Annotated in this window: 50 protein-coding genes and 2 tRNA genes (1 of these 52 cut by a window edge); 36 read left to right on the top strand and 16 right to left on the bottom strand. The window is 70.9% G+C overall.

Annotation, left to right across the window (positions count from 1 at the left end; translation table 11 throughout):
• Together ADK36_RS33310 and ADK36_RS33315 are read left to right on the top strand one after the other, a co-directional pair.
• Positions 1-870: helix-turn-helix domain-containing protein (locus ADK36_RS33310; RefSeq protein WP_199830300.1), on the top strand; the 870-nt coding region annotated here is incomplete at its 5' end.
• A gap of 62 nt (positions 871-932) precedes the next feature.
• Positions 933-1,721 carry a phosphatase gene (locus ADK36_RS33315; RefSeq protein WP_048584012.1) on the top strand — a complete coding sequence of 263 codons (789 nt, stop codon included), beginning with the start codon at positions 933-935 and terminating at the stop codon, positions 1,719-1,721.
• A gap of 59 nt (positions 1,722-1,780) precedes the next feature.
• On the opposite strand, the gene ADK36_RS33320 is transcribed toward ADK36_RS33315, so the two are convergent.
• From ADK36_RS33320 to ADK36_RS33330, 3 genes are all read right to left on the bottom strand, one after another.
• Positions 1,781-2,647 (bottom strand): acyl-CoA thioesterase, encoded by an 867-nt coding sequence (locus ADK36_RS33320; protein WP_048584013.1) that lies wholly within the window; start codon positions 2,645-2,647, stop codon positions 1,781-1,783.
• 35 nt (positions 2,648-2,682) lie between these two features.
• Positions 2,683-3,840 (bottom strand): acyl-CoA dehydrogenase family protein, encoded by a 1,158-nt coding sequence (locus ADK36_RS33325; protein ID WP_048584058.1) that lies wholly within the window; start codon positions 3,838-3,840, stop codon positions 2,683-2,685.
• A gap of 155 nt (positions 3,841-3,995) precedes the next feature.
• Positions 3,996-4,679, bottom strand: a complete 684-nt coding sequence (locus ADK36_RS33330) for a DedA family protein (RefSeq protein WP_063784534.1) — start codon at positions 4,677-4,679, stop codon at positions 3,996-3,998.
• 133 nt (positions 4,680-4,812) lie between these two features.
• Here ADK36_RS33330 and ADK36_RS33335 point away from each other — a divergent pair, with 133 nt between their 5' ends.
• Together ADK36_RS33335 and ADK36_RS33340 are read left to right on the top strand one after the other, a co-directional pair.
• The gene (locus tag ADK36_RS33335; RefSeq protein WP_053200114.1) at positions 4,813-5,949 is read left to right on the top strand and encodes a sensor histidine kinase; all 1,137 of its coding nucleotides are present in this window, start codon (positions 4,813-4,815) and stop codon (positions 5,947-5,949) included.
• On the top strand, positions 5,946-6,593 hold the full coding sequence (locus ADK36_RS33340; RefSeq protein ID WP_107083830.1) for a response regulator transcription factor: 648 nt from the start codon (positions 5,946-5,948) through the stop codon (positions 6,591-6,593). Before ADK36_RS33335 ends, ADK36_RS33340 begins: the two co-directional genes overlap by 4 nt.
• A gap of 1 nt (position 6,594) precedes the next feature.
• Here the strand turns inward: ADK36_RS33340 and ADK36_RS33345 are convergent, their stop codons facing one another.
• Positions 6,595-7,191: a TetR/AcrR family transcriptional regulator gene (locus ADK36_RS33345; RefSeq protein WP_048584016.1), complete on the bottom strand. Its 597-nt coding sequence runs from the start codon at positions 7,189-7,191 to the stop codon at positions 6,595-6,597.
• A 96-nt stretch (positions 7,192-7,287) separates the two neighbouring features.
• Here ADK36_RS33345 and ADK36_RS33350 point away from each other — a divergent pair, with 96 nt between their 5' ends.
• From ADK36_RS33350 to ADK36_RS33395, 10 genes are all read left to right on the top strand, one after another.
• Complete coding sequence (locus ADK36_RS33350; RefSeq protein ID WP_048584017.1) at positions 7,288-8,904, top strand: carboxyl transferase domain-containing protein; 1,617 nt, start codon at positions 7,288-7,290, stop codon at positions 8,902-8,904.
• A 26-nt stretch (positions 8,905-8,930) separates the two neighbouring features.
• On the top strand, positions 8,931-10,874 hold the full coding sequence (locus ADK36_RS33355; protein ID WP_053200143.1) for an acetyl/propionyl/methylcrotonyl-CoA carboxylase subunit alpha: 1,944 nt from the start codon (positions 8,931-8,933) through the stop codon (positions 10,872-10,874).
• Positions 10,871-11,815, top strand: a complete 945-nt coding sequence (locus ADK36_RS33360) for a hydroxymethylglutaryl-CoA lyase (protein ID WP_048584018.1) — start codon at positions 10,871-10,873, stop codon at positions 11,813-11,815. Before ADK36_RS33355 ends, ADK36_RS33360 begins: the two co-directional genes overlap by 4 nt.
• Positions 11,816-11,821: 6 nt before the next feature.
• Positions 11,822-12,982, top strand: coding sequence for an acyl-CoA dehydrogenase family protein (locus ADK36_RS33365; protein ID WP_053200116.1), 1,161 nt, complete (start codon positions 11,822-11,824; stop codon positions 12,980-12,982).
• A 210-nt stretch (positions 12,983-13,192) separates the two neighbouring features.
• Positions 13,193-14,239 (top strand): ABC transporter substrate-binding protein, encoded by a 1,047-nt coding sequence (locus ADK36_RS33370; protein ID WP_048584020.1) that lies wholly within the window; start codon positions 13,193-13,195, stop codon positions 14,237-14,239.
• 124 nt (positions 14,240-14,363) lie between these two features.
• Positions 14,364-15,173, top strand: coding sequence for a siderophore-interacting protein (locus tag ADK36_RS33375; RefSeq protein WP_048584021.1), 810 nt, complete (start codon positions 14,364-14,366; stop codon positions 15,171-15,173).
• A 156-nt stretch (positions 15,174-15,329) separates the two neighbouring features.
• A complete protein-coding gene (gene desA / locus ADK36_RS33380; RefSeq protein WP_053200118.1) occupies positions 15,330-16,772 on the top strand; it encodes a lysine decarboxylase DesA in 1,443 nt (480 codons plus the stop codon).
• A complete protein-coding gene (locus ADK36_RS33385; RefSeq protein ID WP_053200120.1) occupies positions 16,756-18,033 on the top strand; it encodes a lysine N(6)-hydroxylase/L-ornithine N(5)-oxygenase family protein in 1,278 nt (425 codons plus the stop codon). The genes desA and ADK36_RS33385 overlap by 17 nt, the downstream gene beginning before the upstream one ends.
• Entirely contained in the window at positions 18,030-18,578 is a 549-nt protein-coding gene (locus tag ADK36_RS33390) for a GNAT family N-acetyltransferase (protein ID WP_048584024.1), read from the top strand. The genes ADK36_RS33385 and ADK36_RS33390 overlap by 4 nt, the downstream gene beginning before the upstream one ends.
• Positions 18,575-20,347 carry an IucA/IucC family protein gene (locus ADK36_RS33395; protein WP_053200122.1) on the top strand — a complete coding sequence of 591 codons (1,773 nt, stop codon included), beginning with the start codon at positions 18,575-18,577 and terminating at the stop codon, positions 20,345-20,347. Before ADK36_RS33390 ends, ADK36_RS33395 begins: the two co-directional genes overlap by 4 nt.
• 174 nt (positions 20,348-20,521) lie before the next feature.
• On the opposite strand, the gene ADK36_RS33400 is transcribed toward ADK36_RS33395, so the two are convergent.
• Positions 20,522-22,051 (bottom strand): beta-N-acetylhexosaminidase, encoded by a 1,530-nt coding sequence (locus ADK36_RS33400; RefSeq protein WP_078916448.1) that lies wholly within the window; start codon positions 22,049-22,051, stop codon positions 20,522-20,524.
• 167 nt (positions 22,052-22,218) lie between these two features.
• Here ADK36_RS33400 and ADK36_RS33405 point away from each other — a divergent pair, with 167 nt between their 5' ends.
• Positions 22,219-23,103 carry a DUF4429 domain-containing protein gene (locus tag ADK36_RS33405; RefSeq protein ID WP_048584027.1) on the top strand — a complete coding sequence of 295 codons (885 nt, stop codon included), beginning with the start codon at positions 22,219-22,221 and terminating at the stop codon, positions 23,101-23,103.
• A 44-nt stretch (positions 23,104-23,147) separates the two neighbouring features.
• Here ADK36_RS33405 and ADK36_RS33410 read toward each other — a convergent pair whose 3' ends face one another.
• Positions 23,148-24,731, bottom strand: a complete 1,584-nt coding sequence (locus tag ADK36_RS33410) for a purple acid phosphatase family protein (RefSeq protein WP_053200124.1) — start codon at positions 24,729-24,731, stop codon at positions 23,148-23,150.
• Between the two features lie 218 nt (positions 24,732-24,949).
• On the opposite strand from ADK36_RS33410, the gene ADK36_RS33415 reads away from it, so the two are divergent.
• Positions 24,950-25,207, top strand: coding sequence for a hypothetical protein (locus ADK36_RS33415; protein ID WP_030054194.1), 258 nt, complete (start codon positions 24,950-24,952; stop codon positions 25,205-25,207).
• A gap of 12 nt (positions 25,208-25,219) precedes the next feature.
• Complete coding sequence (gene glmS / locus ADK36_RS33420) at positions 25,220-27,037, top strand: glutamine--fructose-6-phosphate transaminase (isomerizing) (protein WP_048584029.1); 1,818 nt, start codon at positions 25,220-25,222, stop codon at positions 27,035-27,037.
• A gap of 184 nt (positions 27,038-27,221) precedes the next feature.
• Here glmS and ADK36_RS33425 read toward each other — a convergent pair whose 3' ends face one another.
• Together ADK36_RS33425 and ADK36_RS33430 are read right to left on the bottom strand one after the other, a co-directional pair.
• Positions 27,222-27,782 (bottom strand): GPR1/FUN34/YaaH family transporter, encoded by a 561-nt coding sequence (locus ADK36_RS33425; RefSeq protein WP_048584030.1) that lies wholly within the window; start codon positions 27,780-27,782, stop codon positions 27,222-27,224.
• 173 nt (positions 27,783-27,955) lie between these two features.
• Positions 27,956-28,483: a universal stress protein gene (locus ADK36_RS33430; RefSeq protein ID WP_048584031.1), complete on the bottom strand. Its 528-nt coding sequence runs from the start codon at positions 28,481-28,483 to the stop codon at positions 27,956-27,958.
• A gap of 357 nt (positions 28,484-28,840) precedes the next feature.
• Here ADK36_RS33430 and ADK36_RS33435 point away from each other — a divergent pair, with 357 nt between their 5' ends.
• The 5 genes from ADK36_RS33435 to ADK36_RS33455 all read left to right on the top strand — a co-directional run bounded on the left by ADK36_RS33435 (position 28,841) and on the right by ADK36_RS33455 (position 32,304).
• A complete protein-coding gene (locus tag ADK36_RS33435; protein WP_048584032.1) occupies positions 28,841-29,155 on the top strand; it encodes a hypothetical protein in 315 nt (104 codons plus the stop codon).
• A gap of 377 nt (positions 29,156-29,532) precedes the next feature.
• Complete coding sequence (locus tag ADK36_RS33440; protein ID WP_048584033.1) at positions 29,533-30,756, top strand: GlxA family transcriptional regulator; 1,224 nt, start codon at positions 29,533-29,535, stop codon at positions 30,754-30,756.
• Between the two features lie 151 nt (positions 30,757-30,907).
• On the top strand, positions 30,908-31,510 hold the full coding sequence (gene orn, locus ADK36_RS33445; RefSeq protein WP_048584034.1) for an oligoribonuclease: 603 nt from the start codon (positions 30,908-30,910) through the stop codon (positions 31,508-31,510).
• 107 nt (positions 31,511-31,617) lie between these two features.
• Positions 31,618-31,690 (top strand) — tRNA-His (locus tag ADK36_RS33450).
• A gap of 77 nt (positions 31,691-31,767) precedes the next feature.
• Positions 31,768-32,304 (top strand): GNAT family N-acetyltransferase, encoded by a 537-nt coding sequence (locus ADK36_RS33455; RefSeq protein WP_053200126.1) that lies wholly within the window; start codon positions 31,768-31,770, stop codon positions 32,302-32,304.
• 148 nt (positions 32,305-32,452) lie between these two features.
• On the opposite strand, the gene ADK36_RS33460 is transcribed toward ADK36_RS33455, so the two are convergent.
• Entirely contained in the window at positions 32,453-33,508 is a 1,056-nt protein-coding gene (locus ADK36_RS33460) for a LacI family DNA-binding transcriptional regulator (protein WP_048584036.1), read from the bottom strand.
• 370 nt (positions 33,509-33,878) lie between these two features.
• Here ADK36_RS33460 and ADK36_RS33465 point away from each other — a divergent pair, with 370 nt between their 5' ends.
• The 4 genes from ADK36_RS33465 (at position 33,879) to ADK36_RS33480 (ending at position 38,647) form a co-directional block, all read left to right on the top strand.
• Positions 33,879-35,204, top strand: a complete 1,326-nt coding sequence (locus ADK36_RS33465) for an ABC transporter substrate-binding protein (RefSeq protein ID WP_048584037.1) — start codon at positions 33,879-33,881, stop codon at positions 35,202-35,204.
• Positions 35,201-36,229 (top strand): carbohydrate ABC transporter permease, encoded by a 1,029-nt coding sequence (locus ADK36_RS33470; RefSeq protein ID WP_048584038.1) that lies wholly within the window; start codon positions 35,201-35,203, stop codon positions 36,227-36,229. The genes ADK36_RS33465 and ADK36_RS33470 overlap by 4 nt, the downstream gene beginning before the upstream one ends.
• Entirely contained in the window at positions 36,226-37,137 is a 912-nt protein-coding gene (locus ADK36_RS33475) for a carbohydrate ABC transporter permease (RefSeq protein ID WP_048584039.1), read from the top strand. The genes ADK36_RS33470 and ADK36_RS33475 overlap by 4 nt, the downstream gene beginning before the upstream one ends.
• 91 nt (positions 37,138-37,228) lie before the next feature.
• Positions 37,229-38,647, top strand: coding sequence for a GH1 family beta-glucosidase (locus ADK36_RS33480; protein WP_107086935.1), 1,419 nt, complete (start codon positions 37,229-37,231; stop codon positions 38,645-38,647).
• 102 nt (positions 38,648-38,749) lie between these two features.
• On the opposite strand, the gene ADK36_RS33485 is transcribed toward ADK36_RS33480, so the two are convergent.
• The 3 genes from ADK36_RS33485 to ADK36_RS33495 all read right to left on the bottom strand — a co-directional run bounded on the left by ADK36_RS33485 (position 38,750) and on the right by ADK36_RS33495 (position 42,462).
• Positions 38,750-40,222 (bottom strand): glycoside hydrolase family 18 protein, encoded by a 1,473-nt coding sequence (locus ADK36_RS33485; RefSeq protein WP_053200131.1) that lies wholly within the window; start codon positions 40,220-40,222, stop codon positions 38,750-38,752.
• A 135-nt stretch (positions 40,223-40,357) separates the two neighbouring features.
• The gene (locus ADK36_RS33490) at positions 40,358-41,761 is read right to left on the bottom strand and encodes a sensor histidine kinase (RefSeq protein WP_048584042.1); all 1,404 of its coding nucleotides are present in this window, start codon (positions 41,759-41,761) and stop codon (positions 40,358-40,360) included.
• Positions 41,758-42,462 (bottom strand): response regulator transcription factor, encoded by a 705-nt coding sequence (locus ADK36_RS33495; protein WP_048584043.1) that lies wholly within the window; start codon positions 42,460-42,462, stop codon positions 41,758-41,760. The genes ADK36_RS33490 and ADK36_RS33495 overlap by 4 nt, the downstream gene beginning before the upstream one ends.
• Before the next feature lie 158 nt (positions 42,463-42,620).
• On the opposite strand from ADK36_RS33495, the gene ADK36_RS33500 reads away from it, so the two are divergent.
• A complete protein-coding gene (locus ADK36_RS33500; RefSeq protein ID WP_048584044.1) occupies positions 42,621-43,151 on the top strand; it encodes a hypothetical protein in 531 nt (176 codons plus the stop codon).
• A 1-nt stretch (position 43,152) separates the two neighbouring features.
• On the opposite strand, the gene ADK36_RS33505 is transcribed toward ADK36_RS33500, so the two are convergent.
• Together ADK36_RS33505 and ADK36_RS33510 are read right to left on the bottom strand one after the other, a co-directional pair.
• Complete coding sequence (locus ADK36_RS33505) at positions 43,153-44,022, bottom strand: spermidine synthase (protein ID WP_053200133.1); 870 nt, start codon at positions 44,020-44,022, stop codon at positions 43,153-43,155.
• 46 nt (positions 44,023-44,068) lie between these two features.
• Positions 44,069-44,509 carry a hypothetical protein gene (locus ADK36_RS33510; protein ID WP_234329969.1) on the bottom strand — a complete coding sequence of 147 codons (441 nt, stop codon included), beginning with the start codon at positions 44,507-44,509 and terminating at the stop codon, positions 44,069-44,071.
• 279 nt (positions 44,510-44,788) lie between these two features.
• Between ADK36_RS33510 and ADK36_RS33515 the strand changes: the two genes are divergently transcribed.
• Positions 44,789-46,276, top strand: a complete 1,488-nt coding sequence (locus ADK36_RS33515) for a hypothetical protein (RefSeq protein ID WP_048584046.1) — start codon at positions 44,789-44,791, stop codon at positions 46,274-46,276.
• A 24-nt stretch (positions 46,277-46,300) separates the two neighbouring features.
• Here ADK36_RS33515 and ADK36_RS33520 read toward each other — a convergent pair whose 3' ends face one another.
• Positions 46,301-46,897 carry a histidine phosphatase family protein gene (locus ADK36_RS33520; RefSeq protein ID WP_048584047.1) on the bottom strand — a complete coding sequence of 199 codons (597 nt, stop codon included), beginning with the start codon at positions 46,895-46,897 and terminating at the stop codon, positions 46,301-46,303.
• Between the two features lie 186 nt (positions 46,898-47,083).
• Between ADK36_RS33520 and ADK36_RS33525 the strand changes: the two genes are divergently transcribed.
• From ADK36_RS33525 to ADK36_RS33550, 7 genes are all read left to right on the top strand, one after another.
• Entirely contained in the window at positions 47,084-48,106 is a 1,023-nt protein-coding gene (locus ADK36_RS33525) for a phosphatase PAP2 family protein (RefSeq protein ID WP_053200134.1), read from the top strand.
• The gene (locus ADK36_RS33530) at positions 48,057-49,286 is read left to right on the top strand and encodes a hypothetical protein (protein WP_078942723.1); all 1,230 of its coding nucleotides are present in this window, start codon (positions 48,057-48,059) and stop codon (positions 49,284-49,286) included. Before ADK36_RS33525 ends, ADK36_RS33530 begins: the two co-directional genes overlap by 50 nt.
• Complete coding sequence (locus ADK36_RS33535; protein ID WP_053200136.1) at positions 49,277-50,887, top strand: hypothetical protein; 1,611 nt, start codon at positions 49,277-49,279, stop codon at positions 50,885-50,887. The genes ADK36_RS33530 and ADK36_RS33535 overlap by 10 nt, the downstream gene beginning before the upstream one ends.
• Positions 50,884-52,221 (top strand): AAA domain-containing protein, encoded by a 1,338-nt coding sequence (locus ADK36_RS33540; protein ID WP_053200138.1) that lies wholly within the window; start codon positions 50,884-50,886, stop codon positions 52,219-52,221. The genes ADK36_RS33535 and ADK36_RS33540 overlap by 4 nt, the downstream gene beginning before the upstream one ends.
• Positions 52,222-52,418: 197 nt before the next feature.
• Positions 52,419-52,784 (top strand): hypothetical protein, encoded by a 366-nt coding sequence (locus tag ADK36_RS33545; protein ID WP_048584051.1) that lies wholly within the window; start codon positions 52,419-52,421, stop codon positions 52,782-52,784.
• Between the two features lie 145 nt (positions 52,785-52,929).
• On the top strand, positions 52,930-53,505 hold the full coding sequence (locus ADK36_RS45510) for a hypothetical protein (protein ID WP_063776903.1): 576 nt from the start codon (positions 52,930-52,932) through the stop codon (positions 53,503-53,505).
• Positions 53,496-53,569 (top strand) — tRNA-Lys (locus tag ADK36_RS33550). The genes ADK36_RS45510 and ADK36_RS33550 overlap by 10 nt, the downstream gene beginning before the upstream one ends.
• 183 nt (positions 53,570-53,752) lie before the next feature.
• On the opposite strand, the gene ADK36_RS33555 is transcribed toward ADK36_RS33550, so the two are convergent.
• Positions 53,753-55,129 carry a M6 family metalloprotease domain-containing protein gene (locus ADK36_RS33555; protein WP_053200139.1) on the bottom strand — a complete coding sequence of 459 codons (1,377 nt, stop codon included), beginning with the start codon at positions 55,127-55,129 and terminating at the stop codon, positions 53,753-53,755.
• A gap of 375 nt (positions 55,130-55,504) precedes the next feature.
• Between ADK36_RS33555 and ADK36_RS33560 the strand changes: the two genes are divergently transcribed.
• On the top strand, positions 55,505-56,665 hold the 5' portion of the coding sequence (locus ADK36_RS33560; RefSeq protein ID WP_425315330.1) for a putative bifunctional diguanylate cyclase/phosphodiesterase. 705 nt of this gene lie beyond the right edge of the window; only the first 1,161 of its 1,866 coding nucleotides appear in the window; it begins with the start codon at positions 55,505-55,507; its stop codon lies off the right edge, out of view.

Raw genomic sequence — 56,665 nt, forward strand, 5'->3', positions numbered from 1 at the left:
GCGGTGAGCGGGTCGTTGTCCCAGCTCGCGTCGGTCGTACGGCCCTCGGGTCCGGGGACGCCCACCTCCGCCACCGACACCATCGCCGGCACCCACCTCGCCGCCTACGCCCTCGGTGCCGGCCAGGGCTTCGCCCTCGGGGTCGCCGCCCCGCACCGGGACCCCGGCGACCACACCATCGCCTCCGTCGCCGCCGTACTCCTCTCCCTCCTCACCGGCGAGCACCAGAGCGGCTCGGGAGCGGCCCGGTCGTCGGCGCTCGTACGGCTGCTGCTGGGCGCCGAGCCGCAGACGGTGGCCCCGCTGCTGGGGGCCGACCGCTGGCTCGTGGTCCACGGCCGCCCCGACACCCAGCCCTGCGACCCCGTGGCGGCCTCGGCGCTGGGCGCGGCCCTCGGCTCCCCGCTGGTCGACCTCGCGCCGGACGTCGTCCGCGTTCTCGCCCCGGCGGACCGCGAACCGTCACCGCAGCCCGGCTGGACCCTGGGGGTGAGCGCCCCCGCGACCGCCCGGGACTGGCCGGCGGCCGACACCCAGGCGGCCCGGGCCCTGTCCCGCGCCCGGGCCACCCGCACGCCCCTGTTCCGGCACGGCAGCCACCGCCCGGCCCTCACCGACCTGCTCTCCCCCGACGAGGCGGAGTCCCACGCCCGCGCACTCCTCGCGCCCCTCACCGCCCCCCTCACGGAGACCCTGCGCACCTGGCTCTCCCTGCACGGCAGTTGGGACCGCACGGCCGTCGCCCTGTCCGTCCACCGCAACACGGTCCGGCAGCGGATCGCCCGTTGCGCGACGCTCCTCGACACGGACCTGGACGACCCGGACGTACGGATGGAGTTGTGGTTCGCCCTGCGCCACGGCGAACGGTGATCCGCGTCGCACGCGTCCCGGACTCGGGTGTTCCCACAGTTGTCTGCCTCACAATGGGAGGCATGCCGATACCCGGGACACCCAGCCGCGCCGAGCTCGTCGACCACCTCGTCAGAACCCGTATCGCGGGCGACGTCGCGACGCCCCGCGAGAACAACCTCTCCCACTACCGCCAGCTGGCGAACGGCAACCGCCACTACTGGCTCGGCCTGGAGCTCGGCGACCGCTGGACCGACGAGCAGGACGTGCTCGCGGTGATGGCGGAGCGCGTCGGCGTGAACGACGACGCGGAGCACCGCCACGGCCAGGACACCATCGACCCCGAGCTGACGGTGGCCGCCCTGGAGCGGATGGCGGCCCGCCTGCGCAAGGCGGCCGACGGGCAGCAGCGCGTGCTCTTCGCGACGGGCCACCCGGGCGGCCTGCTCGACGTCCACCGCGCCACCGCCGCCGCTCTGCGCACGGCGGGCTGCGAGATCGTCGTCATCCCGGAGGGCCTCCAGACGGAGGAGGGCTACGTCATGCAGTTCGCCGACGTGGCCGTCCTCGAACACGGCGCCACCCTCTGGCACACCCACTCCGGCGACCCGATGAAGGCCATCCTGACGGGACTCGAACGCGAGGAACGCCCACTACCGGACCTGGTCGTCGCCGACCACGGCTGGGCGGGCTACGCCGGCCAGCACGGCGTGGACTCCGTCGGCTACGCCGACTGCAACGACCCGGCACTGTTCCTCGCGGAGGCGGAGGGCACCGTACAGGTGGTCGTACCCCTGGACGACCACGTGGTCAGCCCGCGCCACTACGACCCGATGACGACGTTCCTGCTGGCGGAGGCGGGACTGGTCTAGGCGCGCCCCTCGCGCCGGACTGGCCTGATGCCAGGGCGGCCGGGCGGGGTGTCGGTGGGTCAGCGTGGGACGCGGACCACGCCCTCCTGGATGACCGACACCGCCAGCTGTCCGTCCTGTGTGTAGATGCGGGCCTGGCCGAGGCCGCGGCCGCCGTGTGCCGACGGTGACTCCTGGTCGTACAGCAGCCACTCGTCCGCGCGGAACGGGCGGTGGAACCACATGGCGTGGTCCAGGGAGGCGCCGACCACGTCCCCGACGGCCCAGCCGCCCCGGCCGTGCGCGAGCAGGACGGAGTCGAGGAGGGTCATGTCGGAGACGTAGGTGGCGAGTACGACGTGCAGGAGCGGGTCGTCCGCCAGCTTGCCGTTGGTGCGGAACCAGACCTGGGAGTGCGGTTCGCGGGGCTCGCCGAACCGGCCGTACGGCGGCTCGTCGACATAGCGCAGGTCGACCGCCTGGCGTGCCTCCAGGAACCGCTCGACGACGTCCGCGTCGAGGTGGTCGTAGCCACGCAGCCGCTCCTCGGAGGTGGGGAGCGTCGCCGGGTCGGGCGCGGGCGGCATGGGGGCCTGGTGGTCCATGCCCTCCTCGTACACCTGGAACGAGGCCGACAGGGCGAAGATCGGCTTGCCGTGCTGGACCGCGACCACCCGCCGGGTGGTGAAGGAGCGGCCGTCGCGCATGCGGTCGACGTTGTAGACGATGGGCGCGCCCGGATCCCCCATGCGCAGGAAGTACGCGTGGAGGGAGTGGGCGTGCCGGTCCGCGGGGACCGTGCGCCCGGCGGCGACCAGTGCCTGGGCCGCGACCTGACCGCCGAAGACGCGCGGGACGACGGCGGAGCGGGACTGGCCGCGGAAGATGTTCTCCTCGATCTGCTCCAGGTCGAGCAGATCGAGGAGACCCTGTAGTGCCTGGTTCATGGCACCTTTTCTACTGGCAGGTAATTGCAGGGGCCTTACAGGCCCATGTCCTTCGCGATGATCGACTTCATGATCTCGCTGGTGCCGCCGTAGATGCGGTTGACCCGGTTGTCCGCGTACAGGCGAGCGATCGGGTACTCGTTCATGAAGCCGTAGCCGCCGTGCAGCTGGAGGCAGCGGTCGATCACACGGTGCGCGACCTCGGTGCAGAAGAGCTTCGCGGACGCGGCCTCGGCAGGCGTCAGCTCGCCGGCGTCCAGGGCCTCCAGCGCACGGTCGGCCACGGCCTCGGCGGCGTCGACCTCGGCCTGGCAGGCGGCCAGCTCGAACTTGGTGTTCTGGAAGGAGGCGACGGACTTGCCGAAGACGGTGCGGTCCTGGACGTACTCCTTGGCGAACCGCACGGCGGCCTTGGCCTGCGCGTAGGCGCCGAAGGCGATGCCCCAGCGCTCGGAGGCCAGGTTGTGGCCGAGGTAGTAGAAGCCCTTGTTCTCCTCGCCGAGCAGGTCCTCGACCGGGACCTTCACGTCGACGAACGCCAGCTCGGCGGTGTCGGAGGTCTTCAGGCCGAGCTTGTCGAGCTTGCGGCCGACGGAGTAGCCCTCGGACTTGGTGTCCACAGCGAACAGGGAGATGCCGTGCCGGCGGTCCTCGGCGCTGGGCGCGTCGGTGCGGGCACAGACGATCACACGGTCGGCGTGCACACCGCCGGTGATGAAGGTCTTGGCGCCGTTGAGGACGTAGTGCGTGCCGTCCTCGGAGAGCTTGGCGGTGGTCTTCATGCCCGCGAGGTCGGAGCCGGTGCCCGGCTCGGTCATCGCCAGCGCCCACATCTCCTCACCGGAGACGAACTTCGGCAGGAACCGCTTCTTCTGCTCGTCGCTGGCGAGCATCTTGATGTACGGCAGGCCGAGCAGCACGTGCACGCCGGAGCCGCCGAACTGCACACCCGCGCGGGCGGTCTCCTCGTACATCACCGCCTCGAACTTGTACGAGTCGATGCCCGCGCCGCCGTACTCCTCGTCGACGCGGATGCCGAAGACGCCGAGCTCGGCGAGCTTGTAGTAGAAGTCGCGGGGCGCCTGGCCCGCCGCGAACCACTCGTCGTAGACCGGGACGACCTCGGCCTCGATGAAGGCGCGGATGGTCTCCCGGAACGCCTCGTGATCCTCACTGAACACCGTACGGCGCACCGCCGCCACCTCCACACGTCCATGTCTAAGCGCTTGCTCACTCAACCGTACCGGCGAGTATCCAAGGGCGTCCAGAGGTCAAGGTCCGTAACGCTCGTCACGCTCCTCGCGCTCGTCACGCTCCTCGCGCTCGTCAAGATCTTCACGCCGCACGCTCAGATCCGTACGTCCTCCTCGTCCCGTCGGACCTGACGCCGCCGCGCCCCACGCCCCGACCGCAGCATCCGCACCGCCACGAAGGCCAGGGCCGCCACGACCACGGCCGCCAGGATCGCCTTGGAGTAGAGGCCGACCAGGTCGGTGACCTCGTGCCAGCGGGCGCCCAGCGCGTAGCCGGCGGCGATGAAGGCGGTGTTCCAGATGAGGCTGCCGGCCGCGGTGAGGGCGAGGAAGAGGGGCAGCCGCATGCGTTCCACGCCGGCCGGTATCGAGATCAGGCTGCGGAAGATCGGTACGAAGCGGCCGAAGAACACGGCCTTGGTGCCGTGCCGGACGAACCACGCCTCGGTCCGCTCCACGTCCGCGACCTTCACCAGCGGCAGTCGCGCCGCCGCCGCGATCAGCCGGTCCCGGCCGAAGAGCGCGCCGAGCAGGTACAGCGCCAGCGCGCCCGCCACCGAGCCCGCGGTCGTCCAGGCGACGGCCGCGACGACGTCCATCCGCCCCTGACTCGCCGTGAACCCCGCCAGCGGCAGGATCACCTCGCTCGGCAGCGGCGGGAAGAGGTTCTCCAGGGCGATGGCCAGTCCGGCGCCGGGACCGCCCAGTTTCTCCATGAGGTCGGCGGCCCAGCCGGCGACTCCGCCGACGGGGGCGTCGGCCGCAGCAGCAATGATCATGCAGACCACTTTACGAAGTCTTGACCTAAAGGCGGTATGAGGAAGGCCGCACGACCGGCTGTGGCACTCCACACGTCAGGAGTGCGGTTTTCCGCAGGGCGCCGGCCAGAGACCTTGGCTAGCCTGGCCCACCGTGATCGCATTCACCGGGCGCTGGCTCCGTCTCGCCGCCGGACTGCTGCTGGGTGGCCTGACGGCGCTGGCCGAGCTGGTCTGCGTCGCCGACGGCGGGGTGCGCAGGATGCGGGCTCTGGCGACCGGACGCCCGCCGTCCGTCCCCGCGAGCGCGCTGCGCCTGGCCGAGCTGGAGCGGCGCCGCCTGGCGGTGTTCCACGCCGCCGAGCTGGACCCTCCGGGTGACGGACGGGCCGCGTTCGGGTATCTGGCGGCGCGCTGGCCGCTGGGGCTGTTCGGCCTGCTGGTGTTGCTGACCTCGCTGGTTGCCCTCCTCTACTCCTCGCTGCTGGTGTGGACGTGGTTCGTGCTGGACCCCCTCCATCCCGGCACCGTCACGCTCACCGGGCTGGGCGGGCTGTTCCTGCTGTTCCTGTGCGCACAGGGCGGCCGCGGACTGGCACAGCTGGACGAGCAGCTGGCCCGGCGCCACCTCGGCCCCAGCGAGACGGAGCTGCTGCTGCGCCGGGTCGGCGAACTGGCCGCGACCCGGGCCGGGGTGGTGCAGGCCGTGCACGACGAGCGCCGGCGCATCGAGCGCGACCTGCACGACGGCGTACAGCAGCGCCTGGTCGCCCTGGGGCTGCTGCTGGGCCGGGCCCGCCGCGCCGCGGACCCGGCCAAGGCGGACGCGCTGCTGCGCCAGGCCCACGAGGAGTCCGCCGACGCCCTGACGGAGCTGCGCGAGACGGCCTGGCGGATCTACCCGGCCGCCCTGGACGAGCACGGACTGGCCGCGGCCCTGGAGGGGCTCGCGGAGCGCTCGGTCCTGCCCGTCGACGTGACGTACGAACTCGACGGCAACCCGCCTCCGGTCCCCGTGCAGACCGTGGCGTACTTCGTCGCCGCCGAGGCCGTCACCAACACGCTGAAGCACTCCGGCGCCACCCGCGCCGAGATCCGTGTGACCCGGCACGGCGACGAGATGGCGGTACGCATCGAGGACGACGGCACCGGTGGCGCTCCGCACCGGCCCACGGCCGGCGGCCTCCTCGGCCTGTCCCGCCGCGTCGCCGCCCTCGACGGACGACTCGACATCCACAGTCCGTCCGGCGGCCCGACCGTCATCACCGCGGAGCTGCCGTGCGCGTCATGATCGCCGAAGACTCCGCGCTGCTGCGCGAAGGCCTCGTCCGGCTCCTCGCCGACGAAGGCCACACCGTGACCGCCGCGGTGGGGAACGCGGACGCGTTGCTGGCGGCGGTCGCGGCCGATCCGCCCGACATCGTGGTCGTGGACGTGCGCATGCCACCCACACACACCGACGAGGGGCTGCGGGCCGCGCTTCGGATCCGCGGACACCATCCCGGTACGGCCGTCCTGGTCCTCTCCCAGTACGTCGAGGGCCGCTATGCCACCGAGTTGCTCAGCGGCAGCAGCGAGGGCGTCGGCTATCTCCTCAAGGACCGGGTCATGCAGGTGGAGGAGTTCCTCGCCGCTCTGGACCGCGTGGGCGCGGGCGGCACCGCGTTCGACCCCGAGGTGGTCCGGCGGCTCCTCGCCCGCAGCACCCGCACCGACCCACTGCACCGGCTCACGCCCCGCGAGCGGGACGTCCTGGCGCTGATGGCCCAGGGCTGCACCAACGCCGCCATCGCCCAGCAGCTCTACGTCTCCCAGAGCGCGGTGGAGAAGCACACCAACGCGATCTTCGACAAGCTCGGCCTGACGGGTACGACCGGCTACAGCCGCCGCGTCCTTGCGGTACTACGGCACCTGAGCGGCTCCGCCGAGGGGTAGCTCACGCCACCCCGGCGGCCCCGAACGCCCCCCGCGCCATCCGGTGCAGCAGCTCCGCCGTGACCCCCCGCCCCGGCAGCGCCCCCGGCCGCCCCAGATGCGGGGTCGAGTTGAGCAGGCCGAACACCGAGTGGACGGCCGAGCGGGCCGTCGGCTCCGTCAGGTCCGGGTACACCGCGCGCACCACCTCCACCCACAGCTCGACGTACTGCCGCTGGAGCTGCCGCACGAGCTTGCGGTCGCTGTCGCGGAGGCGGTCCAGCTCGCGGTCGTGCAGGGTGATGAGGGGGCGGTCGTCGAGGGCGAAGTCGATGTGACCCTCGATGAGGGAGTCGAGGACCGCCTCGGCCGGCACGCCGTCGGCCTCCGCGAGGCGCCGCTTCGCGCCGGTCAGGAGCTGGCCGCTGATGCCGACCAGCAGCTCGGCGAGCATCGCGTCCTTGCCGGCGAAGTGCCGGTAGAGGCCGGGGCCGCTGATGCCCACGGCGGCACCTATCTCGTCCACGCCGACGCCGTGGAAACCACGCTCGGCGAAGAGCCGCGCGGCCTCCTTGAGGATCTGCTCGCGGCGGGTGGGGGCGTCGGTTCTGGTGGCCATGGAAGCAATTCTAGACAGGGAGGTTAGCGGTCGTTAACCTGAAGGAAATGCGTTAACGCTCATTAACTGGTCGACCACTGGTGAGGGGACCGCAGGATGCACGAGGCACCGGAGCTTGCGAGCGCGGCAGATCCCGCGTCGGAGGCATGGCGGGCCAACGAGGAGGCCCATCGGGCGCTGGTGGACGAGCTGCGCGGCAAGCTCGCCGCCGCCCGGCTGGGAGGCGGCGAGAAGGCCCGCGCCCGGCACACCGCGCGCGGGAAGCTGCTGCCGCGCGACCGCGTCGACACCGTCCTCGACCCCGGCTCCCCCTTCCTGGAGCTCGCTCCCCTCGCGGCCGACGGCATGTACGAGGGCCAGGCCCCGGCCGCCGGCGTCATCGCCGGGATCGGACGGGTCAGCGGCCGCGAGTGCGTGATCGTCGCCAACGACGCCACGGTCAAGGGCGGCACGTACTACCCGATGACCGTGAAGAAGCACCTGCGGGCTCAAGAGGTCGCCCTGGAGAACCGCCTCCCTTGCCTCTATCTCGTCGACTCCGGCGGGGCCTTCCTGCCCATGCAGGACGAGGTGTTCCCGGACCGGGAGCACTTCGGGCGGATCTTCTACAACCAGGCCCGGATGTCGGGCGCCGGGATCCCGCAGATCGCCGCGGTGCTGGGCTCGTGCACGGCCGGCGGCGCCTACGTCCCCGCCATGAGCGACGAGGCCGTCATCGTCCGCGACCAGGGCACGATCTTCCTCGGCGGCCCCCCGCTGGTGAAGGCCGCCACCGGTGAGGTCGTCACGGCGGAGGAGCTCGGCGGCGGCGAGGTCCACTCCCGGGTGTCCGGCGTGACCGACCACCTCGCCGAGGACGACGCCCACGCGCTGCGGATCGTGCGGAACATCGTGGCCACCCTCCCCGCGCGCGGGTCCCTCCCCTGGGAGGTCACCCCCGCCACCGAACCGAAGGTCGACCCCTACGGCCTCTACGGCGCCGTCCCCGTCGACTCCCGCACCCCCTACGACGTACGCGAGATCATCGCGCGCGTGGTCGACGGCTCCCGTTTCGCGGAGTTCAAGGCCGAGTTCGGGCAGACCCTCGTCACCGGCTTCGCCCGTATCCACGGCCACCCGGTCGGCATCGTCGCCAACAACGGCATCCTGTTCTCCGAGTCCGCCCAGAAGGGCGCCCACTTCATCGAGCTGTGCGACCAGCGCGGGATCCCGCTGGTCTTCCTGCAGAACATCTCCGGCTTCATGGTCGGCAAGGACTACGAGGCGGGCGGCATCGCCAAGCACGGCGCCAAGATGGTCACCGCGGTGGCCTGCACGCGCGTGCCGAAGCTGACGGTCGTCGTCGGCGGCTCGTACGGCGCCGGGAACTACTCCATGTGCGGGCGCGCGTACTCGCCCCGCTTCCTGTGGATGTGGCCGGGCGCCAAGATCTCCGTCATGGGCGGCGAGCAGGCCGCGTCCGTCCTCGCGACCGTCAAGCGGGACCAGTTGGAGGCGCGGGGCGAGGACTGGCCGGCGGAGGCCGAGGAGTCCTTCAAGGCGCCGATCCGTGAGCAGTACGAGCGCCAGGGGAACGCCTACTACGCCACCGCCCGCCTCTGGGACGACGGTGTGATCGACCCGCTGGAGACCCGTCAGGTGCTGGGCCTCGCCCTGACCGCCTGTGCCAACGCGCCCCTGGGTGAGCCCCAGTTCGGCGTCTTCCGGATGTGAGGGGGACTGTGACGATGACGCAGACCATGTTCGACACGGTCCTCGTGGCCAACCGGGGCGAGATCGCCGTCCGCGTGATCCGCACGCTCCGCTCGCTGGGAGTGCGCTCGGTGGCCGTCTTCTCCGACGCGGACGCCGACGCGCGGCACGTCCGGGAGGCGGACACGGCGGTACGGATCGGTCCGGCGCCCGCCGCAGAGAGCTATCTGTCCGTCGAGCGACTGCTGGAGGCGGCGGCCCGCACCGGCGCCCAGGCCGTCCACCCGGGTTACGGCTTCCTCGCGGAGAACGCCGGCTTCGCGCGCGCGTGCGCCGACGCCGGGCTCGTCTTCATCGGGCCGCCCGCGGACGCCATCTCCCTGATGGGCGACAAGATCCGCGCCAAGGAGACGGTGAAGGCCGCCGGAGTGCCGGTCGTCCCGGGCTCCAGTGGCAGCGGGCTCACCGACGGTCAACTCGCCGACGCCGCCCGCGAGATCGGCATGCCGGTGCTGCTCAAGCCCTCCGCCGGCGGTGGCGGCAAGGGCATGCGGCTGGTGCGGGACGCGGCCGTGCTGGGCGACGAGATCGCCGCCGCCCGCCGCGAGGCCCGCGCCTCCTTCGGCGACGACACCCTTCTCGTCGAGCGGTGGGTCGACCGGCCCCGGCACATCGAGATCCAGGTGCTGGCGGACGGTCACGGCAACGTCGTGCACCTCGGGGAGCGCGAGTGCTCCCTCCAGCGCCGGCACCAGAAGATCATCGAGGAGGCGCCGAGTGTGCTGCTCGACGAGGAGATCCGGGCCTCGATGGGCGAGGCGGCGGTCCAGGCGGCGCGATCCTGCGGCTACCGGGGCGCGGGCACGGTGGAGTTCATCGTGCCGGGCGGCGACCCCTCCTCGTACTACTTCATGGAGATGAACACCCGCCTCCAGGTGGAACACCCGGTCACCGAGCTGGTCACGGGCCTGGACCTGGTGGAGTGGCAGCTTCGGGTGGCGGCGGGCGAGGAACTGCCGTACAAGCAGGACGACATCACGCTCACCGGCCACGCGGTCGAGGCCCGCATCTGCGCCGAGGACCCGTCCCGCGGATTCCTCCCCTCGGGCGGCACGGTCCTCAGGCTGCACGAGCCCCAGGGCGACGGCATCCGCACCGACTCCGGGCTCAGCGAGGGCACCGAGGTCGGCAGCCTGTACGACCCGATGCTGTCCAAGGTGATCGCGTACGGCCCCGACCGCGCGACCGCGCTCCGCAAGCTCCGGGCCGCCCTCGCGGAGACGGTGACGCTGGGGGTGCAGACGAACGCCGGGTTCCTGCGGCGGCTCCTCGCGCATCCGGCGGTCGTCGCGGGCGAGTTGGACACCGGGCTGGTCGAGCGCGTGGTGGACGACCTGGTCTCCACCGACGTACCGGAAGAGGTGTACGAGGCGGCGGCGGCCGTGCGCCTGGACGCGCTGCGGCCTCGTGGTGACGGGTGGACCGATCCGTTCTCCGTGCCGAGCGGATGGCGGCTGGGCGGCGAGCACCGGCCCGTCGGCTTCCATCTGCGGATCACCGGCCCCGTGGAGTACGTCCCGCGCGGCAGCCACACCGTCACGGACGACCGGGTGGCCGTCACCCTCGACGGTGTCCGCCACACCTTCCACCGCGCCGCCCTGCCGGACGGCACCTGGCTGGGCCGCGACGGCGACGCCTGGCACGTGCGCGACCACGACCCGGTCGCCGCGTCCCTCACCGGCTCCGCGCACGCCGGCGCCGACTCGCTCACCGCACCCATGCCGGGGACCGTGACGGTGGTGAAGGTCGCCGTCGGGGACGACGTGGCCGCCGGGCAGAGCCTGCTGGTCGTCGAGGCGATGAAGATGGAGCACGTCATCTCCGCCCCGCACGCCGGCACGGTCGCCGAACTGGACGTCACACCGGGCACGACGGTCGCCATGGACCAGGTCCTGGCGGTCATCGCACCGCATGAGGAGGCGGCGGAATGACAGTCGAGGGTCTCCCCATGGCCGTACCGGCGGCGGGTCTGCCCGCCCGCGTCCGGATCCACGAGGTCGGCGCACGCGACGGTCTCCAGAACGAGTCGGCGACCGTGCCGACCGAGATCAAGGCGGAGTTCGTCCGCCGCCTCGCCGACGCGGGGCTGACGACGATCGAGGCCACCAGCTTCGTACACCCCAAGTGGGTGCCCCAGCTCGCCGACGCCGAGCAGCTGTTCCCGCTCGTCGCCGGCCTGGAGGGCGTCCGGCTGCCCGTCCTGGTCCCCAACGACCGCGGCCTGGACCGTGCCCTGGCCCTCGGCGCCCGACGGATCGCCGTCTTCGCCAGCGCGACCGAGTCCTTCGCCAAGGCCAACCTCAACCGGACGCTGGACGAGTCGCTGGCGGTGTTCGAGCCGGTCGTGGCCCGGGCCAAGGACGAGGGCCGCCACGTGCGCGGCTATGTCTCCATGTGCTTCGGCGACCCCTGGGAGGGCGCGGTCCCGCTCCGCCAGGTGGTGCGGGTCTGCAAGGCGCTGCGGGACATGGGCTGCGACGAGCTCAGCCTGGGCGACACGATCGGCGTCGCGACGCCCGGCCATGTGCTGGAGCTGCTGTCCCTGCTCAACGCGGAGGGCGTGCCGACGAACGTCGTCGGCGTGCACTTCCACGACACCTACGGCCAGGCACTGGCCAACACCTACGCCGCCCTCCAGCACGGCGTCACCACGATCGACGCCTCCGCGGGCGGCCTCGGCGGCTGCCCGTACGCCAAGTCCGCCACCGGCAATCTCGCCACCGAGGACCTCGTGTGGATGCTTCAGGGCCTCGGCATCGACACCGGGGTCGACCTGAACCGTCTCGTCGCCACGAGCGCGTGGATGGCCGAACAACTGGGCCGACCCAGCCCGTCCCGCACCGTCCGAGCCCTCTCCCACAAGGAGCAGTGAACAGCCATGGACCACCGTCTCTCCCCCGAACTGGAGGAACTCCGCCGTACGGTGGAGGAGTTCGCGCACGACGTCGTGGCGCCGAAGATCGGCGAGTACTACGAGCATCACGAGTTCCCGTACGAGATCGTGCGGGAGATGGGCCGCATGGGGCTGTTCGGTCTGCCGTTCCCGGAGGAGCACGGCGGCATGGGCGGCGACTATCTCGCGCTGGGCATCGCGCTGGAGGAGCTGGCCCGCGTGGACTCCTCGGTCGCCATCACGCTCGAAGCGGGCGTCTCGCTCGGCGCCATGCCGATCCATCTCTTCGGCACGGAAGAGCAGAAGCGGGAGTGGCTTCCGCGGCTGTGCTCCGGTGAGATCCTCGGCGCTTTCGGGCTGACCGAGCCCGACGGCGGCTCGGACGCGGGCGCGACCCGGACGACGGCCCGGCTCGACCCGGACACCGGCGAATGGGTGATCAACGGCACCAAGTGCTTCATCACCAACTCCGGCACGGACATCACGGGTCTGGTCACGGTGACGGCGGTGACCGGCCGCAAGCCGGACGGCAAGCCCCTCATCTCGTCGATCATCGTCCCGTCCGGCACCCCCGGCTTCACGGTCGCGGCCCCCTACTCCAAGGTCGGCTGGAACGCCTCCGACACCCGTGAGCTGTCCTTCGCGGACGTCCGGGTCCCGGCGGCCAACCTCCTGGGCGAGGAGGGCCGGGGCTACGCCCAGTTCCTGCGCATCCTGGACGAGGGCCGGATCGCCATCGCGGCGCTGGCCACCGGCCTGGCACAGGGCTGTGTGGACGAGTCGGTGAAGTACGCCAAGGAACGCCACGCCTTCGGCCGCCCCATCGGCGCCAACCAGGCCATCCAGTTCAAGATCGCCGACATGGAGATGAAGGCCCACACGGCCCGCCTCGCCTGGCGCGACGCCGCCTCCCGACTGGTCGCGGGCGAACCCTTCAAGAAGGAGGCGGCCCTGGCGAAGCTCTACTCGTCCACGGTCGCCGTCGACAACGCCCGTGACGCCACGCAGGTCCACGGCGGCTACGGCTTCATGAACGAGTACCCGGTGGCCCGGATGTGGCGGGACTCCAAGATCCTGGAGATCGGCGAGGGCACGAGCGAGGTCCAACGGATGCTGATCGCGCGGGAGCTGGGGCTGGTGGGCTGATCCCGGCACGGAAACACCCCGAACCGACCGAGGCCCAACGACCCTTGATTGCAAGGGAGTTGGGCCTTGCGGGCTGGGTACACGCCCCGCACAACCCACGCACAGCTTCGATCACAAGGCCCCCCACCCCCTGGACATCAGCTCAGGTTAGGCTAACCTACCTTCGAATTGTCCGGCGCGTGATCCGCCCTGTTCGAAAGCAGCGTAGCCATGTCCAACGCCAGAGCCACCCACCTCACCCGCCGTGGCATCCTCGCCGCGGGCGGCGCCCTCGGCCTCGGGGCCGTGCTCGCGGCATGCGGTGACGAAGACGCGAAAAGCGGGGGTTCCGGCGAGGCCACGACCGCCGCCAAGTCCGGCCCCTGGACCTTCAAGGACGACCGCGGCACCACGGTGAAGCTCGACAAGGTGCCCACGAAGATCGTCGCCTTCGTCGGCGTCGCGGCCGCCCTCTACGACTACGGCATTGAGATCAAGGGCGTCTTCGGCCCGACCAAGACACAGGACGGCAAGGCCGATGTCCAGGCCGGCGACATGGACGTCAGCAAGCTGACCGTCTTCGGCAACGTCTGGGACCAGTTCAACGTCGAGAAGTACGCGGCATTCGCCCCCGAGGTCCTCATCTCCACGACCTTCGACAGCGCCGGCACCCTCTGGTACGTCCCCGAGGCGTCCAAGGACAAGATCGCCAAGCTCGCCCCGAGCGCCGCGATCTCCGTCTACGACCGTCAGCTGACCCAGCCGCTGGAGCGGATGTGGGAACTGGCCGAGTCCCTCGGCGCGGACCTGAAGGCCGACAAGGCCGTCCAGGCGAAGAAGGACTTCGAGGCGGCGGCGGAGCGGCTGCGCAAGGCCGCGAAGGCCCGTCCCGAGATCAAGGTGATGGCCGGTTCCGCCAGCCAGGACATCTTCTACGTCTCCGGCACGAACCTCTCCATCGACCTGGAGTACTTCAAGGCCCTCGGGGTGAACTTCGTCGAGCCGCCGGAGAGCGCCAAGAAGGAGGGCGGCGGCTGGTTCGAGTCGCTGAGCTGGGAGAACGTCGACAAGTACCCGGCCGACATCATCATGATGGACGACCGCTCCTCGACGATTCAGCCCGCTGACATCACCGAGGCGACCTGGAAGAAGCTTCCCGCGGTGAAGGCCGGGCAGGTCATCGGGCGCTCGCCCGAGCCGATTCTGTCGTACGCCAAGTGCACGCCGCTGCTCACGAGCCTGGCCGAGGCCATCGAGAAGGCCAAGAAGGTCGCGTAGGCGCTCCGCTGGGAGAGCCGGTTCAGCGCCGTAGGTCCACCGCACCGTGGTGAACTGCGCGTCCGCCGTGGCTGGTCGCGCAGTTCCCCGCGCCCCTTCGGGGCGCGTCACCTCAGGAGCACATATGACTACCGCCGTAGCCGCCCCGTTCCGTTTCTTCTCCCTGCACGTAGTACGGACTCGGCGGCTCGGTCCGTCTCTGGTCCGGGTCACCTTCGGCGGGGACGATCTGCAGTACTTCTTCTCCGACGGGCGCGACCAGTCCTTGTCGATATTCCTGCCGCACCCCGGTCAGACCGAGCCGCAGGTTCCGCTGGAGCTCGGGGACGGATGGTGGCAGGGGTGGCGTGAACTGCCTGACGACGTACGGGCCGTGATGCGGTCGTACACGCTGCGCGCGCTGCGCCGCAGCCCCGACGAGATCGACATCGACTTCGTCCTGCACACCCCGGCCGGCCCCGCCTCCGCCTGGGCCGCCCACGCCGCCGCCGGTGACCGCGTCCTGCTGCTGGGACCGGCCATCGCCGACAACCGGGCGATCCGGTTCCGGCCGGCCGACGACACCGACCTCGTGGTGATCTGGGGCGACGAGACCGCCGTGCCTGCCGTCTCCGCCATCCTCGAAACCCTGCCGGCCGGCACCCGCGCCCGGGTGTGGCTGGAGGTGCACGACGCCGGGGACATCCAGGACCTGGCGACCGAGGCCGACGCCGAGATCACGTGGCTGGTCCAGGAGGAAGCCCTGGACGCCATCCGAGCCGCTCAACTCCCGCCCACCGAGCACCCGTACGTCTGGATCGCGGGCGAGTCCGGCCGCGTCAAGGCGCTGCGTCGGCACTTCGTCGGCGAACGCGGGGTGGACCGGCGCCGGGTCACCTTCGTGGGGTACTGGAGGCAGGGGATGAGCGAGGAGCAGTTGCGTGAGCAGGCGTAACCGCCGCTGAAATCAAGGCGATCGGGCACCTACCGCGACGTAAGTGATCGCAGTCACCCCTGAGGCTGCCCTGACTCAAAGGAACTTAGGTTAGGCTAACCTAAGTTTCAGCCGGATCCCGCACATCACGGCCCGTCCCCACCGGAGGACCTCCCCATGCGCTCGCACCTGCTCAATGACACGACCGCGGAGCAGTACCGCCGCTCCGTGACCGAAGGTATAGAGCGGGTGGCAGCCAAACTCGCCGCCACCGACCGTCCGTTCACCGGCGTCACGGTCGACGCCCTGGCCCCCACCATCGACGCGATCGACCTCGACAAGCCGCTGTTCGACACCGCCGCGGTCCTCGACGAGCTGGAGGACGTCTACCTCCGGGACGCGATCTACTTCCACCACCCGCGCTACCTCGCCCACCTCAACTGCCCGGTCGTCATCCCGGCCGTACTCGGCGAGGCGATCCTCTCCGCCATCAACTCCTCCCTGGACACCTGGGACCAGTCGGCCGGCGGCACCCTGATCGAGCGCAAGATCGTCGACTGGACGACCGCCCGAATAGGGCTCGGCGAGAACGCCGACGGTGTCTTCACCTCGGGCGGCACGCAGTCCAACCTCCAGGCGCTGCTGCTGGCGCGCGAGGAGGCCAAGACCGACTCGTTCGCGAAACTGCGGATCTTCGCCTCCGAGGTCAGCCACTTCAGCGTGAAGAAGTCCGCGAAACTGCTGGGTCTGGGACAGGACGCCGTGGTCTCCATCCCGGTCGACCACGACAAGCGCATGCAGACCGTCGCGCTCGCCCATGAGCTGGAGCGCTGCAGGAAGGACGGCCTGGTCCCCATGGCCGTCGTCGCCACCGCCGGCACCACCGACTTCGGCTCCATCGACCCGCTGCCCGAGATCGCCGAGCTGTGCGACCAGTTCGACACCTGGATGCACGTCGACGCCGCCTACGGCTGCGGTCTGCTCGCCTCCGTGAAGTACCGGGGCCGTATCGACGGCATCGAGCGCGCCGACTCGGTCACCGTCGACTACCACAAGTCCTTCTTCCAGCCGGTGAGTTCCTCCGCCGTGCTGGTCCGCGACGCCTCGACCCTGCGCCACGCCACCTACCACGCGGAGTACCTCAACCCGCGCCGTATGGTCTCCGAGCGCATCCCCAACCAGGTCGACAAGTCCCTCCAGACCACCCGCCGGTTCGACGCCCTCAAGCTGTGGATGACCCTCCGCGTGATGGGGGCCGACGGCATCGGCCAGCTCTTCGACGAGGTCTGCGACCTGGCGGTGGAGGGCTGGCGGCTACTGGCCGCCGACCCGCGCTACGACGTCGTGGTCGAGCCGAGCCTGTCCACCCTGGTCTTCCGCTACATACCGGCGGCCGTCACCGACCCCGCCGAGATCGACCGCGCCAACCTCTACGCCCGCAAGGCCCTGTTTGCCTCCGGCGACGCGGTGGTCGCGGGCACGAAGGTCCAAGGCCGCCACTACCTGAAGTTCACCCTGCTCAACCCCGAGACGACGACCGAAGACATCGCCGCCGTCCTCGACCTGATCGCCGGCCACGCCGAGCAGTACCTGGGAGAGTCCCTTGACCGCGCGTCCTGAAAACCCGACCAGAACCCATGATTTCGTGGGGATCGGGCTCGGCCCGTTCAATCTCGGCCTCGCCTGCCTGACCGAGCCGATCGACGAGCTCGACGGGGTCTTCCTGGAGTCGAAGCCCGACTTCGAGTGGCACGCGGGGATGTTCCTGGACGGCGCCCACCTCCAGACCCCGTTCATGTCGGACCTGGTCACCCTCGCCGACCCGACCTCGCCGTACTCCTTCCTCAACTACCTGAAGGAGAAAGGCCGGCTGTACTCGTTCTACATCCGCGAGAACTTCTACCCGCTGCGGGTCGAGTACGACGACTACTGCCGCTGGGCCGCGAACAAGCTGAGCAGCATCCGCTTCAGCACGACGGTCACCGAGGTGACGTACGAGGACGAGCTGTACGTCGTGAAGACGGCCGCCGGTGACACCTACCGCGCCCGTCACCTCGTCCTCGGCACGGGCACCCCGCCCTACATACCCGAGGCGTGCCAGGGCCTGGGCGGCGACTTCATCCACAACTCCCGCTATCTCCAGAACAAGGCGGAGCTCCAGAAGAAGGACTCGATCACGCTGGTCGGCTCCGGGCAGTCCGCGGCGGAGATCTACTACGACCTGCTCAGCGAGATCGACGTCCACGGCTACCGGCTGAACTGGGTCACCCGCTCCCCGCGCTTCTTCCCGCTGGAGTACACCAAGCTCACGCTGGAGATGACGTCCCCGGAGTACATCGACTACTTCCGCGAGCTGCCGGAGGCGACCCGCTACCGCCTCACCGCCCAGCAGAAGGGCCTGTTCAAGGGCATCGACGGCGACCTGATCAACGAGATCTTCGACCTGCTCTACCAGAAGAACCTCGGCGGCCCCGTCCCCACCCGGCTGCTCACCAACTCCTCGCTGAACAGCGTGGCGTACGAGAACGGCACGTACACCCTGTCCTTCCGTCAGAAGGAGCAGGAGAAGGACTTCACGCTCGACTCGCAGGGCCTGGTCCTGGCCACCGGCTACAAGTACGCGGAGCCGGAGTTCCTCAAGCCCGTGCGCGACCGCCTGGTCTACGACTCCCAGGGCAACTACGACGTCGCCCGCAACTATGCCGTCGACGTCACCGGCCGCGGGATCTTCCTGCAGAACGCCGGCGTCCACACGCACAGCATCACCAGCCCCGACCTGGGGATGGGCCCGTACCGGAACGCGTACATCATCCGCGAGCTGCTCGGCACCGAGTACTACCCGGTCGAGAAGACGATCGCGTTCCAGGAGTTCTCCGTATGACGTTCACGTTCCGCCCCCTCGACCCCCTGAAGGACGCCGAGCTCCTGCACGCCTGGGTCACCCACCCCAAGGCCGCCTTCTGGATGATGCAGGACGCCAGCCTGGTGGACGTCGAGCGCGCCTACATGGAGATCGCGGCCGACGAGCACCACCACGCGCTGCTCGGCCTCGACGAGGACGGCGTCCCCGCCTTCCTCATGGAGAAGTACGACCCCGCCCACCGCGAACTCGTCGGCCTGTACGAGCCTCAGCCGGGCGACATCGGCATGCACTTCCTCACTCCGCCCACCGACAAGCCCATCCGCGGCTTCACCCGGTCCGTCATCACCGCCGTGATGGCGCACCTCTTCGAGGACCCGGCGGTGGAGCGCGTCGTCGTCGAGCCGGACGTGGCCAACAAGGCCGTCCACGCCCTGAACGAAGCCGTGGGTTTCGTGCCCGAGCGCGAGATCCAGAAGCCGGAGAAGAAGGCGCTGCTGAGCTTCTGCACCCGTCAGCGCTTCTTCGACAGGCACAGCTTGTCCGCCCGAGGAGTAGCCGTATGACCCTGTCCGACGCCGTAGCGCATCTGTCCCCCCACCGCTGGGCGCGGGCCAACCGCCTCCTGATCCGCAAGGCGCTCGCCGAGTTCGCCCACGAGCGCCTCATCACCCCGGAGGCCACCGGCGACGGCGGATACGTCGTCCGCAGCGACGACGGCCTGACCCGGTACACCTTCACGGCCACGCTCCACTCCCTCGACCACTGGCAGGTCGACGCCGACTCGATCACCCGCCACCGGGACGGGGCCGAACGCCCGCTCGCCGCCCTGGACTTCTTCATCGAGCTCCAGAAGTCCCTGGGCCTGAGCGACGAGGTGCTGCCGGTCTACCTGGAGGAGATCTCCTCCACCCTCTCCGGCACCTGCTACAAGCTGACCAAGCCGCAGGTCCCGGTCGCCGAGCTGGTCAGGTCCGGCTTCCAGGCCATCGAGACCGGCATGACCGAGGGCCACCCCTGCTTCGTCGCGAACAACGGGCGGCTCGGCTTCGGCATCCACGAGTACCTCTCGTACGCCCCCGAGACGGCGAGCCCGGTCCGGCTGATCTGGCTGGCGGCCCACCGCTCGCGCGCCGCGTTCACGGCCGGTGTCGGCATCGAGTACGAGTCCTTCGTCCGCGACGAACTGGGCGCGGAGACCGTCGACCGCTTCCACGGCGTCCTGCGGGACCAGGACCTGGACCCCGCCGACTACCTCTTCATCCCGGTCCACCCCTGGCAGTGGTGGAACAAGCTCACCGTCACCTTCGCCGCCGAGGTCGCCCAGCAGCACCTGGTCTGCCTGGGCGAGGGCGACGACGAGTACCTGGCCCAGCAGTCCATCCGGACCTTCTTCAACCGGTCCAGCCCCGAGAAGCACTACGTGAAGACGGCCCTGTCCGTCCTCAACATGGGCTTCATGCGCGGCCTTTCGGCGGCGTACATGGAGGCGACCCCGGCCATCAACGACTGGCTGGCCCAGCTCATCGACAACGACCCCGTGCTGCGGGAGACCGGCCTGTCGATCATCCGCGAGCGCGCCGCCGTCGGTTACCGGCACCTGGAGTACGAGGCGGCGACGGACCGCTACTCGCCGTACCGCAAGATGCTGGCCGCGCTCTGGCGCGAGAGCCCGGTGTCGTCCCTGGAGGACGGCGAGTCGCTCGCCACCATGGCCTCCCTCGTCCACGTCGACCACGAGGGCACGTCCTTCGCGGGCGCGCTGATCGAGCAGTCGGGCCTGACGCCGACGGAGTGGCTGCGCCGCTACCTGCGCGCGTACTTCACTCCCCTCCTCCACAGCTTCTACGCCTACGACCTGGTCTTCATGCCGCACGGCGAGAACGTGATCCTGGCCCTGAAGGACGGCGTGGTCCAGCGCGCGATCTACAAGGACATCGCCGAGGAGATCGCCGTCATGGACCCGGACGCGGTGCTGCCGCCGACGGTCGAGCGGCTGCGCGTGGAGGTCCCGGAGGACAAGAAGCTCCTGTCCATCTTCACGGACGTCTTCGACTGCTTCTTCCGCTTCCTCGCCGCGAACCTCGCCGCCGAGGGAATCCTGGAGGAGGACGACTTCTGGCGCACGGTCGCCGAGGTCACCCGGGACTACCAGCACTCGGTGCCCGAACTCGCCGACAAGTTCAAGCAGTACGACATGTTCGCCCCCGAGTTCGCCCTGTCCTGCCTCAACCGCCTCCAGCTCCGCAACAACAAGCAGATGGTCGACCTGGCGGACCCGGCGGGCGCCCTCCAGCTCGTCGGCAACCTGAAGAACCCCATAGCAGGGCTGTAGTCCACGGCCCCACACAGACAGGCGGGCACCCCCGGGGTACGGTCCCCCGGGGGTGCACGTCTATACGTCCGGGGCGTGCGCGTCCCTTCTTTCAGGGGCGCGGGGCTGTGTCGATTTGCGGCTCCGCCGCGGGGCGCGACAAGCCCCCACCGGCCCGCAGACGAATCACCGCGCTTACGCCGTAGGCCATGGCACCTGAGGCGATCGATAGAACCCGATCCCCAACGCCTCCCACCGCTCAGCCTGCGCAGCAAGCCGCACCTTGTAGCCCTCCCAGTCATGCGTGGAAGCCGGCGACCACCCCAGCTCGGCCACCCCCGCCAGCCTCGGGAACGCCATGTACTCGATATCGGCGGACTTGGTGATCGTCTCGGTCCACATCGGCGCCTCGACACCCCGGATCGCCGAAGAGGGCACCCCCGGAAGATAGTCACCGGGATCCCAGTCGTACGACCGCTTGACCTCGACCAGACCGGCCCAGTCCAGCCCCAGCGGAGTGTCCGCCGTGTACTTCATGTCGAGGTAGATCCGGTCGGCCGGAGACAGCACGATCCCCGTCCCGTTCTGCGCGGCCTTGGCAACCTGCGCCTTCTCCTCGGCACTCGTACCGTCCAGCCCCCAGTACTGCGCGAGCGCACCCGTCGCCGGGGTCGCCCCGGTCAGCTGATGCCAGCCGACCACCGTCTTGCCGTACTTGGCGACGAGGGGCTGCACCCGGTCCATGAACTTCACATAGTCCTCGTGACTCGTGGAGTGCGCCTCGTCCCCGCCGATGTGCAGGTACTTCCCCGGCGTGAGCGCGGCGAGCTCGCGGATCACGTCGTCCACGAAGTCGTACGTGATGTCCTTGCCGACACACAGCGAGCTGAACCCGACCTCGGTACCGGTGTAGAGCGGCGGAGCCACCCCGTCGCAGTTCAGCTCGGCGTACGAGGCGAGCGCGGCATTCGTATGGCCCGGCATGTCGATCTCGGGGACCACCTCCAGGAAACGGGAGGACGCGTACCGGACGATCTCCTTGTAGTCGGCCTTGGTGTAGTAACCACCGGGGCCGCCGCCGACCTGGGTCGAGCCGCCGTAGGTCGCGAGGCGCGGCCAGGAGTCGATGGCGATGCGCCAGCCCTGGTCGTCGCTGAGGTGCAGATGCAGCTTGTTGATCTTGTACAGGGCGAGCTGGTCGATATAGCGCTTGACCTGGTCGACCGTGAAGAAGTGCCGGGAGACGTCGAGCATCGCGCCGCGCCAGCCGTAGCGCGGGGTGTCCTGGATCGTGCCGCCCGCGACCAGCCAGGGGCCGGGCTGGACGGAGTCCTTCTCGACGGCCGCCGGGAGGAGCTGGCGCAGGGTCTGCACGCCATGGAAGAGGCCGGCGGCCCCCGCGGCGGTGATGGTGACGCCCTTGCGGCCGCTGTCGAGGCGGTAGCCCTCGACTCCGAACGGGCCCTTGGCCAGGCGCAGACGGATGCCGCCGGCACCGTGGGCGGTGACGGGGAGGCGGTAGCCGGTGGAGGGGCGGAGGATGTGCGCGAGGTACTCACCCACGCGGCGCGTCTCGCGGGAGTCGTCAACGCGGATGCGGGTGTCGCGGGTGATCCGGTAGGGGGATCCGCCGGGGTCGACCGAGGCGGGCACGGGGACCACCCGGTCGAGCGGGACGGGCGACGCCGCCTGGGCGGGAGCGGCCCCTGTCGCCGAGGCGCCCATCGCGGCCAGCAGCAGGGAACCGAGAAGGCGGAACGTTCTGTGGTGCTGTCTGACCTGTCTGTCCTGTCTGACCCGGCCGACTCTCACAAGCGTGTCCCTTCCATGAGCCGTTGCGCTCCAAGAGGTCTGGACCACTCTCTCGTGAGACTGGTGGAACAATCCACCCCATGGCGGAAATCATCCAGAAGGACGGCACCTGGGTCTTCGACGGCGACGCCCTGCGGCTGACTCCCGGACGGGACAAGAACGTCAGCCTGTTCCGCAAGACCCTGGGTGAACTGGTCGTCCCCCTGGGGGCGTTGGCGGGGGTCTCCTTCGAGCAGGGCAAGAAGGCCGGGCGGCTGCGCCTTCGTCTGCGCGACGGCGCCGACCCGCTGCTGCACGCCACCGGCGGGCGACTCGCCGAGCCCAACGACCCCTACCAGCTGATCGTCGAGTCCGACCGGTACGGCGTCGCCGAGTACCTCGTGGACGAGGTGCGCGGCGCCCTGCTGCTGGACCAGGTCCCGGCCGACCCGGTCGACGCGTACCTGCTGCCGGGCCCCTCCGTCCCCCTGTCGGTCTCCGCCGGGGACGGCACCGCGACCTTCGACGGTGAACACATCCGCCTGGAGTGGAACTGGAAGACGGAGGACGCCAAGGCCGCCGCCGGCTCCCGCACCCTCACGCTCACCGACGTCGTGGCCGTGGAGTGGCATCCGGCGGCGGGCCTGGAGAACGGCCACCTCCGCTTCACCGTCCGCAACGCGCCCACCAAGGCCCCGCCGAAGTACGACGCCAACTCGGTGGAGCTGTGGGGCTTCAAGAAGGATCCGCTGATGGCCCTGGTCGCGGCGGCGGTCCAGGCCCGCCTTCCGCACCCGGCCAGGGCCACCACCACGGACGTACCCCAGCCGCGACCGGAGCTGCCTTCTCCTCCGGTCGCGTCCGCCGAGGACGAGCACGACGCCCTCCTGCGCCGCCTGCGCGAACTCGGCGAGCTGCACCGCACCGGTGTGCTCACCGACGACGAGTTCACGATGGCCAAGCAGGCGGTGCTCAAGCGGATGTAGCCCGCGTACGGCCCCGTGTGGGCGTACTTCTGCTTGGCTCCTTGCTACTTGGCCCTGCGCGCCACCGTGAAGTGGTCGATCCGCTCACCGGTCTCGGCGATGCCCTGCACCTTCAGGGTCGTGTAGCGGCCCTTCGGAGCGGGCGTGACGTCCACGCGCAGGAACGAGTAGTTGAGGTAGCGCACCCGGGACCAGGCGACGGTCTCGTTCTGCTTGCCGTCCTTGAGGTTGACGAACGAGGCCACGGACTCCTGCTCGTGCTCGTGCCCCTCGTAGGAGTCCGGCGCGGTGAAGGCGTACAGACTGCGGCCCGCCGCACCTGCCGTCACGTACACCACGCCCTCGGTCTCGGGGTACGCCGTGCCGCCGATCGGCAGCTTCTTGGCGACCTCGTTGCCCTTGATGACGTCGGTTCGCTCGTACTGGTGGTTGTGACCGTTGATGACGAGGTCCACCTGGTACTTCTCGAACAGCGGCACCCACTCCTGGCGCACGCCCCCCTCCGAGGCGTGCGCGGTGGAGGTGCAGTACGCGCAGTGGTGGAAGAACACGACGACGAAGTCGATGTCGTGCGCGGCCCGGAACTTCTTGAGCTGCGCCTCGAACCACTTGCTCTGGGTGCCCCCGGAGATGCCGAGGTTGGCGGGGATCTCGTACGACACGTCGTTGGGGTCGAGGGAGATGACCGCGGTGTTGCCGTAGACGAAGGAGTAGACGCCCGGCAGGTTCTTCCTGTCCGGCCCGTTGTCGGGGAGCGTGAAGCGGGCCTCCTCGCCGCCGTAGCCGTTGGGCGAGTACCAGGCCTCCATGTCGTGGTTGCCGTAACTCACCATCCACGGCACCGACTTGGCGACCGACTCGGTCTGGGCGAGGAACTGGTCCCACACGCGCGAGTCGAAGCCGGTGTCGGCGGCCTTGCCCGCGCCGGTCGGGTCGGCGTAGGCGATGTCGCCCGCGTGCAGGTGGAAGGCCGGGTTCTGACCCAGGAGCAGGCTGTCGTTGGCGAGACCGTGGTAGCTGACGCCCTGGTCGCCGAAGGCGGTGAAGGTGAAGGGCGCCTTGTGGGCGGGGGCGGTGGTGAAGGTGCCGAGGGTGCCCAGCAGGTGCGGCTCGGCGGGGTCGAAGCCGGCGTGGCCGACGCCGTAGTAGTAGGTCCGGCCGGGGCGCAGGTGGGTCAGCCTGGCGTGGACGTAGTACTGCGTGTGGTCGGCGCTGGCACCGACGCCGGCCGGGGTGTAGAGGGTGCGGACCTCGGCCTCGATCTTGCGGGAGAGGTCCCAGGGGTGGGCGCCGATCCGGATGAACGGCTTCTTCACGGCGACGGGGACCTGCCACGAGATGGTCATCTCGGTACGCGGGTCGTTGCCGTAGGCGAGGTGGCGGCCGAAGGGAGCGACGAGGGCGCCGTCGACCGTCTCGGTGCGGGGCGCCGCCTGCGTCGGAACGGCGGCGGCCCGGGCGGTGGTGGCGGCCTGGGCGGTGGCGCCCGTTACGAACCCGCCACCCGTGACGGCGCCCAGCGTGACGGCGCCGCCTCTGATCATCGTGCGCCGCGAGAACTTGGCGCGCAGGTACTCATGCTGCTCGGCCATGCTCATGCGCTCGGCCAGCTGCTGGGGTACGCCCATGCGAGGAATGTCCATGGCGTCCGAAACTCGTCCCCTCAGGCAACGGGATGCGGGCCGACGTATGGACGGCTCAGGAACAGGCCCCCATGAGACCCTCAATGTTCTTCCAAGAGGTTCAACAGCCGACTGCCAGCCGATTACCAACCGATCCCCAGACAGCTGCCCGAAACCGGGCAGGATTCTTGCGAATCCGTCGCCGGTACCCCAGGATCTACCGGGTGCACGACGAACTCGTAGATCACCTGACGCGCTCCACGCCCCTCAGCCGGGGCGAGGCGCTTCGCGTGATCCAGGACGTGCTCGCCTACTTCGACGAGACGACCGAGGACTACGTCCGTCGCCGCCACCGCGAACTCCAGGCCCAGGGCCTGGTGAACGCGCAGATCTTCGAACGGATCGAGGCGGACCTCAAATACCGGGCGGTGGCACCGCCGGAGCTCACGCTCAGGCAGCTGCGCCGCATCGTCTACGGCTAGGAATACCTGTATATGTGCGGAATCGTCGGATACATCGGGAAGCGTGACGTGGCGCCCCTGCTCCTGGAGGGCCTTCAGCGCCTGGAGTACCGCGGCTACGACTCGGCGGGCATCGTCATCACGTCCCCGAAGGCGGCGGGCCTGAAGACGGTCAAGGCCAAGGGCCGGGTCCGCGACCTGGAGGCCAAGGTCCCGGCGCGCTTCAAGGGCACGACCGGCATCGCCCACACCCGCTGGGCCACCCACGGCGCCCCGTCCGACGCGAACGCCCACCCGCACCTGGACGCCGAGGGCAAGGTCGCCGTCGTCCACAACGGCATCATCGACAACGCCTCCGACCTGCGCCGCAAGCTGGAGGCGGACGGAGTCGAGTTCCTCTCCGAGACCGACACCGAGGTCCTCGTCCACCTCATCGCCCGCTCGCAGGCGGAGAAGCTCGAGGACAAGGTCCGCGAGACGCTGCGCCTCATCGAGGGCACGTACGGCATCGCCGTGATGCACGCCGACTTCAACGACCGCATCGTCGTCGCCCGCAACGGCTCCCCGGTCGTCCTGGGCATCGGCGAGAAGGAGATGTTCGTAGCCTCGGACATCGCCGCGCTGGTGGCCCACACCCGCCAGATAGTGACCCTCGACGACGGCGAGATGGCCACCCTCAAGGCCGACGACTTCCGCACCTACACCACGGAGGGCACCCGTACGACGGCCGAGCCCACCACGGTCGAGTGGGAAGCGGCGTCCTACGACATGGGCGGCCACGACACCTACATGCACAAGGAGATCCACGAGCAGGCCGAGGCCGTGGACCGAGTCCTGCGCGGCCGTATCGACGACCGTTTCTCCACCGTGCACCTCGGCGGCCTCAACCTGGACGCCCGCGAGGCGCGCCAGATCCGCCGCGTGAAGATCCTCGGCTGCGGCACCTCGTACCACGCCGGCATGATCGGCGCCCAGATGATCGAGGAGCTGGCCCGCATCCCCGCGGACGCCGAGCCGGCCTCCGAGTTCCGCTACCGCAACGCGGTCGTCGACCCCGACACCCTCTACATCGCGGTCTCCCAGTCGGGCGAGACCTACGACGTACTCGCCGCCGTCCAGGAGCTGAAGCGCAAGGGCGCGCGGGTCCTGGGCATCGTCAACGTCGTGGGCTCGGCGATCGCCCGGGAGGCGGACGGCGGCATCTACGTCCACGCGGGCCCCGAGGTCTGCGTCGTCTCGACGAAGTGCTTCACGAACACCACGGTCGCCTTCGGCCTGCTGGCGCTGCACCTGGGGCGCACCCGCGACCTCTCGGTCCGCGACGGCAAGCGGATCATCGAGGGCCTGCGCAAGCTGCCCGCCCAGATCGCCGAGGTCATGGAGCAGGAGGCGGAGATCGAGAAGCTGGCCCAGCAGTACGCCGAGGCCCGCTCGATGCTCTTCATCGGCCGCGTCCGGGGCTACCCGGTCGCCCTTGAGGCCTCCCTCAAGCTCAAGGAGGTCTCCTACATCCACGCCGAGGCCTACCCGGCCTCCGAGCTCAAGCACGGCCCCCTGGCCCTGATCGACCCCGCCCTCCCGACGGTCGCCATCGTCCCCGACGACGACCTCCTGGAGAAGAACCGCGCCGCCATGGAGGAGATCAAGGCCCGCAGCGGCAAGATCCTCGCGGTGGCCCACCAGCCCCAGGAAAAGGCCGACCAGACCATCATCGTCCCCAAGAACGAGGACGAACTCGACCCGATCCTGATGGGCGTCCCCCTCCAACTCCTCGCCTACCACACGGCCTTGGCCCTGGGCAGGGACATCGACAAGCCGAGGAACCTCGCCAAGTCGGTAACGGTGGAGTAGAGGCTCAGGGCTTCCGCCCTTCAGGGGCGCAGCCCTTGTGCTTTCAGGGGCGCGGGGAACTGCGCGACCAGCCCCCACGCCCCCGCACAGGCCGACGGAACAGAGACGGACCCCCACGTGATGCCACCACTCACGGGGGGTCCGTTTTCAACGCCGGGGGCCGCCCAACCCCCAGCCCGCGCAGCTACCCGGTGGCCGTCACACCCCGACCCGCAGCGCGTCGCGGAAGAGCCGTAGGCCAGTGCGCCAGAGCCGCGGTCGCCGCATACCAAGCCACCGCTCCCGCAGCGACGGCGAACCAGCCGCCCACCTTGGCGAGCCCGCCACTGTCGGCGAAGTCGGCGACCGCCATGAGCACCAGCGCGACGAAGAACAGCCCGTACGCCCCCTGCCCGAGCTGATCCCCACCCGCGAGCGTGAGGGACAGCACCACGAGGGCGAACAGCGACAAGAACAAACCGGCCGCGTCGGCGGAGCCCTCCGCCGAGACCGCCCAGGTGAACCAGAGCGCGCCGAGCGTCACGAACGCGGTCCCGTTCGCGGCGTCACGGTCGCGGAGGGCCATCAGCCCCGCGACGAAGAGGGCAATGCCGCCCACGTACTGGGCGATTGATACGGCGTCAGCAGCCGACACGCCGTCGATCACTTCGGTGTACCCCAGCCCGAAGGCCAACAGGGTGATTCCCAGGGCGAGTCGGCCGACCACGGTAGTGATTCCGCTTCCCGCAGAGACGTCGTTGTCCACGGCGGGCTCCCTTCATGCATGTGCAGTTGTGCGGTGAGCGATATATGCCCTTCACAAAGGCACAAACACCTCTACGCGCCAGTAAGTTCACGCATCGCAAGAAGGGGTGGGAGTACGGGCGAGGAAGGCGGCCGACGTCCCGAACGGCTCATCTCACCTGGGACAACAGGGAGTTACGGAATGACGACGACAGGACGCTTGGCCCGCTTGGCGAGCCGCCCGGCGACGGAGCCGAAGATCCGCCCGACGATCCCGTGCGTGGAACCGACGACGATCGCGTCCGCCTCGTACTCCTGTCCGACCTCTTCGAGTTCATGGCAGATGTCACCGCCACGCTCGACGAGGATCCAGGGCACCTCGGCGAGGTACTCCGCGCATGCGAGTTCGAGGCCCAGCACCTCGGTGCGGTGATCCGGCACGTCGACGAAGACCGGCGGCTCACAGCCGGCCCACACCGTGGTGGGCAGCCGGTTGGCGACGTGGACGATGATCAGGCCCGACCCGGAGCGATGAGCCATGCCGATGGCGTACGCCAGGGCGCGCTCACTGGAGGTGGAGCCGTCGAAGCCGACGACAACGCCGTGCTTGAAAGCGGGGTCGCAGGAATGGCGTGGTTGTTCCGCCGCCAGGGGCTCGGCCGCCGTGGGGTCGGCGACGGGCCGCTTGCGGTCCGCGGGTTCGAAGAATTCGTGACCGGCCATGGCTGTCTCGGCGTATTGATCCTTTATGGGTGGGCCCGCGAGCGGAGCTCGCTGACGGATCCAGCAGTATGCGGCGGAGCTGTGTCCGGGAATGGTCTTCCCAACCCCATACCCCAAGGGTACGGCGGCACGCCTCCTTAACCCAGATCCCCGCTCACGGTCGGTGCGGGTTCCAGGGAGCATGCACGAGGGTGCGCCCGTAACGCAATGGTTGCTGCGGTGTACAGGCGGTTTGCACAGGGTTCAACTTCGTCCGCCACCGGACGGCCGCCTACCGGCGCGTACCAGTGACCGACCGCCCGGACCCGCGTTGATCTCCCTGAGTCACCGCCCAGGGAGCCCAGGGAGCACGTACGCATGTCAGGACCCAGCACGCCCTCCGAGGACAGCGCCACCAATGTGGTGCGTTGGTCGGCCTTCAGCTGCGTCCTGGTCCCCGTGGTCCTCCTCTGGTACGGCACCTCGCTCGCCGGCGCCACCGGCACGGCCCTGGGCCTCGCGGCCGTGACGGCCGTGTGCCGCCTGCTGTTGCGCCAGTCGGAACGCGGCGCGGCCCGCATCAAGGCCGGGGAGGCCGGCCCGTCACCCCGGCGTCGCGGCCGCCATCACCGCACCGGAACCGGGGCCCATAGAGGTGGACGTCACACCGGGGGAAATACACCGGTCGGCTGACCGGTTTTCACACCCCGGCACGTTGCTTTTCAGCCAACTTCTGGCGCGCGGGCATCCCCTGCCCAGAACACCCCCCAACCCCCGTTCCACCTGCACGGAAAGGGCCTCAGGGGCCCTGCGCACCCTACGTGGATTGGCCACTGCGACAAGGCGCACTTCCCTGCACGGCCCGTGAGTGCAACGCTTCGTGATCGAATGCTTCACGCCAAGTTGCCAAGTCGACAATCTACCGAGTGTCGAACCGGCCACTTCGGCGTGACGCGACACAGTAGATTCGATCTTGACTGTCTACGGCGGGGGACTCGTGCAGGACCAAGGGGAAACGTGCAGGAGCGACACAACCGAGGAGCCGCGACCACCGAGGGGGGCTTAGCAGTATGAGCCACGACTCCACTGCCGCGCCGGAAGCCGCGGCCCGGAAACTTTCCGGGCGACGCCGCAAGGAGATCGTCGCGGTGCTGCTGTTCAGCGGCGGCCCCATCTTCGAGAGTTCCATACCGCTGTCGGTGTTCGGGATAGACCGCCAGGACGCCGGCGTGCCGCGCTACCGCCTCTTGGTGTGCGGCGGCGAGGAAGGCCCGCTGCGGACCACAGGGGGCCTGGAACTCTCGGCGCCGCATGGCCTGGAGGCGATCTCGCGGGCGGGCACGGTCGTCGTGCCGGCCTGGCGCTCGATCACCTCGCCACCGCCCGAGGACGCGCTCGACGCGCTGCGCCGGGCACACGAGGAAGGCGCCCGCATAGTCGGGCTGTGCACCGGCGCCTTCGTCCTCGCCGCGGCGGGCCTGCTGGACGGCCGTCCCGCGACGACGCACTGGATGTACGCACCGACGCTGGCCAAGCGCTACCCGTCGGTGCACGTGGATCCGCGAGAGCTGTTCGTCGACGACGGCGACGTCCTGACGTCGGCGGGCACCGCGGCCGGAATCGATCTCTGTCTCCACATCGTGCGGACGGACCACGGCAACGAGGCGGCCGGAGCACTGGCCCGCCGGCTGGTGGTCCCGCCGCGCCGATCCGGCGGTCAGGAGCGCTACCTCGATCGGTCTTTACCAGAGGAGATCGGCGCCGACCCGCTCGCGGAGGTCGTCGCCTGGGCGCTGGAGCATCTGCACGAGCAGTTCGACGTCGAGACGCTGGCGGCCCGCGCGTACATGAGCCGCCGCACCTTCGACCGCCGCTTCCGCTCGCTGACGGGCAGCGCCCCGCTGCAGTGGCTGATCACCCAGCGGGTCCTTCAGGCGCAGCGCCTGCTGGAGACGTCGGACTACTCGGTGGACGAGGTGGCCGGACGCTGCGGCTTCCGCTCGCCGGTCGCGCTGCGCGGCCACTTCCGCCGCCAGCTCGGCTCGTCGCCGGCCGCGTACCGGGCGGCGTACCGTGCCCGGCGCCCCCAGGCGGACCGGCCGACGGACGCTGAGCCGCCGACGGGTCCCACCGTCCAGCAGGGCCCACCGCCCGCCCCGTACCCGGAGGGCGGCCCGGTCCCGCTCCAGACCCGCCGCACACCGGCGCCGGTAGGCCCCGGCCCCGCGGACAGCGGGCGCGAGCTGTACGTCGGAGGCCGGGCGACCCTGCCGGGGCAGCGCAGCGGAGCATGACCGCGAAACGCCGGACGGGCGCATCCAGCCCGTCCGGCGTTCGAGGACGAGGCCGTCCAGGCCGAAGCGGGTCCAGGGGGCGGCAGCCCCCTGGTACGCCGCCTGCGACACCGGGCATCCCAAAAGCGGACGTCAGCCGTAGGGTGTTCGCATGAACGATCGCATGGTGTGGATCGACTGCGAGATGACCGGCCTCTCGCTGTCCGACGACGCGCTCATCGAGGTTGCCGCCCTCGTCACCGACTCCGAGCTGAACGTCCTCGGCGAGGGCGTGGACATCGTCATCCGCCCGCCGGACTCGGCGCTGGAGACGATGCCGGAGGTGGTGCGTCAGATGCACACCGCGTCCGGGCTCCTCGACGAACTGGCCGGCGGCACGACGCTGGCGGACGCCGAGGAGCAGGTGCTGGCGTATGTGCGCGAGCACGTGAAGGAACCCGGCAAGGCCCCGCTGTGCGGCAACTCCGTCGGCACGGACCGTGGCTTCCTGCTGCGCGACATGCCGACGCTGGAGGACTACCTCCACTACCGGATCGTCGACGTCTCCTCGATCAAGGAGCTGGCCCGCCGCTGGTACCCGCGGGCCTACTTCAACAGCCCGGAGAAGAACGGCAACCACCGCGCCCTCGCCGACATCCGCGAGTCCATCGCCGAACTCCGCTACTACCGCGAGGCCGTCTTCGTGCCGCAGCCCGGCCCGGACTCGGACACCGCGAAGTCGATCGCCGCGAAGCACGTTCTGCCTGCTCAGTAGGAGTGTGCGGGGGGTACCGGGGGGCGCCGCGGAATCCGTGCGCGAGCACCCCTTCGGACCCTGTACACTTTTTCTCGGCCGGTCGGGGAAACCCAAAGCCGGTCATGGTGGGTGTAGCTCAGCTGGTAGAGCACCTGGTTGTGGTCCAGGATGCCGCGGGTTCGAGTCCCGTCACTCACCCTCGGTCTTCAGCCGGTGACTTCGGAAACGAGGTCACCGGCTGAAGCTTTTTCCCGCCGGGCCATAGGCTGCGCACGATGTCCGAGCCCCGCGTACCCACCGAGCCCGTCCGCACCGCCCGCCTCGACCTCCTGCCGCTGCGCGTCGAACACGCCGAGGAGATGGCCGTCGTCCTGTCCGACCCGGCGCTGCACAGCTTCATCGGCGGCACTCCCCTCTCCCCCGCCGACCTGCGCGCCCGCTACGAGCGCCTCGTCGCCGGATCCCCCGACCCGGCCGTCTCCTGGTGCAACTGGGTGCTGCGGCTGCGCGCGCGGTCCTGCCTCGTGGGCACGGTCCAGGCCACGGTCAGCGCGGAACACGGCGCCGAGATCGCCTGGGTGGTCGGCACTCCGTGGCAGGGGCGCGGCTTCGCGTCCGAGGCGGCGCGGGGGCTCGTCGCCTGGCTGGGACGACGTTCGGTCCGTACGGTCGTCGCGCACATCCACCCCGGCCACCAGGCGTCGGCAGCCGTAGCCACAGCGGCCGGTCTCACCCCGACCGACGAGGAGCGGGACGGGGAGACGCGGTGGCGGCTGACGCGGGCCGCGAACACACCGCCGTCCGTCTCCTGACCGACCGGTCGTCGCCTCACCGCCCGCAAGGAGCCCGCCAACTCCCGCCCACTCCGGATGCGTTGGTCCGACTCCGCCCGACCGGGCGCCGTACGACACACAGCCCGAGCTCTGGCCCCGGGGGGCGCGGGAGGCGCCCAACACCCGCTCAGGACGACGTCCGTACCACCAACTCCGTGGCCAGCACCATCTGCGCCCGCTCCAGGCCCCGCGACATCGCCGGACGGCGGTCCGCGATCTCGGTGAGGAGAAGGTCGATCATCCGGCGGCCCATCTCCTCGATGGGCTGGCGGACGCTGGTGAGGGGCGGGTCCATGTGGCGGGCGATGGCCGAGTCGTCGTAGCCGACGAGGGCGACGTCGTCGGGGATACGGCGGCCCGCCTCGCGCAGGACCTGGCGGGCGCCGGCCGCCGTCACGTCCGACGCCGCGAAGACCGCGTCCAGGTCGGGGCGGCGCGCCAGCAGGGTCTCCATCGCCCGGCGGCCGCCCTCCTCCGTGAAGTCGCCCGGCTCGATCAGCAGCTCGTCCACGTCGAACCCCGCGTCGTGCAGGGCGTCGCGGTAGCCGTCGACGCGGCGCTGGGCGCCGTAGACGTCGAGGCGGCCGGTGATGTGGGCGATCCGCGTGCGGCCTCGGGAGAGCAGGTGCTCGACGGCCGAGCGGCCGCCGCCGTAGTTGTCGGAGTCCACCGAGGTCAGGGTCTCCGCGGCCGATCTCGGGCCGCTGATCACCGCGGGGATCTCCAGCTGCGACAGCAGGTCGGGCAGGGGGTCGTCCGCGTGGACCGAGACCAGCAGGACGCCGTCGACGCGGTGGGCGGCCAGGTACTGGGCCAGGCGGCGCCGTTCCTTGTCGCTGCCCGCGAAGATCAGCAGCAGTTGCATCTCGGTGTCGGCGAGCTCGGCGCCCACACCCTTCAGGATGTCCGAGAAGTACGGTTCCGCGAAGAACCGCGTCTCCGGCTCGGGCACGACCAGCGCGATGGCGTCCGTGCGGTTCGCCGCCAGGGCGCGGGCCGCCGTGTTGGGGACGTAGCCGAGTTCGGCGACCGCCGCCTCCACCGCCGCGCGGGTCGCGTCGCTGACCCGGGGCGAGCCGTTGATCACGCGGGAGACGGTGCCCCGGCCCACGCCGGCTCGGGCCGCCACCTCTTCGAGGGTGGGCCGACCGCCACTACGGCCCCGCACTCCATGGGTTGCCATGGGCTCCGCCTTCCCGCCGATCCGTACGCCGGCCTGGAATCTAACAGTCCCGTCTGGTGCACTGACCCCACCTGGGGCTGCCGCCCCCAGCCCCCCGCCTCGGCCTGAACGGCCTCGTCCCCGATCGCCGGACCGGTTGAGCGGGATCCAGTTAACGTCCCGATAACTGAACGCATCTCTCCGCGCTGATGCCCTTGACACCCCTGCCCGGACCGACGACCCTTCAACACATCACACGTGGGAGCGCTCCCACGGTACCTGACACATACACATCCCGCACGTTCCCCGCCCGAGCCGCAGCGAGAACAACAGACGGGCCCAACAGTGCAGTTGGCCGGGGGGTCGGCACGTCAGGCAACAGGAGGACGCAATGCGCACGAGTACCCGCGGGTCCCGCCGGCTGATGGCCCTCGCGGCCGTGGCCGCGCTGACGACGGGGCTGCTCGCCGGCTGCGCCGAGGACTCGGACGACGGCCCTTCGGGCGAGGGCGGAGGCAACGGCGGCGGAGGCAAGACCACGCTCACCGTGGGCACCTTCGGCACCTTCGGCTACAAGCAGGCCGGCCTCTACGACGAGTACATGAAGCTCCACCCCGACATCAGCATCAAGGAGAACGTCACCACCCGTACCGACGTCTACTGGCCCAAGGTCCTCACCCGCCTCCAGGCCGGCTCCGGTGCCGACGACATCCAGGCCATCGAGGTCATGAACATCACCGAGGCCGTGCAGACGCAGGCCGACAAGTTCGTGGACCTCGGCAAGGAGGTCGACAAGTCCCAGTGGCTGGACTGGAAGAACGCCCAGGCCACCACCAAGGACGGCAAGCTGATCGGACTCGGCACCGACGTCGGCCCGATGGCGATCTGCTACCGCAAGGACCTGTTCCAAAAGGCCGGCCTGGAGACCGACCGCACCAAGCTCGCCGCGCAGTGGAAGGGCGACTGGGGCAAGTACGTCGACCTGGGCAAGGAGTACATGAAGAAGGCGCCGAGCGGCACCAAGTTCGTGGACTCGGCCTCCTCGGTCTACAACGCGGCCCTCGGCGGCGGGACCGAGCGCTACTACAAGGACGACGGCACCGTCGACTGGGACAACTCGCAGGGCGTGAAGAACGCCTGGGACGTCGCCATGGACGTGGCGACCAGCGACATGTCGGCGAAGCTGAAGCAGTTCGACAAGCCGTGGGACCAGGGCTACGCCAACGGCACCTTCGCCACGGTGGCCTGCCCGGCCTGGATGATCGGCTACATCCTGGAGAAGTCCGGTGACTCCGGCAAGGGCAAGTGGGACGTGGCGGCGGCGCCGACCGCGGCCAACTGGGGCGGTTCGTTCATCGGCGTGCCGACGTCGGGCAAGCACCAGAAGGAGGCCATCGCGCTGGCGAAGTGGCTGACCGCGCCGGAGCAGCAGGCGAAGGTCTTCGCCAAGCAGGCCAGCTTCCCGTCGACCCCGTCGGCGTACTCGGCCCTGAAGCCGGCGGCCGCCACCACGGAGTACTTCTCGAACGCGCCGATCACGCAGATCTTCTCCGACTCGGCGAAGACCATCCCGTCCCAGTACTTCGGCATCAAGGACCAGGCGATCAACACCGCGCTGACCGACATCGGCATCCTCCAGGTCGAGCAGAAGGGCAAGTCCCCTGACGAGGGCTGGGACGCCGCGTCCGAGGAGATCAAGGACGTGCTCGGCCAGTGACCAGCTCCAAGCAGGCCCTCGCGCACTCCGCGAGCGCCGACGCCGCGCCCGGTGACCAGCCGGGCGCGGCCGGCCGCGCGCACGGTCGCGGTACGCCGCCTCCGCCGGGGCCGGATTCCTGGCGCCGTCGGCTGTACCGCTGGGACATGAAGGCGTCGCCGTACGCGTTCATCGCCCCCTTCTTCATCGTCTTCGGGGCGTTCTCGCTCGTCCCGCTGCTCTACACGGCCTGGTACTCGCTGCACAACGTCCAGCTGGCCGACCTCGACGGCCAGACCTGGACCGGCCTGGACAACTACCAGAACCTGCTGTCCTCGGACTTCTTCTGGAACGCGCTCGGGAACACCTTCACCATCGGCGTGATCTCCACGGTGCCCCAGCTGCTGATGGCGATCGGCCTGGCGCACCTGCTCAACTACAAGCTGCGCGGCTCGACCGTGTGGCGGGTCGTGATGCTCACCCCGTACGCCACCTCGGTGGCGGCGGCGACGCTGGTGTTCGTGCTGCTGTACTCGTGGGACGGCGGCATGATCAACTGGCTGCTGGAGTTCGTCGGGATCGATCCGGTCAACTGGCGTGAGTCCGACTGGGGTTCGCAGTTCGCGGTGTCGTCGATCGTGATCTGGCGCTGGACCGGCTACAACGCGCTGATCTACCTGGCGGCGATGCAGGCGATCCCGGCCGACCTCTACGAGTCCGCGGCGATCGACGGTGCCAACCGCTGGCAGCAGTTCCTCCATGTGACGATCCCGCAGCTGCGGCCGACGATCCTGTTCACGGTGGTCGTCTCGACGATCGGCGCGACCCAGCTCTTCGGTGAGCCGCTGCTGTTCGGCGGGGTGAGCGGTTCGAAGGGCGGCTCCGGGCACCAGTACCAGACGCTCGGCCTGTACATGTACGACCAGGGCTGGATCATCGGCAACCTCGGCAAGGCCTCCGCGATCGCCTGGTCGATGTTCCTGATCCTGCTGATCGTCGCCGTGATCCAACTGCTGGTGTCCCGACGGCTGAGGAAGTCCCAATGAGCACAAGTGAACTGACGGCTCCTCAGACCTCGAAGGCGCCGAAGGCCCCGAAGCCCCGGCGCGAGCGCCCCCGGGTCATGGGCGCCGGCAAGCAGCTGCACGCCGGCCCGCTCACCTACGTCGTGCTGTCCGTGTTCGCGCTGGTCTCGCTGGCCCCCCTGGTGTGGACGGCGATCGCGGCCTCGCGCACCGACCGGCGGCTCGCGGAGACCCCGCCGCCGCTGTGGTTCGGCGGGAACCTGTTCAAGAACATGGACCGGGCGTGGGAGGAGGCCGGGCTCGGAAAGGCGATGTTCAACACCACGTTCGTGGCGGGCACGATCACCATCAGCACGGTGCTCTTCGCCACGCTCGCCGGTTTCGCCTTCGCCAAGCTGCGGTTCCGGTTCTCCGGTCTGCTGCTGATGCTGACCATCGGCACGATGATGATCCCGCCGCAGCTGGCGGTCGTACCGCTGTATCTGTGGATGGCGGACCTCGGCTGGTCGAACCAGCTCCAGACGGTCATCCTGCCGACGCTGTGCACGGCCTTCGGTACGTTCTTCATGCGCCAGTACCTGCTACAGGCGCTGCCGACCGAGCTGATCGAGGCGGCGCGGGTGGACGGCGCGAGCAGTCTGCGGGTCGTCTGGCACGTGGTCTTCCCGGCGGCCCGGCCCGCGATGGCCGTCCTCGGCCTGCTGACCTTCGTGTTCGCCTGGAACGACTTCCTGTGGCCGATCATCGCCCTGAACCAGGAGAACCCGACCGTGCAGGTCGCCCTCAACTCCCTCGGCACCGGCTACGTCCCCGACCAAGCGGTGATCATGGCGGGCGCCCTGCTGGGCACACTGCCGCTGCTGATCGCCTTCCTGCTGTTCGGCAAGCAGATCGTGGGCGGGATCATGCAGGGGGCGGTCAAGGGCTGAGGCCCGGTCGTACCGTCCCCCGACTCCTCCCCTCCCCTCCTACCCGTCGGTCCCCACGACCCCCTATGGGAGCGCTTCCATGCCTGAACCCATGTCCTCCGTGTCCTTTCCCCCCGCCTTCCTCTGGGGCGCGGCGACCTCCGCCTACCAGATCGAAGGGGCGGTGCGGGAGGACGGCCGCACCCCGTCGATCTGGGACACCTTCAGTCATACGCCGGGCCGGACGGCCGGCGGCGAGCACGGTGACGTCGCCATCGACCACTACCACCGCTACCGCGAGGACGTGGCGCTGATGGCCGAGCTCGGCCTGACCGCGTACCGCTTCTCGGTCTCCTGGTCGCGGGTGCAGCCGACGGGCCGGGGCCCGGCGGTGCAGCGGGGCCTGGACTTCTACCGCCGCCTGGTGGACGAGTTGCTCTCCGCGGGGATCAAGCCGGCCGTCACCCTCTACCACTGGGACCTCCCCCAGGAGCTGGAGGACGCGGGCGGCTGGCCGGAGCGCGACACGGCGTACCGGTTCGCCGAGTACGCGCAGATCGTCGGCGAGGCGCTCGGCGACCGGGTGGAGCAGTGGATGACGATCAACGAGCCCTGGTGCATCGCGTTCCTGGGCTACGGATCCGGAGTGCACGCCCCCGGCCGCACGGAACCGGCGGCCTCACTGCGGGCGGCCCACCACCTGAACCTGGCGCACGGCCTGGGCACTTCGGCCCTGCGCTCGGTGATGCCGGCCCGCAACTCGGTGGCGCTCAGCCTCAACTCCGCCGCGGTACGGCCGTTTTCGCAGGACCCGGCGGACCTGGCGGCGGCCCGGAAGATCGACGACCTGGCCAGCGGAATCTTCCACGGCCCGATCCTGCACGGCGCCTACCCGGAGTCGCTGTACGCGGCGACGGAGCTCCTGACGGACTGGTCCTACGTCCTGGACGGCGACCTGGCCGCGATCAACCAGCCGTTGGACGCCCTGGGGTTGAACTACTACACCCCGACACTGGTGTCGGCGGCGGAGACGGAGATCAGCGGCCCGCGGGCGGACGGCCACGGGGTGAGCGAGCACTCGCCGTGGCCGGTCGCGGACGACGTGACGTTCCACCAGACCCCGGGTGAGCGCACGGAGATGGGCTGGACGATCGACCCGACCGGGCTGCACGAGCTGATCATGCGCTACTCCCGGGAGGCGCCCGGTCTGCCGCTCTACATCACCGAGAACGGCGCGGCCTACGACGACAAGCCGGACCCCGACGGCCGCGTCCACGACCCGGAGCGCATCGCGTATCTGCACGGCCACCTCTCCGCGGTCCGCCGCGCGATCGCCGACGGCGCCGATGTCCGGGGCTACTACCTGTGGTCCCTGATGGACAACTTCGAGTGGGCGTACGGCTACGAGAAGCGGTTCGGGGCGGTGTACGTCGACTACTCGACGCTCGCCCGGACGCCGAAGTCGAGCGCGTACTGGTACGGGAAGGCGGCTCGGACGGGGATGTTGCCGGAGGTGGACGAGGAGCTCTAGGGCGCGAGCCCGGAAGAACGCGAGCCCGGAAGTACGCGTGCCCCGGCCGGATGGGGGAGACCGGCCGGGGCACGCCCCCCGTGGTTCGAGAGGCCGCCTGGGTTACTTGTAGGCCGCGAACGCCTTCGAGAACGCGAACTTGTCCTGGTCGACGGAGCTGCAGGTCGCGTCGGCCGCGGGCTTCGGGCCGCCCGCGCACGCCTTGTCCCGCGTCGCCGACCACATGGACAGCCAGCCGAGGCCCTTGGACTGGGCGAACTTCACCAGCTGGGCGGCGTCGTCGACCTTGAAGATCTCGGTCGTGACGTCGTTGACGCCGATCATCGGGGTGACCGCGACCGTTCTCCAGGCCGCGTCGTCGGAGAGGCCGAGGACGCTCTTGACCTGGGCCTGGGTGGCGGTGGCCGCCTGTTCGGCGTAGGTGCCCATGTCGCCGCTGTACGCGGGGCCGTAGTCCATCGCCATGATGTTGACGGCGTCGATCTTCACGCCCTTCTGCTTGGCGTCGGCGAGGAGGTCGACGCCGGGCTGGGTCAGGCCCTCCGGCATGACGGGGAGGGTGAAGGAGACGTCCAGGTCCGGGTGGCGCCGCTGGAGCTCGGCTATCGCCTGGGCGCGGCGCGTGTTGGCCGCCGTGTCCGGCAGCGCGCCGCCCTCGACGTCGAAGTCGACCTTGGTCAGCTGGTACGCGTCCACGACCTTGCCGTACGCCGCCGCCAGCGCGTCCGCCGAGGAGCAGGTCGTCGCCAGCTCGCTGCCCGCCGCACCGCCGAAGGAGACACGGACGTCGCCGCCCTTGGCGCGCAGGTCACCGATCTGCGCGGCCACCGCGTCGGTGCCGAGGTCCGTGACGCCGCCCCACTTCGGGGTGCAGCCGCCGCCGTCGGTGATGAAGGCGAGGTTGTAGTCCTTCACGCCGGTCGCCTCGGCGCTCGCCGCCATGTCGAAGGCCGGGTAGAGGGAGGTGTCGATGTACGGGGCGAAGCCGGCGGCGGTTCCCGTCCCGGTGCCGGGGCTCTCCGAGGGCTTGGCGGTGGGGGTCACGGTGGAGGTCGCGCTCTGGGTGGGCGTGGCCGTCGGCGTCGGCGTCGATGTCGGCGAGGCCGATTCGGTGGACGTCGGGCGGCCGCTCGGCTCGGGCGTCGCGCTGTCGTCCGTGGAACACTTCGCGGCGTCGATCAGACAGCCCGTCGGTGCGCCCGTGCCGTTGACCACGAAGCCGACCGTCACGGACTCGCCGGCGGCCAGCCCGTCCGTGTCCCACTTCGGCGGCGTCACGGTGACGTGCTGCCCGCGCACACTCGACTCGGCGTTCCACAGGGAGCTCAGCTTCGATCCCGACGGCAGGTCGAACTCCAGCGTCCAGTCCTTCTCCGCCCCGCCGCTGTTGTTGGTGACGACGTACTGCGCGGTGTAACCCGTCGACCAGTCACTGGTCTTCGTGTACGCCGCTCCGATCCCGGCCGCCTGGGCCGTACCCGTGAACAGGATCGCGCCGCCACCGATCACGGCCGCGGCGACGAGACCGCCGATCGCCTTGTTCCTGCCGCTGATCTTGCGCCGGTGCGTACTCATGGCGTGCCTGCCTTCGCTCTTCGCTGGGATTCCCGGGTCACGGGAATCCCGGGGGTGGGGTGCGGCAGCACGCTAGCGATCCGGAATCGGGCAAAAGCCCTGATCCAGGCCGGTGTTGAGGACCTTAGGGTGCGCTTAAGGAAGGGATCGGGGACGGTTAAAGGTCGAGACCAATTTGCCGGGACGGCGTCTTCGGACGGCCCCCCGATGTCCTCTGCGCTCAGGCGCCCGCCCGTCCAACTGGATCCAGATCCGCACCTCGGTCCCGCCCAGCACCGACGACCCGATCCGTACGTCCCCGCCCGTCGACTCCGCGAGCCGCCGCACGATGTCCAGGCCGAGGCCGGTCGAGCCGGCACTGCCGGAGCCCCGCCCGCGCGCCATCGCCGCCTCGGGGTCGGAGATGCCGGCCCCCGCGTCCGAGACGAGCACGATCACCGCGTCCTCGCCGTTGTGCACGTCGACCGCGAAGGCCGTGCCCTCGGGCGTGTGCCGGAAGACGTTGCCGAGCAGGGCGTCCAGCGCGGCCGCCAGATCCGCTCGGGCCACGGGTATGCGCACCGGCCGGTCCACTCCGGCCACCCGCACCTTGCGGCCCTCGTCCTCCGCCAGCGCCGACCAGAAGGACATGCGCTCGCGCACCACCTCGGCCGCGTCGCACCCGGCTCCCGGACCCGCCGCCACCGTCTGCGGCTTGGCGTCCCGGGCCGTACGGATGATCGTGTCGACCTCGCGCTCCAACTGGGCGACCGCGGCCCGGGTCTGCTCGGCGGCCGGGCCGTCCCCGAGCGAGGCCGCGTTCAGCCGCAGCACGGTAAGGGGGGTACGGAGGCGGTGGGACAGGTCGGCCGCCAACTCCCGTTCGTTCGCGAGGAGCTGGACGACCTGGTCGGCCATCGAGTTGAACGCCACCGCGGCCAGCCGCAGTTCGGTCGGTCCCTGCTCCGGCACCCGGGCGCCCAGCTTGCCCTCCCCCAGCTCGTGCGCGCCCTCGACCAGACGCTGCGCGGGCCGCACCATCCGTACGCCCAGCCGGTCGGCGACCGCGACCGATCCGACGATCAGGGCGAGGCCGACCCCGGCGAGCACCGCCCAGGCCGTGGTGAGGCCGTTGGTGACCTCCGCGTCGGGGACGTACACCTCGACGACGGCGATCTCGCCGGAGCTCAGCGCGACCGGCTGGAGCAGCGTGGATCCGCCGGGCACCTCGCTGGTCGAGGCGCGGCCCAGCCGTCGTACGGTCGCGATGTCGTCGGCGGCGGCGCGCTGCCGGCCGAGGTCGACGGCGGCCTCGTCACCGGAGGCCGGTATGTGCACGGCCATCCCCGCGTCCGACCCGGCCGAGGCGACGACCCGCTCCAGCTGGTCCCGGTCGGTGGTGATGGACAGCGCCGGGGCGACGGCCGCGGCCTCCCGCTCGGCGTTGGAGAAGGCGCGGTCGCGGGCCATCTCCCGGATGACGAGTCCGAGCGGGACGGCGAAGGCGACCACGACCATGGTGGTGACCGCCAGACAGACCTTGACCAGTGCCCACCTCATCGCGGCGGCTCCCCACCCGGTGGCTCCAGCTTCACGCCGACGCCCCGCAGGGTGTGCAGATAGCGCGGGCTCGCGGCGGTCTCGCCCAGTTTGCGGCGCAGCCAGGACAGATGGACGTCGATGGTCTGGTCGTCGCCGTACGACTGCTGCCACACCTCGGCGAGCAGTTCCTTGCGCGGGACGACGACCCCGGGCCGCCCGGCCAGGAAGGCGAGCAGGTCGAACTCGCGGCGGGTGAGGTCCAGGCTCGCGCCGTCCAACTCGGCCTGGCGGCGCAGTGGGTCGACGGTCAGACCGCCGACGCGGAGCACACTCGACGGCGCGGCCTCCCCGCTGCCCGACCGGGCCCGGCGCAGGACGGCGGCCATCCGGGCCGAGAGGTGCTCGACCGAGAACGGCTTGGTCAGATAGTCGTCCGCCCCCGCGTTCAGCAGCCGGACGATCTCCGCCTCGTCGTCCCGTGCCGTGGCGATGATCACCGGCACGTCCGTGATGCCGCGCAGCATCTTCAGGGCCTCGGAGCCGTCCAGATCGGGCAGACCGAGGTCCAGGATCACCACGTCGAAGCGGAAATGGGCGACCTCGCGCAGCGCCTCCAGTGCCGTACCGACGCTGCGCACCGTGTGGGCGGCGTCGGTCAGGTGCCGGATGAGCGCCGAGCGTACGAACTGGTCGTCCTCGACCACGAGCACACTTGCCATGCGCCGCACCGTACGCCATGCGAGCGAGGCAGGTCCGGACCTGTGGACAACTCAGCGCCTGTGGACAACTCCGGTCCTATGGACCGCTCCGTGGACAACTCCGACCCCGTGGACAACCGCACGACACGTCCGGGACGGGTGAGGCAGTATGGCCCGCGATGCGCAGAGGACTCGTACACGTACTGGCTTGGTCGCTCGCCACGGGCGCGGCGGTCACGCTGTCGTGGTGGGGTGTCCACACGGTGATGGCGGGCACCGTGTACGACCGGCCCCGCGCCCTGCCCATCACGGCGGCCGACGCGACGACGCAGGAGTCGAAGCCGCTGGCGTCGTCGACGAATCGGCCGACCCCCTCGAAGGGGCCTTCCAGCCCTTCGAGCCCCTCACCGAAGCCGACCGGGACGCCCCGCACGCCGGCCCCCTCGAAGACCCCGCCGCAGCGCACCAGCCCCTCCCCCGGCACATCCGGGCAGGTCAAGAGCTACGACACCGACGGCGGCCGCGTGGTCTTCGACATCGCCGAGACGGACGCGACCCTCGTCTCGGCGACCCCGGGCTCGGGCTGGTCGATGCAGGTGTGGAAGACGCAGACGTGGATCCGGGTGGAGTTCAGCGCCGGAGCGGACCGGGTGTCGGTGTTCTGCACATGGCACGACGGGCCGCCGCGGGTGGAGATCGGGGACTACTGAGTCACCGGAACACCGACGGTGGCGGGGCCGGGGAGGCCACCGCCGCGAGGTCGGTCACGGGGGCGGCCCCACCGGTGAAGTCGCTGAGCGCCTTGCCGTGCTCGACGCGGGCGGGATGCGGATCGGAGGCGGCGCGACGGGTCAGCTCGGCGACGGGGAGCGGCCGGTCGGATGCGACGAGGACGGCGTTGCCGAAGCGCTTGCCGCGCAGTACGGCCGGGTCGGCTGCCAGGGCGAGTTCCGCGAACCGGACGGCGGCAGTGGCGATCTGGCCGCGCAGATGTGCGAGCGGCGGGCCGTCCGCGAGGTTGGCGGCGTAGACGCCGCCGGGCGCCAGGACCCTGCGTACGTCGTCGAGGAACTCGGTCGAGGTCAGGTGGGCGGGAGTACGGGTCCCGCTGAAGACGTCGGCGATGACGAGGTCGGCCCACCCGTCGGGCACCTTGGCGAGCCCGTCCCGGGCGTCCGCCGACCGCACCCGGATCCGGGCGCCTGGATCCAACGGCAGCTCCCGGCGGACCAGTTGGACGAGGGGGGCGTCCCGCTCCACGACCTGCTGGGTGGAACGGGGCCGGGTGGCGGCGACATAGCGGGCGAGGGTGAGGGCACCACCGCCGAGGTGGACCGCCCGTACCGGTTTGCCCGGCGGGGCGACGAGATCGATGACGTGCCCCAGGCGCCGCTGGTACTCGAAGGAGAGGTACGCCGGGTCGTCCAGGTCGACGTGCGACTGGGGAGCCCCGTCGACGAGGAGCGTCCAGGCCCGGGCACGGTCCCGGTCGGGTATCAGCTCGGCGAGTCCGCCGTCGACGCGTTCGACGACTGCTTCGGCTTCGGCCGGCCGGCGCCTGGCGTTCCTGGACTTTCCCATTGGGTCATTGTCGCAAGCGGCAGGCCGCGTCGCCCGGGCAGCGCAGTCACCGGCAGTTGTCGGCCGCCTCGATCAGCCGCGCGGCCTCCCCCAGGGCCGCCCGCAGCACCGCGGGATCCGTCGCCAGGTCCGCCTCACCGGGCGGCAGGAGCCAGTCCGAGCCCTCGACCGGCGGCTCGGGGTTCGGGTTCAGGCTCAGCCCGCGGCCGTCGGTCTCCGTACAGGTGCTGCCCGGCACGTCCCAGGCGGCGGCCGTGCCGGACGGGACGACGAAGCCGAGGGTGTCGCAGCCGCCGTCGTGCAGTACGGGCCCCACCGCGTCCGCGGCGGCCCCCCGCCGCAGGATGTCGACCGCCTCCAGGCCCTGCCGTGCCGGAACCGTGACCACGTCACAGCCCGCCGCCGGCGGCTCGCCGCACTCTGCGGTCGGCGCGTGCCCGGCCGTTGTCGACGACGCATGCGGAGCGATGCTCTGGCTGGTCTCCATCCCGACCTCCACCACGGAACCCCTTTTGCAGTCCGAGGAGTTCAACGCGCCGCGACGTCAACGGCTACGGCGGAAGTCAGCCGCAAAGGATGGCAGTTCATGGCGGATCCCGTATGAGATATCCGTTTTGTAGCCAAACACTGCGTGGCGAGTCCGCTACAGCAGGTACGTTCATGCCCGCCGACAGCAAGGGCACCACACGGATATTCGGTACGGGTATTCGGCTCAACTCGTCCTCGCTCCGGCATGGTTCGACGGTTCGCATGAGAGGACCCGGCCATGACGTCGTCAGAGCTGACCTCGTCCCAGCCCACCCGGCCACCGAGGCCGAATCTCGCGTTCCGGCAGCTGCGCGGACAGCGCTCGCCGGCCGAGTTCGCCGCGGCGGTACGACGGGCCGCTCGCGAGATCGGCGAGCGGGTCAGCTGTGACGCGCGTTACGTCGGGCGGGTCGAGGCCGGCGAGATCCGCTGCCCCAACTACGCGTACGAACGGGTGTTCCTGCACATGTTCCCCGGCCGCACGCTCACCGACCTGGGCTTCGCGCCCCGCTCGTCCGTACGCGGACGCCGGGCGCACGCCGACGAGGACGCGCCCCTCTTGCACACCACGAGACCGGCGTGCGCTGCAAGTGAGACGTGGAGGGACCACGAGCCGTATGACCCGCAGAACCCGTACGCCCCGCACGACCCGTACGGATCAGAGCAGAACCACGAGAACCACCAGAGTCACGAGATCTACGAGGAGAGCGACGTGCTGCGTCGCGCATTCATGACCGGCGGAGGCGCCACAGTGGCCGCCGCCTCGCTGAGCCCGCTGGGGCTCGCCTTCGACGCCGCGGCCGCGGAGCGTCCCGTCCGACGTGTCGGGGGGCACGAGGCGGACGCGCTCGAGGAAGCCGTACGCCGTATCCGGCTGCTCGACGACCGGCACGGCGCCGACGGCCTCTACCGGCGTGCCGCCGCCCCGCTGCGTGCCGCCTACGAGCTGCTCGACGCCGGTACGACCCGGCAGGCGACCGGCGACCGGCTCCACTCGGGCGCGGGTGAACTGGCCATCTCGGTGGGGTGGCTGGCGCACGACTCGGGACGGTTCGACGACGCGCGCTCGCACTACGCGGAGGCACTGGCGACGGCCCGGATGGCGGGCGACCCGGCACTGGAGGCGCACGCCTTCTGCAACACGTCGTTCCTGGCACGGGACGCGGGCCGGCCGCGTGAGGCCGTGCGGGCGGCGCAGGCGGCGCAGCGCGTCGCCCGCCCCCTGGGCTCCTCCCGTCTGATGTCGCTGCTGGCGCTGCGCGAGGCGGGTGGCTGGGCGGGGCTCGCCGACCGCACCGGCTGCGAGCAGGCCCTCGTCCGCGCACAGGCCCTCTTCGACCGGGGCCGCTCCGACGCCGACCCCGAGTGGATGAGCTTCTACGGAGAGGCCGAGCTGGAGGCGCTGGAGGCGCAGTGCTGGTCGATACTCGGCAACTGGCAGCGGGCGGCGCGGCACGCCGGGCGGGCGGCCGAGCTCCAGGACCCGCACTTCACGCGCAACATCGCGCTGTACACGGCGGAACTGGCGGACGACCTGGCCCGGGGCGGACGCCCTGACGAGGCCGCGGCCGCCGGCATGCGGGTGCTGGACCTGCTCGACCAGGTGCAGTCGTCGCGGGTGCAGACGATGCTGGCCGGGACGGCCCGGGTACTGCTGCCGCACCGGCGGGCGAGCGGCGTGTCGGCCTTCCTGGAACGGCACGCGAGCACCCCCCGCATGGCGTGACCGGCGCGGCCCCCGGTCGACCGGCTACGCCGCCAGGTGCCCCAAGTCGTTCCAGCTCTCGATCGCCGGCTCCCCGTACGCCCACCCCAGCACCGACAGCGACGTCGGGTTCAGCCGGATGCGGGCAGCGAAGTCGAGCGGCAGGCCCAGCCAGCGCGCGCCTATGGACCGCAGGATGTGCCCGTGCGCGAAGACCAGCACGTCACGGTCCGCCTCGCGCGCCCATGCCACCACCTCGTCGGCACGGGCCGTCACCTCGGACAGGCTCTCCCCCTCCGGCACGCCGTCGCGCCAGATGAGCCAGCCGGGCCGCACGGACTGGATCTCCGCCGGTGTCATGCCTTCGTACGCGCCGTAGTCCCACTCCATGAGCGTGTCCCAGGTACGCGCGCGTTCACCGAAGCCGGCGAGTTCGCACGTCTCACGCGCGCGTGACAACGGGCTGGTGCGGATCTCGACCCCCGCCAGCCCGTCGTACGGCGACCGGTACAGACGCTCGCCCAGCAGCTTCGCGCCCCGGCGGCCCTCCTCCAGTAGCGGCACATCGGTCCGGCCCGTGTGCTTGCCGGACAGCGACCACGCCGTCTGTCCGTGCCGGGCCAGCAGGATGCGCGGTGCCATGGAAAGGCCTTTCCGGGAGAAACGAGAGGCGGGACCCGTCCATCATCCCGCACGCTGTGCGGGGGCAACCCCGGGGGCGATCTCTGCGTCTTGAGGGCCGGGGCGCCCGCAGGGGGCCCGCGCATACACCGTAAAGTGGTACGACCGGTCAACCGGGCGCCGCGACAAGAAGGGGGAGGCGATCGGATGCCACGCGCCGAGACAGCTGGCGTGGAGGCGACGCCGCGGACCCGCCTGCGCTGGTGGACCGAGTTGCCGCTGATACTCCTGGTCTACGCCTGCTACTCGGCGGGCCGCCTCCTCGCCCGGGGCGATGTCAGCCATGCCGTCGACCACGGCCTGGCGATCCTGGACATCGAGAAGGCCCTGTATCTCAACGCGGAGCACCCTCTCAACCGCCTCTTCACCAGGGAGCCCTGGCTCGGCATCCCGGCCGACTTCTGGTACGCGTCACTGCACTACCTGGTCACCCCCGCGCTCCTGGTCTGGATCTTCAGGTCCCGCACCGTGCACTACCGCGCGGCCCGCACCTGGCTGATGACGTCGACCTTCATAGGTCTGATCGGCTTCACCCTGCTGCCCACCTGCCCGCCCCGGCTGCTCGCCGAGGGCTACGGCTTCGTGGACACGATGGCCCAGTACAGCTCGTACGGCTGGTGGGGCGGCGCGGCGAGCGCGCCGAAGGGCATGGGGGGCATGACGAACCAGTACGCGGCCATGCCGAGCCTGCACGTCGGCTGGGCGCTGTGGTGCGGGGTGATGCTGTGGCGGTACGGCGGGACCCGCCTGACGAAGGTCGCGGCCGTCGCCTACCCCCTGATCACCACGATCGTCGTGATGGGCACCGCCAACCACTACTTCCTGGACGCGGCCGCGGGCGCCGCCGTGATGGGCGTCGGGTTGCTGCTGACGCCGTACGTGCTGCGGACCGCGGACCGGGTCAGGGCGCGGTTCGGTCCGGAGGTGGCACCCGTCGCGATGGCCGGAACGGCCTCCGGCGGGGCGGTCACGAAGGGTGCCCGGGGCAGCGCGGGTGGGACCGTCACGGTGGCCTGCGACGACGCTTCTTCCTCAATTGTCAGTGACGGATGCCAGACTTCCGCGGGTGAGCGAATTCCACGGCAGCGCGAGTCCCGGATCGGATCCGGAGCCGAGCCGAGTGCCTCTCCCCAGGACGCGGGGGACGGCGCTCCGGCACCGGCTCGCTGAGCTGCGCGGTCCCGACGTACCGGCCAAGGCGCTGGACGCACGGGCCCTGGCCGCCCTCGCCGCCAACCCCGGCTGCAAGCGGCGCGCGATCCTGGACGGCGCCGGGGTGAACAAGGCGGCACTGGCGAGCGCGCTGGGCTCGCCGTCGGTCTTCGGACAGTCGCAGTTCGCCTTCACGCGCGGGAACGCCTTCGAGGCCAAGGTCAAGGCGGACGGCGGCGCGGAACTGCTGCGGCTGGTGCACGAGAGACTGGACCGCACCGCCGAACCGCCCGCCCACGCGCGTGTGCCCGACCTCACCGCGACCGGCCCCGAGGGCCGCACGGCCCGTACGGCACTGGCCCTGCGCGAGGCCACCGAGGCGAGCGGCGAGTGGACACTGCTCGACCATCCGATGCTCGCGCTGGACGTCGCCGGCTCGCCCGCCTTCCTGGAGCCGGACGCGGTCGTCGTGCACCCGGACGGCAGCTGGACGGTGGTGGAGATCAAGTCCTTCCCGATGCTGGACGGTGCGGCGGACCCGGCGAAGGTCGGCGCGGCCGCGCGACAGTCCGCGGTGTACGTACTGGCGCTGGAGCAGGTCGCCGCCCGACTCGGCGCGAAGCCGGAGGCCGAGACGCCCCTGGGGCGGAGCGGCTCGGACGGCGCCCCCGCCCCGCGCGTGCGCCACCGCGTGCTCCTGGTCTGCCCCAAGGACTTCTCCAACCTCCCGACCGCCTCGGCCGTCGACGTCCGCAAGCAGCGCGCGGTGACCGCCCGCCAGCTGGCCCGGCTGACCCGCATCGAGGACATCGCCGACGCCCTCCCCGACGGCACCTGCTTCTCCCCCGAACTGCCCGCCGCCGACCTGACGGCAGCCGTCGAGTCGGTCCCGGCGACGTACGCGCCCGAGTGCCTGTCCGCCTGCGAGCTGGCCTTCCACTGCCGGGCCCGGTCCCGCGCGTCCGGCGCGGTGACGTCGCTGGGCCGTTCGGTGCGGGCCGAGCTGGGCGACCTGACGACGGTCGAGGACGTCCTGTCGGCGGCCCGGGGCGAGTCCGGCGACCCGGACGACCCGGCGGTGGCGGCCCTGCGCAGGGCGGCGCGGCTGCGTGCCGAGGCCCTCGGCCGGGAACCCGGGGACCTCGGCCGAGCGGTGGAAGCACCCGGCCGCCCGGAGGCGGTGGCCGTATGTCACTGATCTCCACCCTCGCCCGCCTTGAGGCCGTGAGCACGGGCCGCGCCCAGCCCGCCGCCACCGTCCGCCACCGGCACCTGTCCGAACGGCCGCTGGTTTTCGTGCCCCTCACCACCGCGGGCGAGGCCGGGGCCCCGCTCGGCGCGCTGGTCGGCACCGACCGGGACGCCCCGCACCTGCTGGTCGTACCCCAGCCGCGCGACCGGGACCTCCGGTTCGCCTTCCTGTCCGAGCTGGCGGACGTCGTCCTGCCGTACATCGACGCCTACGCCGAGGACGTGGAGGCGGCCGAGCGCAACGAGACCGATCCGGAGACCGGCAAGCGGGTCAAGGTCGAGGTCGAACTGTGCGCGGACGCCCCGCAGTTGATCGTGCCGAGCCGCGCGGGCATCGACTTCGTACGGCTCCTGGGCCGCTCGATGCGCTTCCGGCGTACGGCGGAACAGGACCCGGAGACCCCCTATCCGGCGCCCCCGCGCGTGCCGCTGCTCGGCCGCTGGCTGACCCACTTCGCCGAGCGGTCCCGCGTACCCGGCTCCTGCCTGCTGCCGGCCATGACGGACGTACTGACCCGGCACTGGACGACCGGCCAGTCCACCCTGGAGGACCAGCACCTCGGCGCGCTGCTGGCATGGATCGACCCCCCGGAGGGCGAGACGGGCGCCGAGGCCGCGCTGCGGGCGGAGCTCGCGCGTGACGCCCAGGGCCAGCTGCTGTGTCCGCCGGCCGGTCCCGCCACCGACCCGGCGTTCGACAACAAGCTGCTCGCCCCCGCCATCGAGCGCTACGACCGCGCCCGCACCGCCCTCGCCGCCGCGGAGGACGGACTGGAGGCGGACGACCGGCTCGGGGACCTCACCGCCGCCGAGCGGGAGATCCGCGCCCTCGTCGAGAGCCGGACCCGGCCCACCTGGGACGCGGTGTGGCGCGGCCTGGAGCTGCTGCGGTCCCGCCTGCCCGAGGTCGGGCAGCACGTCGAGGAGCGCTGGACCCGCGACCGCTGGTCCTTCACCGGCCACCGCGACCGCGTCCTCGCCGGCGAACCCCCGCAACCGCGCCGTGACGACGCGGTCACCGCCGCGAACAAGCTCGCCGCGCGCGAGCGCGAACAGGCCCGTCTGGAGGCGCAGGAGGCGCTCGACGACCCGCTGGTGATGGCGGGGCGGCGGCTGTCCGGGGAGGCGTTCGCGGGCGAGGTCACCGAGGTCGTCATGGCGTACAGCGAGGGCAAGCGCCCCAGTCCGCGCCCCCTGGTCACCGTCCGCACGGACGACCGGCCGCATCTGGGCGAGCGGGCCAAGGTGTTCCGTTCGCTGGGCGGGAAGCCCCAGTCGGCGGAGTTCGTCGGGTACGAGGGGGACATCGAGGACGGGGGCACGCTCGTGGTGCTGCGGGTGCTGGACAAGATGGGCCGCGGCAAGGAGCCGGAGGAGGGGTCGGTGCCCGAGAAGGGCGACCTGCTGTGCTTCACGCTGTTCGAGCACGAGCCGCGGGGCGGCGCGAAGCTGCCCGACCCGGAGCAGACGCCGTGGACGCACGGCGGGCCTCCAGGGGAGCAGGTCCCCGAGGCCGCCGACGCCCTGACCGAGGGGGACGTGCTGTGACCGCCGTGTTCGACCCCGGTGCCGCGGCGACCGAGGCCACCGACGCGATCCTCCACGACACCCTGCACGGCACCGCGCGCGGCGTCGTCGTCGACTCCCCGCCCGGTGCCGGCAAGTCCACGCTCGTCGTCCGTGCGGCCCTCGAACTCGCCGACGCGGGGCGCCCGCTGATGGTCGTCGCGCAGACCAACGCCCAGGTCGACGACCTGGTGCTGCGGCTTGCCGAGAAGAACCCCGAGCTGCCGGTGGGCCGACTGCACAGCAGCGACGCCGACCCGTACGACAAGGCGCTGGACGACCTGCCGAACGTACGCAAGTCGGCGAAGGCGGGCGACCTGGCCGGCCTCTCGGTCGTCATCTCCACGGCGGCCAAGTGGGCGCACGTCAAGGTCGACGAGCCCTGGCGGCACGCGATCGTCGACGAGGCGTACCAGATGCGCTCGGACTCGCTGCTCGCGGTGGCCGGCCTCTTCGAACGGGCGCTGTTCGTCGGCGACCCCGGCCAGCTGGACCCGTTCTCCATCGTCGGCAGCGAGCAGTGGGCGGGCCTGTCGTACGACCCGTCGGGCTCGGCCGTCACCACCCTCCTGGCCCACAACCCCGAACTGCCCCAGCACCGCCTGCCGGTCTCATGGCGGCTCCCCGCGTCCGCCGCGCCCCTCGTCTCCGACGCCTTCTACCCGTACACCCCGTTCCGTAGCGGTACCGACCACGGCGACCGACGCCTGTCCTTCGCGGTCCCGTCGGACGGCTCGGGCCCCGACCGGGTGATCGACGAGGCGGCGGAGTCGGGCTGGGGGCTCCTGGAGCTGCCCGCCCGGCACACCCCGCGGACGGATCCCGAGGCGGTCCGGGCGGTGGCGACGGTCGTGCGACGCCTGCTGGACCGGGGCGGAGCGGCAACCTCCGAGCGCTCGCCCGATCCCGCGCCCCTCACCGCCGACCGGGTCGCGGTCGGCACGGCCCATCGGGACCAGGCGGCGGCAGTCCGGGCGGCCCTGGCCGAGCTGGGGGTGACGGACGTCACCGTGGACACGGCGAATCGCCTCCAGGGCCGCGAGTACGACGTGACCGTGGTCCTCCACCCCCTCTCCGGCCGCCCCGACGCCACCGCCTTCCACCTGGAGACGGGCCGCCTGTGCGTCCTCGCCTCCCGCCACCGGCACGCGTGCATCGTGGTGTGCCGGGCAGGGGTGAGCGAACTGCTGGACGACTACCCGTCGACCGAGCCGGTGCAGCTGGGGACGCTGGTGAAGTTCCCGGACGGTTGGGAGGCGAATCACGCGGTTCTGGCCCGGCTGGCGGAACATCGGGTCGCGTGGCGGAGCGGCTGAACCTGGTGGCAGGCCGTTCGGCCGGGCCCGACGGCCACTTGCGTGGGCGCGGGACAATGGACGGTGAAACGGTCCGCCGGGGGGTGGCCGGTTGCGGGGGTCGGTCGCCGGGGAGCAATCAGATCGGCGACGTACTGGATCGGCGCCGTACCAAATCAGTGACGTACTAGTTCGGTGACGTAAGAGAAGGAGAAGACATGGCGGAGCCCACGCCGCGTCGGAGCGAACCGCGGCTACGCCCCGCGCCCCTGCTCTTCGAGCCCACGCAGGTGGCCGCCGACCCGGAGCACTTCTTCGACCTGGAGTCGATCGACGACCCGCGGGCGCTGCTGGCGCGGGCGACCGAGCTGACGCAGGCGTTCCGGGCGGCGACGGACCGTGCGGTGGAGTTCCAGGCCATGGCCGCGGCCCAGCTGGCGGATCCCCGGCGGTTCGACAGGCTGACGCCCGCCGACATCGCCGCGCGGGCCGAGTGGACCGAGGACTACGCCAAGAAGATGGTGGAGTTCGGCAGGGATCTGATGCGGGGGGTCGAGGGCCCGGGGCACGTCGACCCGGTGTGACGCACCCGGGTGCCCCCATGGGCACCGGCGTGGGCACCCTCATGGCATATGCCGGGCGGGCAAGATACGCCCCGCCACCCCACCCTGTCCCGGTTTCCGGGAACTCTCGGGAGTGGCGCGCTCACCGTCGGTAGATGTATTCGCCATGAGCAGCACACGCAACGTCCCGTTCTCGCCCGCCTCCCTCACCGCGGACGGCGCCGCCTGGCTCGCCTCCGCAGAACCGTATCCGCGCAGCGCCCAGGCGTTCCGCGACGAGCGGCCGACGGCCCCCGCGGTCCTGTCCTGCGGCTCCGTCTTCGACGTCGTGAGCGCACCCGCGGTCTTCGGCCGCCGGATGGTCGACCAGTTGTGGGAGGAAGGGCCCGGATCGGGGCCGGTGGCGATGTTCCGGGGCCGGATGCTGCTGTTCGCCACGCCCGGTACGGCCCAGCGGCTGCCGTCGCTGCTGCGCTGGGAGGAGTTCGGCCGTGCGGGCGACGTACCGGCGCTCCTCTGCCACGGCCCCGGAGACGCGGTGACCGTGCCGGGCCGGTCCGGCACCGACGCCCTCTCCGGCGGCCGCTGGCTGGTCGCCCCGGACACCCGTAATCCCTGGTTACCGGGGGCAGAGGTGCTGCTCTGGGCGGCCGTGCGGGCGGCTCGCGCTGCCGTTCGGATATCGATTTTTCCCCACCCCGATCAGGATGCTAAGGTCTACGACGTCAGCAGGCGCCGCTAGCTCAGTTGGTTAGAGCAGCTGACTCTTAATCAGCGGGTCCGGGGTTCGAGTCCCTGGCGGCGCACAGACGGTGAAGGCTCCTCGCAATTGCGGGGGGCCTTCGTTTTTGCGATGAGAGCCCGTCGTGGAAGCGTGGAAACGAAGGGCTTCTCGGCTTTCCCCCCAGCGCACAAGCGGGCCGCGAGGCGTACCGCTGCCATCCGGCGTACATCTGTCCCGGCACGCGACCCTCCACCCGGCGCACGCGCTACCCGATCGCCGTGATCTTCACGGTCCACGCCCCCGAGACCGTCCGCCCCTCCACGTCCACCCGCACCCGCTCCTCCGGCACGGTGAAGCTCTCGCCGAGTCCGACCGGCGCGTCCGCGAGCGGCGGATACACGGACTCCTCCCAGCAGGCCTCGCTGCGCGGATGGGCGTCGATCACCTCGACCGGCCCGCCCCCGGACTCCGTCTGACTGCGCACCCGGTACACCAGCACCCCCTGCCGGCAGGTCCGCATGTCGTTGCCCGCCGGGCCGCGCACCTCGAAGGCGAGGGCGCTTTCCGGTCCGGTGGGGACGACGGCGAGCTTGGTGCCGTTGCCCAGTCCGAAGCCCGGCACGCCGCCGTACGCCCCGAGCGTGTCGTACGCCCCGAGCGCGGCATGCGTACCGAAGGCGCCGCGGTCGTCGAACGCGCCCTGGGCCCCGACAGCGCCGGGCGATCCGGCCGCACCCGGCTGCGCCGGAATCCCCGACGCAGCCGACAGCGGCTCCAGCGTCAGCCGCACCGGTCCGCCGCCCCGCCCCTGCACGCACACCACCTGCCGCGGCTCCAGCCACCCGAGCTTCCATTTGTGCCAGCCGAACAGATCCGGGGCCATGCCGAACTGGCTGCCCATCAGGTCCCAGTCGCCGACATAGGTGTCCCAGTCGCCCTTGCCGTCCACCGGGCGGTGGTACAGGTCCGGCAGGTCGAAGACATGGCCGGTCTCGTGGGCGAGGACCAGCCGGTCCGGCGGATGGTTCTCGAAGACCGTGACGACGCGCCGGATGTCGGTGTCGTCGGCCCGCAGCGGTGTGTCGAGGTTGACGACCTTCGTGGCGTCCGAGTCGACGCCGGGCGCGTCCGGGTCGGCGACGAAGTAGACGATGTCGTAGCGGGAGAAGTCCACCTGCCGGTCCGCCGCGGCGAGCGCGTCCCGCAGATAGGCGGCCCGGTCGGCGACACGCCAGTCACGCTGTATGGCGTACGCCGTGGACGGCCTCGGCATGCGGATCCAGTGCCGGAGCGGATGCGGGCGCAGGGTGAATCTGCCGTAGGAGGCGTGTTCGAAGAAGCGGGTGGTGGCCGGGAAGTGGTCGGCCGTCAGTTCGGCGGGGGTCGTCAGGGGGGCCGAGTCCGGGAAGGACAGGAAGACCATGACCGCGTCGAGTTCCCTGGTCGGGCGCGGATAGGCGGCGTTCCAGGTGTCCAGGCCCTCGGAGTGGTGGGCGGCGGTCCGCTTGAGGGCGCACGGCGCCGTGTCGAACGGTTCGGCGACCGAGGGGCCGGCGGCCAGGGAAGTCGCGGCGAGCGCCGACATCGTGGTGAACAAGGCGGCGGTGCTGCGCAGTCGGGGCCGGTCCCGCAGCAGGCCCATCCCACGGCGCGGGGGGAACTGACGCGGCACGGGGACCTCCGGGAGCGGTTCGCGGGATACCGCACCCAGCCTGTGTCGGATTGTCGTACTACGTCCTGTTCAGCTGCACCAGACGGGTGAGAGGGACGAGGGGTCGTCAGAACCGACACCCCCGAATCGCTCACGGAACGTCACAACTGGTCGAGGGTTCGAAGAAGCTGTCCAGGTGCGGGCAGAAACGATCTGTCAGAAGCGCGCCTCGCGTGGGAACACTGAACAGTAGGTGGAAGGCCCTCGGGCCAGCCTCTATGATCGGCACACTTTCCTGACACTTTCCTGCACGGACACGGCCCGGCGGCCGCAGGGGGCACCCCCATCCACCGGCCGACCATTCCGATGAGACCCATCCGAAGATCGAGTGCACTGCGGGAGCGAGCGGTGAGCGGAACGTCCGAAGGGCCGACGCCCGCGGCAGGCCTCATCGGGGCAGCCGTCACAGAGAGTAACCTACAGTCATCCCCCGGTACCGGATCGTCCTCGCCCTATTCCTCCGCGTTCTCCGCCGCCCCCCTGGCGATGGCCGTGGTCGATCGCGAGGGCCTGGTGACCGGAGCCAACGCCTCCTTCACCGACCTGCTGGGTACGGCCCCCGGTGAGCTGGCCGGGTCCGTCGCCGCCGACCTGGTGGACCTCGCCTCCGACGCGCGCGCCTGGCACGCGTACCGCGAGGTGCTGCGCGGCCGCCAGGCCCAACTGCGCTGCACACGACGGCTGAAACACCCCGACGGGCACTCCCTGTGGGTCCAGGTCACGGTCGCGCCGCTGCCCGGCGAGGAGCCCGGCGGCGTCCTGCTCTCCGTCGCCGACATCAGCGACCACCGTGAACTCCAGGCCCGGTTGCGGCACTTGGAGATGCACGACCCGGTGACCCGGCTGCCCAACCGCACCCTGTTCTTCGAGCGCCTGTCGTCCGCGCTGGAGGTGGAGTCGTACGACGAGAGCGGCACCACCGGGCGAATCGGCCTGTGCTACCTGGACCTTGACGGCTTCATGGCCATCAACGACACCCTCGGCCATCGCGTCGGCGACAAGCTGCTGGGCGCCGTGGCCGAGCGGCTCACGCGCTGCGCCGAGGAGGCGGGCCACGCCCGATCGATCCCGCCCCTGGTGGCCCGGCTCGGCGGGGACGAATTCGCCCTGCTCGTCGAGGACTCGACAGGCACCGAGCAACTCGCCGACCTCGCCGAGTCGGTGCTCGAAGCTCTGCGGGCCCCCTTCGACCTGGGCGGGCGGCGCCTGTCGGTGTCGGCCTCGATCGGCGTCGTGGAGCGCCAGGCCGCCGGCACCACTCCCACCGCCCTGATGGCGGCCGCCGACACGACGCTGTACTGGGCGAAGGCCGACGGCAAGGACCGCTGGACGCTCTTCGACCCCGAACGCAACGCCCACCTCATGACCCGCCAGGCCCTCGCCTCCACGCTCCGCCCTGCCATCGAGCGCGGTGAATTCGCCCTGGAGTACCAGCCGTTGGTCAGCATGGAGGACGGCCGGCTGCGC

The sequence above is a fragment of the Streptomyces viridochromogenes genome, from assembly GCF_001270495.1.
GTDB classification, from domain to species: Bacteria; Actinomycetota; Actinomycetes; order Streptomycetales; family Streptomycetaceae; genus Streptomyces; species Streptomyces viridochromogenes_A.

What these genes read in the sequence shown, in the direction of transcription:
- ADK36_RS33315 (WP_048584012.1), top strand. Translation starts at nt 933, where the DNA reads ATGCCGATACCCGGGACACCCAGCCGCGCCGAGCTCGTCGACCACCTC.
- ADK36_RS33320 (WP_048584013.1), bottom strand. Translation starts at nt 2,647, where the DNA reads ATGAACCAGGCACTACAGGGTCTCCTCGATCTGCTCGACCTGGAGCAG.
- ADK36_RS33330 (WP_063784534.1), bottom strand. Translation starts at nt 4,679, where the DNA reads ATGATCATTGCTGCTGCGGCCGACGCCCCCGTCGGCGGAGTCGCCGGC.
- ADK36_RS33340 (WP_107083830.1), top strand. Translation starts at nt 5,946, where the DNA reads ATGATCGCCGAAGACTCCGCGCTGCTGCGCGAAGGCCTCGTCCGGCTC.
- ADK36_RS33345 (WP_048584016.1), bottom strand. Translation starts at nt 7,191, where the DNA reads ATGGCCACCAGAACCGACGCCCCCACCCGCCGCGAGCAGATCCTCAAG.
- ADK36_RS33350 (WP_048584017.1), top strand. Translation starts at nt 7,288, where the DNA reads ATGCACGAGGCACCGGAGCTTGCGAGCGCGGCAGATCCCGCGTCGGAG.
- ADK36_RS33355 (WP_053200143.1), top strand. Translation starts at nt 8,931, where the DNA reads ATGTTCGACACGGTCCTCGTGGCCAACCGGGGCGAGATCGCCGTCCGC.
- ADK36_RS33360 (WP_048584018.1), top strand. Translation starts at nt 10,871, where the DNA reads ATGACAGTCGAGGGTCTCCCCATGGCCGTACCGGCGGCGGGTCTGCCC.
- ADK36_RS33365 (WP_053200116.1), top strand. Translation starts at nt 11,822, where the DNA reads ATGGACCACCGTCTCTCCCCCGAACTGGAGGAACTCCGCCGTACGGTG.
- ADK36_RS33370 (WP_048584020.1), top strand. Translation starts at nt 13,193, where the DNA reads ATGTCCAACGCCAGAGCCACCCACCTCACCCGCCGTGGCATCCTCGCC.
- ADK36_RS33375 (WP_048584021.1), top strand. Translation starts at nt 14,364, where the DNA reads ATGACTACCGCCGTAGCCGCCCCGTTCCGTTTCTTCTCCCTGCACGTA.
- desA (WP_053200118.1), top strand. Translation starts at nt 15,330, where the DNA reads ATGCGCTCGCACCTGCTCAATGACACGACCGCGGAGCAGTACCGCCGC.
- ADK36_RS33390 (WP_048584024.1), top strand. Translation starts at nt 18,030, where the DNA reads ATGACGTTCACGTTCCGCCCCCTCGACCCCCTGAAGGACGCCGAGCTC.
- ADK36_RS33395 (WP_053200122.1), top strand. Translation starts at nt 18,575, where the DNA reads ATGACCCTGTCCGACGCCGTAGCGCATCTGTCCCCCCACCGCTGGGCG.
- ADK36_RS33400 (WP_078916448.1), bottom strand. Translation starts at nt 22,051, where the DNA reads ATGGGCGCCTCGGCGACAGGGGCCGCTCCCGCCCAGGCGGCGTCGCCC.
- ADK36_RS33405 (WP_048584027.1), top strand. Translation starts at nt 22,219, where the DNA reads ATGGCGGAAATCATCCAGAAGGACGGCACCTGGGTCTTCGACGGCGAC.
- ADK36_RS33410 (WP_053200124.1), bottom strand. Translation starts at nt 24,731, where the DNA reads ATGGGCGTACCCCAGCAGCTGGCCGAGCGCATGAGCATGGCCGAGCAG.
- glmS (WP_048584029.1), top strand. Translation starts at nt 25,220, where the DNA reads ATGTGCGGAATCGTCGGATACATCGGGAAGCGTGACGTGGCGCCCCTG.
- ADK36_RS33430 (WP_048584031.1), bottom strand. Translation starts at nt 28,483, where the DNA reads ATGGCCGGTCACGAATTCTTCGAACCCGCGGACCGCAAGCGGCCCGTC.
- ADK36_RS33435 (WP_048584032.1), top strand. Translation starts at nt 28,841, where the DNA reads ATGTCAGGACCCAGCACGCCCTCCGAGGACAGCGCCACCAATGTGGTG.
- ADK36_RS33440 (WP_048584033.1), top strand. Translation starts at nt 29,533, where the DNA reads ATGAGCCACGACTCCACTGCCGCGCCGGAAGCCGCGGCCCGGAAACTT.
- orn (WP_048584034.1), top strand. Translation starts at nt 30,908, where the DNA reads ATGAACGATCGCATGGTGTGGATCGACTGCGAGATGACCGGCCTCTCG.
- ADK36_RS33455 (WP_053200126.1), top strand. Translation starts at nt 31,768, where the DNA reads ATGTCCGAGCCCCGCGTACCCACCGAGCCCGTCCGCACCGCCCGCCTC.
- ADK36_RS33460 (WP_048584036.1), bottom strand. Translation starts at nt 33,508, where the DNA reads ATGGCAACCCATGGAGTGCGGGGCCGTAGTGGCGGTCGGCCCACCCTC.
- ADK36_RS33465 (WP_048584037.1), top strand. Translation starts at nt 33,879, where the DNA reads ATGCGCACGAGTACCCGCGGGTCCCGCCGGCTGATGGCCCTCGCGGCC.
- ADK36_RS33475 (WP_048584039.1), top strand. Translation starts at nt 36,226, where the DNA reads ATGAGCACAAGTGAACTGACGGCTCCTCAGACCTCGAAGGCGCCGAAG.
- ADK36_RS33480 (WP_107086935.1), top strand. Translation starts at nt 37,229, where the DNA reads ATGTCCTCCGTGTCCTTTCCCCCCGCCTTCCTCTGGGGCGCGGCGACC.
- ADK36_RS33485 (WP_053200131.1), bottom strand. Translation starts at nt 40,222, where the DNA reads ATGAGTACGCACCGGCGCAAGATCAGCGGCAGGAACAAGGCGATCGGC.
- ADK36_RS33490 (WP_048584042.1), bottom strand. Translation starts at nt 41,761, where the DNA reads ATGAGGTGGGCACTGGTCAAGGTCTGTCTGGCGGTCACCACCATGGTC.
- ADK36_RS33495 (WP_048584043.1), bottom strand. Translation starts at nt 42,462, where the DNA reads ATGGCAAGTGTGCTCGTGGTCGAGGACGACCAGTTCGTACGCTCGGCG.
- ADK36_RS33500 (WP_048584044.1), top strand. Translation starts at nt 42,621, where the DNA reads ATGCGCAGAGGACTCGTACACGTACTGGCTTGGTCGCTCGCCACGGGC.
- ADK36_RS33505 (WP_053200133.1), bottom strand. Translation starts at nt 44,022, where the DNA reads ATGGGAAAGTCCAGGAACGCCAGGCGCCGGCCGGCCGAAGCCGAAGCA.
- ADK36_RS33510 (WP_234329969.1), bottom strand. Translation starts at nt 44,509, where the DNA reads ATGGAGACCAGCCAGAGCATCGCTCCGCATGCGTCGTCGACAACGGCC.
- ADK36_RS33515 (WP_048584046.1), top strand. Translation starts at nt 44,789, where the DNA reads ATGACGTCGTCAGAGCTGACCTCGTCCCAGCCCACCCGGCCACCGAGG.
- ADK36_RS33520 (WP_048584047.1), bottom strand. Translation starts at nt 46,897, where the DNA reads ATGGCACCGCGCATCCTGCTGGCCCGGCACGGACAGACGGCGTGGTCG.
- ADK36_RS33525 (WP_053200134.1), top strand. Translation starts at nt 47,084, where the DNA reads ATGCCACGCGCCGAGACAGCTGGCGTGGAGGCGACGCCGCGGACCCGC.
- ADK36_RS33535 (WP_053200136.1), top strand. Translation starts at nt 49,277, where the DNA reads ATGTCACTGATCTCCACCCTCGCCCGCCTTGAGGCCGTGAGCACGGGC.
- ADK36_RS33545 (WP_048584051.1), top strand. Translation starts at nt 52,419, where the DNA reads ATGGCGGAGCCCACGCCGCGTCGGAGCGAACCGCGGCTACGCCCCGCG.
- ADK36_RS45510 (WP_063776903.1), top strand. Translation starts at nt 52,930, where the DNA reads ATGAGCAGCACACGCAACGTCCCGTTCTCGCCCGCCTCCCTCACCGCG.
- ADK36_RS33555 (WP_053200139.1), bottom strand. Translation starts at nt 55,129, where the DNA reads ATGGGCCTGCTGCGGGACCGGCCCCGACTGCGCAGCACCGCCGCCTTG.